52 protein-coding genes (1 of these 52 cut by a window edge) are annotated in these 55,897 nt (G+C 69.4%); 20 read left to right on the top strand and 32 right to left on the bottom strand.

The window, feature by feature from the left end:
- On the bottom strand, window positions 1-1,525 hold the 5' portion of the coding sequence (locus AC07VX_RS19985; RefSeq protein ID WP_493166309.1) for a 3-(methylthio)propionyl-CoA ligase. 122 nt of this gene lie to the left of the window's left edge; only the first 1,525 of its 1,647 coding nucleotides appear in the window; the start codon lies at window positions 1,523-1,525; its stop codon lies off the left edge, out of view.
- Window positions 1,526-1,659: 134 nt separating this feature from the next.
- Between AC07VX_RS19985 and AC07VX_RS19980 the strand changes: the two genes are divergently transcribed.
- The 5 genes from AC07VX_RS19980 to AC07VX_RS19960 all read left to right on the top strand — a co-directional run bounded on the left by AC07VX_RS19980 (window position 1,660) and on the right by AC07VX_RS19960 (window position 5,347).
- Window positions 1,660-3,108, top strand: a complete 1,449-nt coding sequence (locus tag AC07VX_RS19980) for a protein adenylyltransferase SelO (protein WP_493166310.1) — start codon at window positions 1,660-1,662, stop codon at window positions 3,106-3,108.
- Window positions 3,105-3,524, top strand: coding sequence for a peptide-methionine (R)-S-oxide reductase MsrB (gene msrB, locus AC07VX_RS19975; protein ID WP_493166311.1), 420 nt, complete (start codon window positions 3,105-3,107; stop codon window positions 3,522-3,524). The genes AC07VX_RS19980 and msrB overlap by 4 nt, the downstream gene beginning before the upstream one ends.
- 56 nt (window positions 3,525-3,580) lie before the next feature.
- A complete protein-coding gene (locus tag AC07VX_RS19970; protein WP_493166312.1) occupies window positions 3,581-4,213 on the top strand; it encodes a septation protein A in 633 nt (210 codons plus the stop codon).
- Window positions 4,210-4,470: a BolA family protein gene (locus AC07VX_RS19965; RefSeq protein WP_493166313.1), complete on the top strand. Its 261-nt coding sequence runs from the start codon at window positions 4,210-4,212 to the stop codon at window positions 4,468-4,470. Before AC07VX_RS19970 ends, AC07VX_RS19965 begins: the two co-directional genes overlap by 4 nt.
- A gap of 73 nt (window positions 4,471-4,543) precedes the next feature.
- The gene (locus AC07VX_RS19960; RefSeq protein ID WP_493166314.1) at window positions 4,544-5,347 is read left to right on the top strand and encodes a peptidylprolyl isomerase; all 804 of its coding nucleotides are present in this window, start codon (window positions 4,544-4,546) and stop codon (window positions 5,345-5,347) included.
- Between the two features lie 43 nt (window positions 5,348-5,390).
- Here the strand turns inward: AC07VX_RS19960 and AC07VX_RS19955 are convergent, their stop codons facing one another.
- Window positions 5,391-6,062 (bottom strand): ABC transporter ATP-binding protein, encoded by a 672-nt coding sequence (locus tag AC07VX_RS19955; RefSeq protein ID WP_493166315.1) that lies wholly within the window; start codon window positions 6,060-6,062, stop codon window positions 5,391-5,393.
- On the opposite strand from AC07VX_RS19955, the gene AC07VX_RS19950 reads away from it, so the two are divergent.
- Window positions 6,061-6,705, top strand: a complete 645-nt coding sequence (locus AC07VX_RS19950; RefSeq protein WP_493166316.1) for an arylesterase — start codon at window positions 6,061-6,063, stop codon at window positions 6,703-6,705. The two genes, AC07VX_RS19955 and AC07VX_RS19950, sit on opposite strands and share 2 nt — an antisense overlap.
- 11 nt (window positions 6,706-6,716) lie before the next feature.
- Here AC07VX_RS19950 and AC07VX_RS19945 read toward each other — a convergent pair whose 3' ends face one another.
- Together AC07VX_RS19945 and def are read right to left on the bottom strand one after the other, a co-directional pair.
- Complete coding sequence (locus tag AC07VX_RS19945; RefSeq protein WP_493166317.1) at window positions 6,717-8,702, bottom strand: DUF6600 domain-containing protein; 1,986 nt, start codon at window positions 8,700-8,702, stop codon at window positions 6,717-6,719.
- Window positions 8,703-8,777: 75 nt separating this feature from the next.
- Window positions 8,778-9,317 carry a peptide deformylase gene (gene def / locus AC07VX_RS19940; RefSeq protein ID WP_493166318.1) on the bottom strand — a complete coding sequence of 180 codons (540 nt, stop codon included), beginning with the start codon at window positions 9,315-9,317 and terminating at the stop codon, window positions 8,778-8,780.
- 46 nt (window positions 9,318-9,363) lie between these two features.
- On the opposite strand from def, the gene AC07VX_RS19935 reads away from it, so the two are divergent.
- The 5 genes from AC07VX_RS19935 to AC07VX_RS19915 all read left to right on the top strand — a co-directional run bounded on the left by AC07VX_RS19935 (window position 9,364) and on the right by AC07VX_RS19915 (window position 16,053).
- A complete protein-coding gene (locus AC07VX_RS19935; RefSeq protein ID WP_493166319.1) occupies window positions 9,364-10,320 on the top strand; it encodes an MBL fold metallo-hydrolase in 957 nt (318 codons plus the stop codon).
- A gap of 295 nt (window positions 10,321-10,615) precedes the next feature.
- Window positions 10,616-13,135: a nitrite reductase large subunit NirB gene (nirB, locus tag AC07VX_RS19930; RefSeq protein WP_493166320.1), complete on the top strand. Its 2,520-nt coding sequence runs from the start codon at window positions 10,616-10,618 to the stop codon at window positions 13,133-13,135.
- 17 nt (window positions 13,136-13,152) lie between these two features.
- The gene (gene nirD, locus AC07VX_RS19925; protein ID WP_493166321.1) at window positions 13,153-13,476 is read left to right on the top strand and encodes a nitrite reductase small subunit NirD; all 324 of its coding nucleotides are present in this window, start codon (window positions 13,153-13,155) and stop codon (window positions 13,474-13,476) included.
- Window positions 13,477-13,505: 29 nt separating this feature from the next.
- Complete coding sequence (locus AC07VX_RS19920; protein WP_493166322.1) at window positions 13,506-14,318, top strand: formate/nitrite transporter family protein; 813 nt, start codon at window positions 13,506-13,508, stop codon at window positions 14,316-14,318.
- A 7-nt stretch (window positions 14,319-14,325) separates the two neighbouring features.
- Entirely contained in the window at window positions 14,326-16,053 is a 1,728-nt protein-coding gene (locus AC07VX_RS19915) for a bifunctional protein-serine/threonine kinase/phosphatase (RefSeq protein WP_493166323.1), read from the top strand.
- Between the two features lie 3 nt (window positions 16,054-16,056).
- Here the strand turns inward: AC07VX_RS19915 and ntrC are convergent, their stop codons facing one another.
- From ntrC to phaC, 13 genes are all read right to left on the bottom strand, one after another.
- Window positions 16,057-17,529: a nitrogen regulation protein NR(I) gene (ntrC, locus tag AC07VX_RS19910; protein WP_493166324.1), complete on the bottom strand. Its 1,473-nt coding sequence runs from the start codon at window positions 17,527-17,529 to the stop codon at window positions 16,057-16,059.
- Window positions 17,530-17,563: 34 nt separating this feature from the next.
- Window positions 17,564-18,661, bottom strand: coding sequence for a nitrogen regulation protein NR(II) (glnL, locus tag AC07VX_RS19905; protein ID WP_493166325.1), 1,098 nt, complete (start codon window positions 18,659-18,661; stop codon window positions 17,564-17,566).
- A gap of 35 nt (window positions 18,662-18,696) precedes the next feature.
- The gene (locus tag AC07VX_RS19900; protein WP_493166326.1) at window positions 18,697-19,191 is read right to left on the bottom strand and encodes a hypothetical protein; all 495 of its coding nucleotides are present in this window, start codon (window positions 19,189-19,191) and stop codon (window positions 18,697-18,699) included.
- 99 nt (window positions 19,192-19,290) lie between these two features.
- A complete protein-coding gene (glnA, locus tag AC07VX_RS19895) occupies window positions 19,291-20,706 on the bottom strand; it encodes a type I glutamate--ammonia ligase (RefSeq protein ID WP_493166327.1) in 1,416 nt (471 codons plus the stop codon).
- A gap of 164 nt (window positions 20,707-20,870) precedes the next feature.
- A complete protein-coding gene (locus tag AC07VX_RS19890) occupies window positions 20,871-21,662 on the bottom strand; it encodes a competence/damage-inducible protein A (RefSeq protein ID WP_493166328.1) in 792 nt (263 codons plus the stop codon).
- A gap of 6 nt (window positions 21,663-21,668) precedes the next feature.
- A complete protein-coding gene (locus AC07VX_RS19885; protein ID WP_493166329.1) occupies window positions 21,669-22,502 on the bottom strand; it encodes an EI24 domain-containing protein in 834 nt (277 codons plus the stop codon).
- Window positions 22,502-23,479, bottom strand: a complete 978-nt coding sequence (locus AC07VX_RS19880; RefSeq protein ID WP_493166330.1) for a sterol desaturase family protein — start codon at window positions 23,477-23,479, stop codon at window positions 22,502-22,504. The genes AC07VX_RS19885 and AC07VX_RS19880 overlap by 1 nt, the downstream gene beginning before the upstream one ends.
- Window positions 23,476-24,252 (bottom strand): polysaccharide deacetylase family protein, encoded by a 777-nt coding sequence (locus tag AC07VX_RS19875; protein WP_493166331.1) that lies wholly within the window; start codon window positions 24,250-24,252, stop codon window positions 23,476-23,478. The genes AC07VX_RS19880 and AC07VX_RS19875 overlap by 4 nt, the downstream gene beginning before the upstream one ends.
- Complete coding sequence (locus tag AC07VX_RS19870) at window positions 24,249-25,235, bottom strand: YncE family protein (RefSeq protein ID WP_493166332.1); 987 nt, start codon at window positions 25,233-25,235, stop codon at window positions 24,249-24,251. Before AC07VX_RS19870 ends, AC07VX_RS19875 begins: the two co-directional genes overlap by 4 nt.
- Before the next feature lie 105 nt (window positions 25,236-25,340).
- The gene (locus AC07VX_RS19865; RefSeq protein WP_493166333.1) at window positions 25,341-26,153 is read right to left on the bottom strand and encodes a TIGR00266 family protein; all 813 of its coding nucleotides are present in this window, start codon (window positions 26,151-26,153) and stop codon (window positions 25,341-25,343) included.
- 118 nt (window positions 26,154-26,271) lie between these two features.
- Window positions 26,272-27,009, bottom strand: a complete 738-nt coding sequence (phbB, locus tag AC07VX_RS19860; RefSeq protein WP_493166334.1) for an acetoacetyl-CoA reductase — start codon at window positions 27,007-27,009, stop codon at window positions 26,272-26,274.
- A 30-nt stretch (window positions 27,010-27,039) separates the two neighbouring features.
- A complete protein-coding gene (locus AC07VX_RS19855; protein ID WP_493166335.1) occupies window positions 27,040-28,224 on the bottom strand; it encodes an acetyl-CoA C-acetyltransferase in 1,185 nt (394 codons plus the stop codon).
- 20 nt (window positions 28,225-28,244) lie between these two features.
- A complete protein-coding gene (gene phaC, locus AC07VX_RS19850; RefSeq protein WP_493166336.1) occupies window positions 28,245-29,918 on the bottom strand; it encodes a class I poly(R)-hydroxyalkanoic acid synthase in 1,674 nt (557 codons plus the stop codon).
- A gap of 118 nt (window positions 29,919-30,036) precedes the next feature.
- On the opposite strand from phaC, the gene AC07VX_RS19845 reads away from it, so the two are divergent.
- On the top strand, window positions 30,037-30,303 hold the full coding sequence (locus tag AC07VX_RS19845; protein WP_493166337.1) for a hypothetical protein: 267 nt from the start codon (window positions 30,037-30,039) through the stop codon (window positions 30,301-30,303).
- Here AC07VX_RS19845 and pgeF read toward each other — a convergent pair.
- Window positions 30,223-30,951: a peptidoglycan editing factor PgeF gene (pgeF, locus tag AC07VX_RS19840; RefSeq protein ID WP_493166338.1), complete on the bottom strand. Its 729-nt coding sequence runs from the start codon at window positions 30,949-30,951 to the stop codon at window positions 30,223-30,225. The genes AC07VX_RS19845 and pgeF overlap by 81 nt on opposite strands.
- The gene (gene maiA / locus AC07VX_RS19835; protein ID WP_493166339.1) at window positions 30,941-31,576 is read right to left on the bottom strand and encodes a maleylacetoacetate isomerase; all 636 of its coding nucleotides are present in this window, start codon (window positions 31,574-31,576) and stop codon (window positions 30,941-30,943) included. The genes pgeF and maiA overlap by 11 nt, the downstream gene beginning before the upstream one ends.
- 31 nt (window positions 31,577-31,607) lie before the next feature.
- Between maiA and AC07VX_RS19830 the strand changes: the two genes are divergently transcribed.
- Together AC07VX_RS19830 and AC07VX_RS19825 are read left to right on the top strand one after the other, a co-directional pair.
- Window positions 31,608-32,162, top strand: coding sequence for an NUDIX hydrolase (locus AC07VX_RS19830; protein WP_493166340.1), 555 nt, complete (start codon window positions 31,608-31,610; stop codon window positions 32,160-32,162).
- 55 nt (window positions 32,163-32,217) lie between these two features.
- The gene (locus AC07VX_RS19825; protein ID WP_493166341.1) at window positions 32,218-32,988 is read left to right on the top strand and encodes a substrate-binding periplasmic protein; all 771 of its coding nucleotides are present in this window, start codon (window positions 32,218-32,220) and stop codon (window positions 32,986-32,988) included.
- A gap of 16 nt (window positions 32,989-33,004) precedes the next feature.
- On the opposite strand, the gene AC07VX_RS19820 is transcribed toward AC07VX_RS19825, so the two are convergent.
- Entirely contained in the window at window positions 33,005-33,499 is a 495-nt protein-coding gene (locus AC07VX_RS19820) for an ornithine carbamoyltransferase (RefSeq protein WP_493166342.1), read from the bottom strand.
- Between the two features lie 200 nt (window positions 33,500-33,699).
- On the opposite strand from AC07VX_RS19820, the gene AC07VX_RS19815 reads away from it, so the two are divergent.
- Complete coding sequence (locus AC07VX_RS19815; protein ID WP_493166343.1) at window positions 33,700-34,482, top strand: Crp/Fnr family transcriptional regulator; 783 nt, start codon at window positions 33,700-33,702, stop codon at window positions 34,480-34,482.
- A gap of 66 nt (window positions 34,483-34,548) precedes the next feature.
- Window positions 34,549-37,881 carry a putative bifunctional diguanylate cyclase/phosphodiesterase gene (locus tag AC07VX_RS19810; RefSeq protein ID WP_493166344.1) on the top strand — a complete coding sequence of 1,111 codons (3,333 nt, stop codon included), beginning with the start codon at window positions 34,549-34,551 and terminating at the stop codon, window positions 37,879-37,881.
- On the opposite strand, the gene AC07VX_RS19805 is transcribed toward AC07VX_RS19810, so the two are convergent.
- The 6 genes from AC07VX_RS19805 to AC07VX_RS19780 form a co-directional block, all read right to left on the bottom strand.
- Window positions 37,867-39,951 (bottom strand): PAS domain S-box protein, encoded by a 2,085-nt coding sequence (locus tag AC07VX_RS19805; protein WP_493166345.1) that lies wholly within the window; start codon window positions 39,949-39,951, stop codon window positions 37,867-37,869. The genes AC07VX_RS19810 and AC07VX_RS19805 overlap by 15 nt on opposite strands.
- Window positions 39,952-40,698 (bottom strand): winged helix-turn-helix domain-containing protein, encoded by a 747-nt coding sequence (locus AC07VX_RS19800; protein ID WP_493166346.1) that lies wholly within the window; start codon window positions 40,696-40,698, stop codon window positions 39,952-39,954. It lies immediately after the preceding gene.
- A 67-nt stretch (window positions 40,699-40,765) separates the two neighbouring features.
- A complete protein-coding gene (locus tag AC07VX_RS19795) occupies window positions 40,766-43,291 on the bottom strand; it encodes an ATP-binding protein (protein WP_493166347.1) in 2,526 nt (841 codons plus the stop codon).
- 3 nt (window positions 43,292-43,294) lie between these two features.
- Window positions 43,295-44,089 (bottom strand): ABC transporter substrate-binding protein, encoded by a 795-nt coding sequence (locus AC07VX_RS19790; protein WP_493166348.1) that lies wholly within the window; start codon window positions 44,087-44,089, stop codon window positions 43,295-43,297.
- Between the two features lie 26 nt (window positions 44,090-44,115).
- Entirely contained in the window at window positions 44,116-44,880 is a 765-nt protein-coding gene (locus AC07VX_RS19785) for an HD-GYP domain-containing protein (RefSeq protein WP_493166349.1), read from the bottom strand.
- 8 nt (window positions 44,881-44,888) lie between these two features.
- Window positions 44,889-45,263, bottom strand: a complete 375-nt coding sequence (locus AC07VX_RS19780) for a response regulator transcription factor (RefSeq protein WP_493166350.1) — start codon at window positions 45,261-45,263, stop codon at window positions 44,889-44,891.
- Between the two features lie 406 nt (window positions 45,264-45,669).
- Here AC07VX_RS19780 and AC07VX_RS19775 point away from each other — a divergent pair, with 406 nt between their 5' ends.
- Window positions 45,670-46,146, top strand: a complete 477-nt coding sequence (locus tag AC07VX_RS19775) for a chemotaxis protein CheW (protein WP_493166351.1) — start codon at window positions 45,670-45,672, stop codon at window positions 46,144-46,146.
- Window positions 46,147-46,197: 51 nt separating this feature from the next.
- Here the strand turns inward: AC07VX_RS19775 and AC07VX_RS19770 are convergent, their stop codons facing one another.
- The 3 genes from AC07VX_RS19770 to guaD all read right to left on the bottom strand — a co-directional run bounded on the left by AC07VX_RS19770 (window position 46,198) and on the right by guaD (window position 49,742).
- Window positions 46,198-46,389: a hypothetical protein gene (locus AC07VX_RS19770; protein ID WP_493166352.1), complete on the bottom strand. Its 192-nt coding sequence runs from the start codon at window positions 46,387-46,389 to the stop codon at window positions 46,198-46,200.
- 11 nt (window positions 46,390-46,400) lie between these two features.
- Window positions 46,401-48,335: a S9 family peptidase gene (locus AC07VX_RS19765; protein ID WP_493166353.1), complete on the bottom strand. Its 1,935-nt coding sequence runs from the start codon at window positions 48,333-48,335 to the stop codon at window positions 46,401-46,403.
- 96 nt (window positions 48,336-48,431) lie between these two features.
- Complete coding sequence (guaD, locus tag AC07VX_RS19760; protein WP_493166354.1) at window positions 48,432-49,742, bottom strand: guanine deaminase; 1,311 nt, start codon at window positions 49,740-49,742, stop codon at window positions 48,432-48,434.
- 39 nt (window positions 49,743-49,781) lie between these two features.
- Between guaD and xdhA the strand changes: the two genes are divergently transcribed.
- From xdhA to AC07VX_RS19745, 3 genes are read left to right on the top strand one after another with little or no spacing between them, the layout of a single operon-like run.
- Window positions 49,782-51,251, top strand: coding sequence for a xanthine dehydrogenase small subunit (gene xdhA / locus AC07VX_RS19755; RefSeq protein WP_493166355.1), 1,470 nt, complete (start codon window positions 49,782-49,784; stop codon window positions 51,249-51,251).
- Window positions 51,248-53,566, top strand: coding sequence for a xanthine dehydrogenase molybdopterin binding subunit (gene xdhB / locus AC07VX_RS19750; protein WP_493166356.1), 2,319 nt, complete (start codon window positions 51,248-51,250; stop codon window positions 53,564-53,566). The genes xdhA and xdhB overlap by 4 nt, the downstream gene beginning before the upstream one ends.
- Window positions 53,563-54,138: a peptidoglycan recognition protein family protein gene (locus AC07VX_RS19745; protein WP_493166357.1), complete on the top strand. Its 576-nt coding sequence runs from the start codon at window positions 53,563-53,565 to the stop codon at window positions 54,136-54,138. The genes xdhB and AC07VX_RS19745 overlap by 4 nt, the downstream gene beginning before the upstream one ends.
- On the opposite strand, the gene AC07VX_RS19740 is transcribed toward AC07VX_RS19745, so the two are convergent.
- Genes AC07VX_RS19740 through AC07VX_RS19730 form a run of 3 tightly spaced genes read right to left on the bottom strand, consistent with a single transcriptional unit; the run spans window position 54,135 to window position 55,761 of the window.
- Window positions 54,135-54,758, bottom strand: coding sequence for a response regulator transcription factor (locus tag AC07VX_RS19740; protein WP_493166358.1), 624 nt, complete (start codon window positions 54,756-54,758; stop codon window positions 54,135-54,137). The genes AC07VX_RS19745 and AC07VX_RS19740 overlap by 4 nt on opposite strands.
- Before the next feature lie 34 nt (window positions 54,759-54,792).
- Window positions 54,793-55,413 (bottom strand): ATPase, encoded by a 621-nt coding sequence (locus AC07VX_RS19735; protein ID WP_493166359.1) that lies wholly within the window; start codon window positions 55,411-55,413, stop codon window positions 54,793-54,795.
- 3 nt (window positions 55,414-55,416) lie between these two features.
- Window positions 55,417-55,761: a type II toxin-antitoxin system prevent-host-death family antitoxin gene (locus AC07VX_RS19730; RefSeq protein WP_493166360.1), complete on the bottom strand. Its 345-nt coding sequence runs from the start codon at window positions 55,759-55,761 to the stop codon at window positions 55,417-55,419.
- Window positions 55,762-55,897: the final 136 nt, after the last annotated feature.

Here is a 55,897-nt window from a genome sequence, read left to right as displayed (position 1 = left end):
CGATGCGGCCCTCGTAGAAGGCCAGCAACTCCTCGCGGGTCAGCGTTGCATCGGGTTTCTTGACGACGACCAGCAGCGGCCGCTCGTCCCACTTGGGGTGCTTGGCCGCGATGACGGCGGCCTCGTGCACCGCCGGATGGGCCATCGCGATGTTTTCCAGGTCGATGGAGCTGATCCACTCGCCGCCGGACTTGATGACGTCCTTGCTGCGGTCGGTGATCTGCATGAAGCCGTCGGCGTCGATGGTCGCCACGTCGCCCGTAGGGAACCAGCCGGGCTCGCCGTCCACGCTGACCAGCGGCGACTCGTCGTGGTTGAAGTACTGGGCGATGACCCAGTGACCGCGCACCACGAGGTTGCCCGAGGCGACGCCGTCCCAGGGCAGGGAGCGACCGTCGTCGTCGATGATGGTCATGTCCACGCCGTAGATGACACGGCCCTGCTTCTCCAGCAGGCGCTGCTGCTGCTCGGCCGGCAGGCCGAGCTGGCGCGTGGTCAGCTTGGACAGCGTTCCCAGCGGCGACATCTCCGTCATGCCCCAGGCGTGGATGACCTCGACACCGTAGTCCTGCTGCAGCGACTTCATCATGGCCGGCGGGCAGGCCGAGCCGCCGATGACGGTGCGCTTGAAGGTCGAGAACTTGAGATTGTTGGCCTTGACGTAGTTCAGCAGGCCCAGCCAGACGGTGGGCACACCGGCGCTGAAGCTCACCTTCTCGCCCTCGAACAGCTCGTAGAGGCTCTTACCGTCCAGGTGCGGTCCAGGCATGACGAGCTTGCAGCCCACGATGGCGGCGCTGTAGGGCAAGCCCCAGGCGTTGACGTGGAACATCGGCACGACGGGCAGGATGACGTCGCGGCCGGAGCAATCCATCGCATCCGGCAACGCCGCGGCGTAGGCGTGCAGCACCGTCGAGCGGTGGCTGTAGACGGCCCCCTTGGGGTTGCCCGTGGTGCCGGACGTGTAGCAGATGCTCGAGGCGGTGTTCTCGTCGAACTGCGGCCAGACGTAGTCGCCGGCCTCGGCGTCCAGCAGGTCGTCAAAACACAACAGGTTGGGAATGCCCGTGCTCGCCGGCATGTGGGCGCGCGAGGTCATCAGCACGAAATGCTGCACCGTCTTCAGCGCCGGCGCGATCTTCTCGATCAGCGGCAGGAAGGTCGCGTCGAAGCAGAGTACGCGGTCGCCGGCGTCGTTGGCGATCCAGACGATCTGCTCGGGAAAGAGCCGCGGGTTGATCGTGTGGCAGACCAGGCCCGAGCCCGAAGCGCCGTAGTAGATCTCCAGGTGGCGGTAGCCGTTCCAGGCCAGCGTGCCGACCCGGTCGCCGGGCTGGCAGCCCAGCCGTGCAAAGGCCTGGGCGGCCTGGCGGGAACGGCGCGCCACTTCGCGCCAATTGGTTCGATGCAGGTCGCCCTCGACCCGCTTGCTGACGATCTCGGTCTCGCCTGAATGCCGCTCGGCGTGCTTCAGCAGCGACGAGATCAGCAGCGGTTCCGACATCATCCGGCCCATCAATGCCATGGTTGTCTCCTGGCGGTCTTATCGACCCAGTCTAGCCCGCGGTTTCATGAGAGGAACGTCACAACCGCGACCCTCGCACCCCGGGGAAACACCCAGGCCGACAGGGCCAAAGACCCTCTCACTAAACTGCAGCAATGAACCCGCTCGACGGTCTTGCCTGGACCAACCGTTTCGCCGACCTGGGGCCCGACTTCTTCACCGAGCTGCCGGCCCAGGGCCTGCCCGAACCGCACTGGGTGGCGCACAGCCCCGACTGCGCCCAGTTGCTCGGTTTGCCGGCAGACTGGGTGGCCCGGCCCGAAGCCCTCGCTGCACTGTCAGGCAATGCCGCCTGGCCGGGCATGCGGCCGCTGGCCAGCGTCTACAGCGGCCACCAGTTCGGCGTCTGGGCCGGCCAGCTCGGCGACGGCCGCGCGCTGTGGCTGGGCGAGATCGACACGCCCGCCGGCCCGCAGGAGCTGCAGCTCAAGGGTGGCGGCCTGACGCCCTACTCCCGCCGCGGCGACGGTCGCGCCGTGCTGCGCTCGTCCATCCGCGAGTTCCTGTGCTCTGAAGCCATGGCAGCGCTGGGCGTGCCCACGACGCGGGCGCTGTGCATCACCGGCTCGCGCCTGCCCGTCATCCGCGAGAGCGTCGAGACGGCCGCCGTCGTCACCCGCGTCGCACCCAGCTTCATCCGCTTCGGCCACTTCGAACACTTCGCCCACCACGACCAGCTCGACGCGCTGCGCCGCCTGACCGGCTGGTTCATCACCCACCACGCCCCCGAATGCGCCGCCGCGCCCGAGCCCGCCGTCGCGCTGCTGCGCAAGGTGTCCCTGCAGACGGCCGACCTGATGGCGCACTGGCAGTCCATCGGCTTCTGCCATGGCGTCATGAACACGGACAACATGTCCATGCTGGGCTTGACGCTGGACTACGGCCCCTTCGGTTTCATGGACGGCTTCGACCCTGGCCACGTCTGCAACCACAGCGATGACCGCGGCCGCTATGCCTACGCGCGTCAGCCGGCGGTGGCGTTCTGGAACCTGCATGCGCTGGCCCAGGCCTTGCTGCCGCTGCTGGAGGGCGAGCAGGAGGCGGCCGGCGAGCGACTGCTGGAGGCCGTGGAGGCCTACCGTGAGCGCTTCGCCGGCCAGATGCTGGGCCGGTTGCGCGCCAAGCTGGGTCTGGAAGGCGAGGATGCCGGCGACCAGGCCCTGGCCGACGACTTCCTGAAGCTGATGGCCGCCTCGCGCGCCGACTTCACGCAGAGCTTCCGCCGGCTCTCCCGCGCGCTCACCACGCCCGAGCCGCTGCGCGACCTCTTCATCGACCGCGGGGCCCTGGACGCCTGGCTGGCGCGCTGGCGTGCCCGCCTCACACCCGGTGCCGAGGCCCGCATGCTGGCCGTCAACCCGGCCGTCGTGCTGCGCAACCACCTCGCCGAAGGCGCCATCCGCGCTGCCCGGCAGGGCGATTTCACTGAAATAGCCCGGCTGCTGAAAGTTCTGAGCCGGCCGTTCGACGAACCGGCTCTCCCCGCCGACGCGGCCCTGCCGCCCGACTGGGCCTCCACCCTCGAAGTCTCCTGTTCATCATGAGCCCCGATACCAGCAAGACCTACCCCGTCCAGAAGACCGACGCCGAGTGGCGCGAGCAGCTCGACGCCATGCAATACCAGGTCGCCCGCCACGCGGCCACCGAGCGCGCCTTCACCGGCAAGTACTGGGACCACTTCAAGGACGGCCACTACAACTGCATCGGTTGCGGCACGCCGCTGTTCGAGTCCGACACCAAGTTCGACGCCGGCTGCGGCTGGCCGAGCTACTGGGCGCCCGTGAACAGCGAGGTCATCGAACGCATCGTCGACCGCAGCCACGGCATGGTGCGCATCGAGGTGCGCTGCAACAACTGCGGCTCGCACCTCGGCCACGTCTTCCCCGACGGCCCGGAGCCGACCGGCGAGCGCTACTGCATCAACTCGGCCGCCATCGACTTCGTGAAAGACAATCCGTGACCTCGGTCGCAGACCGCCCGGGCGCCGCGCCTCGCGCCGCCCATGCCTGATTGCCCATGAAACTGTTGCTCGACTTCCTGCCGCTGATCCTCTTCTTCATCGTCTTCAAGGGTGCGGAAGGGCATGCCGACGCGGCCGCGGCCTTCGCCAGCGAGCATTTCGGCTTCCTTGTCTCGGGCGGTGTCGTCGGCCCGCAGGAGGCGCCGGTGCTGCTGGCCACGCTGGTCGTCATGATCGCCACGCTGGCCCAGGCCGCCATCCTCAAGCTGCGCGGCAGGAAGATCGACCTGATGCTGTGGATCAGCCTGGTGCTGGTCGTCGTGCTGGGTGGTGCCACGGTCTGGTTCCACAACGAGACCTTCATCAAGTGGAAGCCCACTGGCTTGCACTGGGCCATGGCGCTGACGTTGTGGATCTCCCAGGCCTGGTTCGGCAAGAACCTGATCCAAACCATGCTGGGCGCCGAACTGCACCTGCCCGACGCCGTCTGGCTGCGCCTGAACCGCGCCTGGGTGCTGTTCTTCGCCGTCATGGGCGTGGCCAACCTTTACGTGGCCTATCACTTCACCACCTCGGCCTGGGCCAACTTCAAGGTCTTCGGCGTCACTGGCCTCATCGTGCTGTTCACGCTGGCCCAGGGGCTCTACCTCGGCAAGCACCTGCCCCCCGAAGAGGACAAGCCGTCGTGATCGCCGCAGAAATCGAAGCGCGGCTGCGCGCCGCACTCGCGCCGAGCGAGCTGAGCATCCGCGACGACAGCGCCGACCACGCCGGCCATGCCGGTGCCCGCGAGGGCGGCCACTTTCATGTGGCTGTCGTGTCGGACCGCTTTACGGGCCTGCAACGACTGGCCCGCCACCGCCTCGTTTATCATTGTTTGTCTGACCTGATGCAGCGCGGGATTCACGCGCTGGCCATCGACGCCCGGGCCCCGGGCGAACCCTGATCAGGTCGAGCGTGATCGAACCACGCGCCCAGACCGGGCGCGATTTTTTTAGCCTGATTCACACCCACCCCTCATGAAGAAGTTTGCGCTTGCCGCCGTCGTCGCGGCCACCATCTCGGCTCTCGTGCCGGCTGTCGCAACCGCGCAGAACGTCGCCACCGTCAACGGCAAGCCCGTGCCCAAGGCGCGCGTCGAGACGCTGATCCAGCAGGTCACCAAGAGCGGCCAGCAGCAGCGCTCACCCGAACTGGAAGCCCAGGTCAAGGACGAAGTCGTGCGCCGCGAGATCTTCATGCAGGAAGCCGAGAAGCGCGGCGTCCCGCAGGGCGCCGACTACAAGGCCCAGATGGAACTGGCCCGTCAGATGCTGCTGATCCGCGGCCTGATGGAAGATTTCAAGGCCAAGAACCCCGTGAGCGATGCCGACGCCCAGGTTGAGTACGACAAGTTCAAGGCCGCCAACACCGGCAGCGAGTACCGCGCGCGCCACATCCTGGTCGAGAAAGAAGAGGACGCCAAGGCCCTGATCGCCCAGATCAAGGCCGGCGCCAACTTCGAGGAACTGGCCAAGAAGAACTCCAAGGACACCGGCTCCGCAGCCAACGGCGGCGACTTGGACTTCGCCAACCCCAACAACTTCGTGCCCGAGTTCAGCAAGGCCATGGTCGCGCTGCAGAAGGGCGAGATGACGCAGGAGCCGGTGAAGAGCCAGTTCGGCTACCACATCATCAAGCTCGAAGACACCCGCGCTGCGCAGTTCCCGGCCTTCGACGACGTCAAGGCCCAGATCAAGCAGCGCATCGAGCAGCAGAAGATGGCCGAGTTCCAGGACGGCCTGATCAAGAAGGCCAAGACGGACTACACCTTCAGCAAGTAAGCTCTGCTGCAGCAAGAAAAGCCCGCCACCAGGCGGGCTTTCTTTATGCCGCCAGGCGCCCGGCCTCGATGCGCAGCTGGCGCTCGCAGCGCGCGGCGATCTCGCGGTCGTGGGTGACGAGCACCAGCGTCGTGCCCGCCTCGCGGTTGAGCTCGAACATTAGCTCCATCACCGCCGCGCCGGTGGCGAAGTCCAGGCTGCCGGTCGGTTCATCGGCCAGCAGCAGGGCCGGGCGCTGCACGAAGGCGCGCGCCAGGGCCACGCGCTGCTGCTCTCCACCCGACAGCACGCGCGGGTAGTGGCCCAGCCGCTCGGCCAGGCCGACGCGGGCCAGCATGGCCGCAGCCTGGTCACGCGCCTCGCGCTCACCGCGCAGTTCCAGCGGCAGCATGACGTTCTCCAGCGCCGTCAGGTTCGGCAGCAGCTGGAAGCTCTGGAACACGAAGCCCAGCTCACGCGCGCGCACGGCGGCGCGCTGGTCCTCGTCGAGCGTGAACAGGTCCTGACCGCGCAGGCGGACCGTGCCGCTGCTCGGCGTGTCCAGGCCCGCCAGGATGGCCAGCAGCGTGCTCTTGCCCGAACCCGAGGCGCCGACGATGGCCACCGACTCCCGGGCGGTCAGCGTGAAGCTGATGTCATGCAGAATCGTCAGCTCCCCGGTCGCGTCATGCACGCGCTTGGTGATCTGATCAACTTGGACAAGGACTTCGGGCATGTCGGGACTGCGTCGGCGGGCAATGGTGGCGCACTGTAGCCTGGGCCTGCTGGCCGGCTGGACGTCAGGGGTCATGGCGGCGGCGCAGCCTCCCGTCATCCTCGTCGTCGGCGACAGCCTGTCCGCCGAATACGGCTTGAAAGCGGGCGACGGCTGGGTGGCGCTACTGCAGAAGCGCCTGGCCGAGCAGAAGAAGCCGCATCGCGTCGTGAATGCAAGCATTAGCGGCGACACGACGGCCGGTGGCCGCAGCCGCCTGCCCGCGGCACTGCGCACGCATGAGCCCGCCATCGTCATCCTCGAGCTCGGCGGCAACGATGCGCTGCGCGGCCTGCCGCTGTCCAGCACGCGCGACAACCTGCTGACGATGGCGCGCACGGCCCAGGCTGCGGGCGCCAGGGTCGTCGTCGTCGGCATGCAGGTCCCGCCCAATTACGGCAGCAGCTACGCGCGGGACTTCGAGGGCCTGTTCGGCGATGTGGCCCGACAGGCCAAGGCCGGCCTCGTGCCCTTCCTGCTCAGGGGCGTGGCCGACCGCGCTGACGCGATGGACTGGTTCCAGGCCGACCGGATCCATCCGCTGGCCAAGGCCCATCCGCAGATGCTGGACAACGTCTGGCCGGCGCTCAGGCCGCTGCTGTAGGCCGCGGCCGCTCAGCGCTCCTGCTGCTTGGGGTCGCGCGGCTTGTCGCCGCGGACGGGTGGGCCGTCCTGACGGCCGCGCTGGGGACCGTCGTCACGAGGCTGGGCACGCGGCTGGGCCTGGGGTTGCGGCTGAGGCTGCGGCATCTGCACACGCGGCGGCTCGGCCTGGCGCTGGGGCTCGGGTTGCGGTATGCGGCGCTGCTGTTCCTCGCGGCGCTGGAACTCCTCCCGGCGCTGCTGCTCTTCGCGGCGCTGCTGCATGTCCCGTTGCTGCTCCCGCTGCTGGATTTCGCGCTGCTGGGCTTCCCGTTGCTGGGACTCACGCTGCTGCAATTCCTCGCGGCGCTGCAGCTGCTCACGCTGCTGGGCTTCACGTTGCTGCGCTTCTCGTTGCTGCTGCAGTTGCTGTTGCTGCTGCGCATCCCGCTGCTGCTGAGCGCGCCAGGGCATGTTGTCGCCGCCGCGCTGAGGCTGCGGCTCGAAGCCCGGGCGCTGCTGCGGCGCCTGCGGCTGCACGACGGCCGGCATGGGCAGCTGTGGCTGCGCGTCCGGGCCACGGCTGTCGCGCCGCACGGGCAACTGGCCCTCGCTGCGCCAGCCCATGTTGGCGTCAGGCGCTCGCGGGTTGCGGCGCGGCAGCTCGCCCTCGGCCGGCCGGGTGGGCGCCGCAGGCAGCACCGCAGCGAAGTCGCCGCGACCTGGCGCCGTCGGCAACGGCCGCGCCCAGCCAGGTTCGGCCTTGCGATCGGGGCCGCGGACCGGCATCGGCTGGATGGCTGCGCCTGGCGCCGGCAACGTGCTGACGGCCATCGGCACGTCCCGGTAGCGGTGCGGGCGCTGCACGGTCACAGGGTCGCGCACGTCTCGCGGGTCATTGATGCGGTTCACGTAGCGCGGGCTGTGGCGGTAGGCCGGCACATAGACCTCGCGCGGCGCCAGCGGATACCAGCCATAGCGCGGCGGCGGCGGACGGCTGCCGATGCTGATGCCCACGCTGACGGCGCCGCCGCCCACCCAGCCCACCAGCGCCGGCGCATAGGCGGGCCGATGGACATAGGGGCCTGGCGCCCAGCACCAGCGCCCGCCCCAGCTGACCCAGCGGCCGTAGTGGAAGGGGGCGAAGCCCCAGGGCGCGTCGTCCACCCAAGTCCAACCCCAGTGGCGCGACCAGGCCCAGTGGCCGTAGCGGTAGGGTGCCCAGTCGGCAACGACGACCGCCGTGGGAATCCAGACGGTGCCAAATTCCGGCGCCGTCTCCCAGCGGCCGTAGCGGTCCAGGTCTTCGGCCCCGGTCATCTCCGGCGAAACATAGCGCGCGACCGGGCGGTCGCCCTCCTCGCGGCTCTCGGCCAGCACCCAGTCGCCGAAGCCGTCGCTGTACAGCGGCCCCCGCTCGGCGCGCGGGCCGTCGGGCCACCACAGCTCCACCTGTTCTCCGGTGCCCATCACCACCGGCGACGCGCCACGTGCCCACTCGAATCGCATGCGGCCCTGCCAGACGTAGATCTTGCTGCCACGGTCGAGCTGCTCGACACGGTAGAGGCCTTCGCGCTCGGGCTGGGCCGAGCCCTCGCGGGTGCGCAGCCGCGTCTCGGCCGCGTTCTCGGGCGAACGCAGTCGCAGCGCGACGTCGCCGCGGTCGATCTGCAGCAGGGTCTGGCCCTCGTCGAGCTGGCTCAGCTCGACGTCGCTGCGCTCGTCGACCCAGATCGAGGTCGAGCCGGCGCGCAGGCTCACGCGAGCGCGCTCGTCCGTGCGCAGCCGGTCGCCTTCGCCGATGGTCTGGTTGCGCGTCAGGCGGGTCCATTCGCGCGTGTCGTGATCGAACAGCCAGGCATCGCCGATGACGTCGACGACACGGGCCGCACGGGTCGGCGGATCGCGGTCGCCGTCCTGGGCCTTGACGCCGGGAGCGAGGGCGACGAGCAGGGTCAGCGCCAGGATGCGCCAGCGGCGGCGGGTCAGGACAAGCTTGGATTCGGTGGGCGTGGTCATGAGCCGATGCTCCTTGGTGCCTGCGCAACGCGCCAGACGGGGGTGCGGTGCACCGCGCTTACAAGTTTTTCCATCTCAATCGTCGTCGGCGGCCGGGTCCAGCTCGGGAAAAAGCACGGCGGTGTAGCCGAAGCGGGTGAAGTCCCTGACCCGCATCGGGTAGAGGATGCCGTTCAGGTGATCGCACTCGTGCTGCACGACGCGGGCGTGGAAGCCATCGGCGATGCGGTCGATCGGCTGGCCGTCGGCGTCGAAGCCGGTGTAGCGGATGCGCTCGTCACGTTCGACGACGCCGCGCAGGCCAGGAACGGACAGGCAGCCTTCCCAGCCCTCGGTGCGGCCGCCGTCCAGCACCTCGATCACCGGGTTGATCAGCACGGTCGGCGGCACCGGCGGGGCGTCCGGGTAGCGGACATTCTTCGTGTAGCCGAAGATGACCAGCCGCAGGTCCACTCCGATCTGCGGCGCGGCCAGTCCGGCGCCGTTGGCGGCGGCCATGGTCTCGAACATGTCGGCGATCAGCGCCTTCAGCTCGGGCGTGCCGAACTCGGCCACCGGCTGGGCGACGCGCAGCAAGCGCGGGTCGCCCATCTTCAGAATCTCGTGAACGGCCAAGCGGGCCTCCTTCGGCTATCGTCGGCCGATTCTAGAAACACCTCCCATGCTCGACTTCATCGAAGACCTCGGCCACGGCATCTACGCCATCGACACCGGCTTCCAGCGGCCGCGCTTCGACGCGGCCTACCTGATGGTGGAGGACAGCCGTGCCGCCTTCATCGACACCGGCACCAACCACGCCGTGCCGCGCCTGCTCGCGGCGCTGAACGCGCTGGGCCTGCACACCGACGCCGTGGATTGGGTCATTCCCACCCATGTCCACCTCGACCATGCCGGCGGCGTAGGCCTGCTGATGGAGGCCTTGCCGCGGGCCAGGGCCCTGGTCCACCCGCGCGGCCTGCGCCACATGGTGGACCCCAAGGCGCTATGGCTGGGCGCGCTAGCCGTCTACGGCGAGGCCGAGATGCAGCGCAGCTACGGCAAGCTCGTACCGGTGCCGGCCGAACGCGCCGAGGCCACGCATGACGAGCAGATCGTTCACCTGGCCGGTCGGCCGCTGCGTTTCATTGACAGCCCTGGCCACGCCAGGCACCACCACGCGATCTGGGACGAGCGCAGCCGCAGCTGGTTCACGGGCGACACCTTCGGCCTGTCCTACCGCGCCTTCGACGTGGCCGGCCGCGCCTGGATCCTGCCGACCAGCACGCCGGTGCAGTTCGAGCCCGAGGTCCTGAAGGCCACCGTCGCCCGCCTGCTGGCCGCCGAACCGCTGGCGATGCAGGTGACACACTACGGCCGCGTGGGCGGCACGGTCGAGGAGGTAAGCCGCCTGGCCTCGCTGATGCTGGATCAAGTGGACGAGATGGTGGCGCTGGCCACGTCGCTGAAGGACGCGCCGGACCGCCACGAGCAGCTCAAGGCCGCCCTGCTGGCCGGCTACCTGGCCCGGCTGCGCGCCCATGGCCATGCGGGCGATGCCGAGGCATCGGACTGGCTGGGCCTGGACGCCGAGCTGAACGCGCAGGGCCTGGAAGTCTGGCTGGACCGCCCGGCCCGCTGACGGGGCGACGCGCCCCGCCTCGGTGCACCACACCGCACCGCACCTGTGCCACCCCGCCACGGTGCCCGTCTGCGCCTGGGCGCGGCCCGCTTTCCGATGCAGGCATGGCTCTTGCGGTATGTGGGTTGAGGCGCCGCGCTGAAGCGGCCCTCTGCTGACTCCAGCATCGCCAAAGGCGGCGAACCTCATCTTCCGGCCCCGACCGAGCAGACCGCTGCTCTCGGGGCCTTCTTACTGGTGGCTCCGACCTGGCCCGAACGGCCCGGTCGGCGCAGCCTGCTTCGCTCGAACAGACATGCACATCGTCCTCATCGGCCACGGAATGGTGGGCCAGAAATTTCTCGAGTCCCTCGCGGAGGGCCCCGCTGCCGCCGACCTGCAGGTGACGGTGCTGTGCGAGGAGCCGCGTCCGGCCTATGACCGCGTGCACCTGTCCGAGTTCTTCTCGGGCAAGTCGGCCGAGGACCTGTCGCTGGTGCCCGAGGGCTTTTTCGAGAAGACCGGCTTCAAGCTGCGCCTGGGCGCCAAGGCCGTGGCCGTCGAGCGCCGCGACCACACCATCACGCTGGCCAATGGCGAGGTGGTCCATTACGACAAGCTGGTGCTGGCCACCGGCTCCTACCCCTTTGTGCCGGCCGTGCCGGGCCGCGACCGGCCGCACTGCCACGTCTACCGCACCATCGAGGACCTGGAGGGCATGCAGGCCAGCGGCAAGGTCAGCAAGAGCGGAGTCGTCATCGGCGGCGGCCTGCTGGGCCTGGAATGCGCCAAAGCCCTGCGCGACATGGGACTGCACACCCATGTCGTCGAGTTCGCGCCGCGGCTGATGGCCGTGCAGATCGACGAGACCGGCGGCCGCGTGCTGCGCGAAAAGATCGAGGCCCTCGGCGTCGAGGTGCACACCAACCGCAACACCGTCGAGATCACCGACGGCGTGACGGCCCGCCACCGCATGGTCTTCACCGACGGCACCTGGCTGGAAACCGACATGCTGGTCTTCTCCGCGGGCATCCGCCCGCGCGACGAGGTGGCCCGCCAGTGCGTGCTGGCCATCGGCCCGCGCGGCGGCGTCGTCATCGACGACCACTGCCGCAGCAGCGACCGCAACGTCTACGCCATCGGCGAGTGCGCCGCCTGGAACGAGCAGACCTATGGCCTGGTCGCCCCCGGCTACGAGATGGCCCGCGTGGCCGCCCGTCACATCGCCGGCGACGCCGAGGCAGCCTTCCCCGGTGCCGACCTCAGCACCAAGCTCAAGCTGATGGGCGTGGACGTGGCCAGCATCGGCGACGCGCACGGCAAGACCCCGCACTGCCGCAGCTACCAGTACGTCGACGAGCGCAAGCAGGTCTACAAGAAGATCGTCGTCAGCGAGGACGGCCAGTTCCTGCTCGGCGCCGTGCTGGTGGGCGACGCGGCCGAGTACGGCACGCTGCAGCAGATGGCCCTGAACGGCATCAAGCTGCCGGCCGACCCCGAGTTCCTCATCCTGCCCAGCAGCGATGGCAAGGCCAAGCCCGGCCTGGGCGCTGACGCCCTGCCCGACAGCGCCCAGCTGTGCTCCTGCAACAGCGTCAGCAAGGGCCGGATATGCGCCGCGGTCGGCGAGGGAGCGACCGACATCGGCGCGATCAAGGCCTGCACCAAGGCGGGCGCCACCTGCGGCGGCTGCGTGCCCCTGGTCACCCAGGTGATGAAGCTGGAGATGAGCAAGCGCGGCATGGCAGTGAACAACCACATCTGCGAGCACTTCCCGCATTCGCGCCAGGAGCTGTACCACCTGATCCGCGTTGGCGGTATCAAGACCTTCAGCGACCTGCTCGGCAAGCATGGCAAGGGCCTGGGCTGCGACATCTGCAAGCCCGCCGCGGCCAGCATCTTCGCGTCCTGCTGGAACGACTTCGTGCTGCAACCCGAGCTGGCCGCCTTGCAGGACAGCAACGACTACTACCTCGGCAATATCCAGAAGGACGGCAGCTACTCGGTGGTGCCGCGCATGCCGGGCGGCGAGGTCACGCCCGACGGCCTGATCGCCGTCGGCCAGGTGGCCAAGAAGTACGGCCTCTACACCAAGATCACCGGCGGCGCCCGCGTCGACATGTTCGGCGCCCGCGTCGAGCAGCTGCCCTTCATCTGGGAGGAGCTGATCGCCGCCGGCTTCGAGAGCGGCCATGCCTATGGCAAATCGCTGCGCACGGTGAAGAGCTGTGTCGGCAGCACCTGGTGCCGCTATGGCGTGGACGACTCGGTGGGCCTGGCCGTCGAGATCGAGAACCGCTACAAGGGCCTGCGCGCGCCGCACAAGATCAAGTTTGGCGTCTCCGGCTGCACGCGTGAATGCGCCGAGGCCCAGGGCAAGGACGTCGGCATCATCGCCACCGACAAGGGCTGGAACCTCTACGTCTGCGGCAACGGCGGCATGAAGCCGCGCCACGCCGAGCTGATCGCCAGCGACCTGACCAAGGCCGAGCTGCTCAAGCTCATCGACCGCTTCCTGATGTTTTATGTGCGCACGGCCGACCGCCTGCAGCGCACCAGCACCTGGCGCGACAACCTCGAGGGCGGGCTGGATTACCTGAAGGATGTGCTCATCCAGGACAGCCTGGGCCTCGCCGCCGAGCTGGAGGCGCAGATGCAGGCCGTCGTCGACACCTACCAGTGCGAGTGGAAGACGGCCGTCGAGACGCCCGAGGTGCGCCAGCGCTTCCGCTCCTTCGTCAACAGCGAGACGCCGGACGAGCAGATCGTCTTCGTCAAGGAGCGCGGCCAGATCCGCCCGGCCCGCGCGGAAGAGCGCGACGAGGCCACCGTTTGAATGGAGCAGCAGCAACCATGACCTACACCCCCATCTGCAGCGTCGACGACATCCTCCCCGACACCGGCGTCGCCGCCCGCGTCGGTGACCGCCACGTGGCCGTTTTCCGCATCGGCGCCGAGCGCTTCCATGCCATCGACAACATCGACCCGCGCTCCGGCGCCAGCGTGCTGGCCCGCGGCCTCGTCGGCAACCTGGGTGAGCGCATCGTCGTCGCGTCGCCCCTCTACAAAAACCATTTCGACCTCACCACGGGCGAATGCCTGGAAGCGCCCGAGCAATCGGTGCGAGCCCATGCCGTGCAGGTGCAGGACGGTCGAGTCCTGGTCGCATTGAACTGAATAACTTAAGGCGTGAGAGGAGACAAACCATGGCCTATGTCGTACCCACCGAGTTCGTCACCAAGATGGTGGACGCGGGTGAATCCAAGCTGCTGATGTCCACGCGGGACACGCTGATCCGCGCCTACATGGCCGGCGCCATCCTGGCCCTGGCCGCGGCCTTCGCGGTGACGGTCAGCGTCAACACGGCCAACCCGCTGCTGGGCGCCGTGCTGTTCCCGGTCGGCTTCATCCTGCTTTACCTGATGGGGTTCGATCTGCTGACGGGCGTGTTCACGCTGGTGCCGCTGGCCGTGCTGGACAAGCGCCCGGGCGCCACCTGGGGCGGCGTGTTCCGCAACTGGACGCTGGTGTTCTTCGGCAACTTCGCCGGCGCGCTGACGGTGGCCGTCTTCATGGCCATCATCTTCACTTTCGGTTTCAGCGAGGCGCCCAACGCGGTCGGCCTGAAGATCGGCAGCATCGGCGAAGGCCGCACGGTGGGCTACGCGGCCCACGGCGCCGCCGGCATGCTGACGCTGTTCATTCGCGGCGTGCTGTGCAACTGGATGGTCTCCACCGGCGTCGTCGCGGCGATGATGTCGACCTCGGTGTCGGGCAAGGCCATCGGCATGTGGATGCCGGTCATGGTGTTCTTCTACATGGGCTTTGAGCACAGCATCGTCAACATGTTCCTGTTCCCCTCGGGCCTGATGCTGGGCGGCAAGTTCACGATCATGGACTACCTGATCTGGAACGAGATCCCGACCGTGCTGGGCAACCTGGTGGGCGGCATCACCTTCGTCGGACTGTCGCTGTACTCGACCCACTACAAGACCGCCCCGAAGCGCGCCCTGACCTGAAACCGGCATGGGCGCAGCCCTGAAGCTCGCTCTGGGCCAGCACTCCGAGGCTGGTCCCAAGCTGCTAAACCAGGACTTCCACGGCGCGGCCCTGCCGACCGAAGAGCAGCGCCGCTCCCGCGGCGTCGCGCTGGCGATTGCCGACGGCATCAGCAGCAGCCCGGTCAGCCAGGTCGCCAGCGCCGCCGCGGTGCGCGGCTTCCTGGAGGACTACTACGGCACCTCCGAGGCCTGGACGGTGCGCCGCGCCGCGCAGTGCGTGCTGGCCGCCACCAACGGCTGGCTGCATGCGCAGACGCAGCGAGGCGATGGCCGGTTCGACAAGGACCGCGGCCATGTCTGCACCTTCAGCGCGCTGGTCTTCAAGGGCCGCGAGGTGCATCTGCTGCACGTCGGCGACACGCGCGTCTACCGCGTCCACCCCGGCGCGCTGGAGCAGCTGAGCCAGGACCACCGCGTGCGGCTGGACGGCGGCCAGACCTACCTGGGCCGCGCCTTGGGCATCAGCCCGCACCTGGAGGTGGACCACGCCAGCTGGCCCACCGAGGTTGGCGAAACCTTTCTGCTCGCCACGGACGGCGCCTACGAGCATCTGGATGCGCTACTAGTCATCAACACGCTGGCCCGCCACGGGCAGGATCTGCAGGGTGCCGCCGAGGACCTCGTCGCTGCGGCGCTGGCGCGCGGCAGCCGGGACAACGCCACCGTCATGCTGGCCCGTGTCGAGTCCCTGCCCGACCGGCTTGCCCCCCCGGTACGGCGCGAACGGCTACGCCTGCCGCCGCGGCTGTCGCCGCGCATCGAGTTCGAGGGCTACCGTGTCGTGCGCGAGCTCCATGCCAGCGCGCGCAGCCAGGTCGTGCTGGCCGTCGACGACGAAGGACGCGAGTGGGCGCTGAAGCTACCTTCCGCCGAGCTGGGCACCGACGGCCAGGCCCTGGACCGTTTCGCCATCGAGGAATGGGTGGCACGGCGCGTCGACAGCCCGAACGTCATCAAGGCCGCGCCGGCCGAGAAGCGGCGCGAGCACCTCTTCACCGCGATGGAGTTCATCGCCGGCCAGACGCTGTCGCAGTGGATGACGGACCATCCCGGGCCCGGCCTGGACGAGGTGCGCCAGCTCGTCGACCAGATCGCCCGCGGCCTGCAGGCCCTGCACCGCAAGGAGATGCTGCACCAGGACCTGCGGCCCGAGAACCTGATGATCGACCGCCAGGGCACCGTCGTCCTCATCGACCTGGCCTCGGCCCATGTGGCGGGCCTCAGCGAAGGCCTGGGCGACAGCCGCGCCACCGCCATCGCCGGCACGCTGCAGTACACGGCGCCGGAATACTTCATCGGCGACGGCGGCACGCCGCTGTCCGAACTGTTCTCGCTGGCCGTGCTGGCCTACCAGATGCTGACCGGCGCCCTGCCCTACGGCCTGCAGGTGACTCAGGTGCGCAGCCCGCGCGACCTGCACAAGCTGCAGTATGTGCCTCTGCGCACCCGCCGCCCCGACCTGCCCGAATGGCTGGACCGTGTGCTGCGCAAGGCCCTGCAGCCACAGCCGCTGCGGCGCCAGCAGGCGCTGTCGGAGTTCGTGCACGACCTGCACGCCCCCGGCTCCGAATTCATGGACCGCGACCGCACGCCGCTGCAGCAGCGCCACCCGCTGCTGTTCTGGCGCGGGCTGACGCTGCTGTTCGGGCTGTCGACGCTGGTGCTGCTGGGCTTGCGCGTGACGGGGCGCTAGCCGCTAGACGTCCAGGCCCAGCTCCTGGATCTTGCGTGTGATGGTGTTGCGGCCGATGCCGAGCTTCTGCGCCGCCTCGATGCGGCGGCCGCGCGTGATGTCGAGCGCCGTCAGTATGAGCTGGGCCTCGAAGCGCTTGGTCAGCGCGTCCCAGACCTCTGGGTCACCCGCCAGCAGCCGGGCGCGCGCGTCGGCGGCCATGTCGGCCAGCCAGCCTTCACCGCTGCTGGTGCTTGCCGGCGCGGCGGCCGGCATGGGCGCCGCGGCGCTGGGCTGGACCGGCGCCGGGCCGGTCATCGCCGTCGTGGAGGGCGCGGGCACATAGCCTGGCTGCAACTCGTCGGGCAGGTCCTTGGGCTCGACGACCTGGCTGGGTGCCATGACGCTGAGCCAGTGGCAGATGTTCTCCAGCTGTCGCACATTGCCGGGGAACTCGAAGTTGGTGAGCACGGCCAGCGCCGCATCGCTCAGACGCTTGGGCTCGACGCCAAGTTCGGTAGCGCTGCGCTGCAGGAAGTGGCGGGCCAGGGCCGGCACGTCCTCCTTGCGCTCGCGCAGCGGGGGCAGGCGCAGGCGGATGACGTTGAGGCGGTGGAACAAGTCCTCGCGGAACACGCCCTGGCGCACGCGCTCTTCCAGGTTCTGGTGCGTGGCCGCGATGACGCGCACATTGCTGCGCAGCGGGCTGTGGCCGCCGACGCGGTAGAACTGGCCGTCGGAGAGTACGCGCAGCAGCCGTGTCTGCAACTCGAAGGGCATGTCGCCGATCTCGTCGAGGAAGAGCGTGCCGCCGTCGGCCTGCTCGAAGCGGCCGCGCCGCGAGGCCTGGGCGCCGGTGAAGGCGCCGCGCTCGTGGCCGAAGAGCTCACTCTCCAGCAGGTCCTTCGGGATCGCCGCGGTGTTGATGGCAACGAACGGGCCCTCGCCGCGCGGGCTGTGCTTGTGCAGGGCGCGGGCGACCAGTTCCTTGCCCGAGCCGCTCTCGCCGGTGATCATCACCGTGACGTTGCTCTGAGAGAGGCGGCCGATGGCGCGGAACACGTCCTGCATGGCCGGTGCCTGGCCCAGCATCTCGGGCACCTGTGCGGCGGCCTCCTGTTCGCCGGCCTCGCGCTGGCTCTCCTCCTGTGCGCGGCGGATCAGCTCCACGGCGCGCGGCAGGTCGAAGGGCTTGGGCAGGTACTCGAAGGCCCCGCCCTGGAAGGCCGACACGGCGCTGTCCAGGTCGGAGTAGGCCGTCATGATGATGACCGGCAGCGCCGGCAGCTTGGCCTTGACCTTGGCGAGCAGTTCCAGCCCCGACCCGCCCGGCATGCGGATGTCGGAGACCAGCACTTGCGGTGAATCGTCGTCGAGCGCGGCAAGCATGTCGCGCGCATTGCTAAAAGACCGCACCGGCAGGCCTTCGCGCGCCAGCGCCTTCTCGAGCACGAAGCGGATCGAGTGGTCGTCGTCAACAACCCAGATGGATTTCATGCGGTTCCTCAGCCGCGCCCCTCGTCTTGTGGACTCAGGGCAACGGCAGCGTGATTCGGAAATTCGTCAGGCCCGGCTCGCTCTCGCAGTCGATCATGCCCTGGTGCTGTTGGGCGATCGTCTGCGCAAGCGTGAGTCCGAGGCCCGAGCCGCCCTCCCGCCCTGAGACCAGGGGAAAGAAGATGCGATCTCGGATCTCGGCAGGGACGCCGGGACCGTTGTCCTCGATATGCAATTCCAGTGCCAAGCGCCAGCGCTGCTTACCAATCGTCACCTGGCGAGCGACACGTGTGCGCAGCACGATCTGGGCGTCGCCAGCCGCGATGCGCGAACTCAGCACTTGAGCGGCGTTCTGCACGATGTTCAACACCATCTGGATGAGCTGTTCGCGGTCGCCGCGGAAGTCCGGCAGCGAGGTGTCGTAGTCGCGCTGGATGACCAGGCCCTTGGGGTGCTCGATGAGCACCAGCGCGCGCACCCGCTCGCAGATCTCGTGGATGTTGACGTCGCCGACCACCTGGGCCTTGCGGTGCGGCGCCAGCAGCCGGTCGACCAGGCTCTGCAGGCGGTCGACCTCGTGCACGATGACCTGGGTGTATTCGGTCAGCTCGGGGTTGCCGTCCTGCAACTCCAGCGCGAGCAGCTGGGCCGCGCCGCGGATGCCCCCCAGCGGGTTCTTGATCTCGTGGGCCAGGTTGCGCGTGAGCTCCTTGGTGGCCTGGACCTGGTCGAGGCTTCGCTCGTCGCGGTCCTGGCGGGCCTGCTGGGCGATCTCGATGAGCTCCACCAGCACGCGAGGCTCGCCGTCGTCGCCGGCGTCCATCTGCGACACGATGACGTGCACGGGCAGGCCGTCCTCGTGCGCCCAGGAGCCGCGGCGCAGCAGCGCGTCGAAACGGCTGCTGGAGTAATGGTTGGCGGCCACGCCAGCCAGGGTCTCGGTCAGGCGCTGCGCATCGTCGAACCAGTCGGGCAGCGGGGCTCTCTGCACCGTGCGGCGCGACAGCCGCATGATGTTCTCGAAGGCGGCGTTGGCGAACAGGCATTCGCCGTCGGCGCTGGCGACGATGACCATGGTCGCCAGCAAGTCCAGGCCGGCGAACTCGGCCGGCAGCAAAGAAGTGTCAGTCATGGCGCTGGGAAAAACCTCCCGCGGCGCCGGAGGCCTCAGGAGGGAAGCTTTGCGATCTCGCGTTTGAGCGCCTGCACATCGGCCTCGTAGCGGGCGATGTTGTCCTTGAGCTCGGCCATGCGGTCCAGGTACTTCTGGTAGTTGCGCTCGTCGCCGCGACGCTCGCCCTGGCCGTTGTTGAATTCCTTCTGCGCACTGGCCAGGCGGTCCTCGGCCTGGCGCAGTTCGGTCTGCAGCACGCGGCGGCGCTCGTCGTCGCGCACCCGCTGCTGGCCGGCATCGACGCGGTTGTCACCACTGCGCGAGCCTTCGGCGGCAGGTGCGGCCGCCGCGCCGGGGCGCGGCTTGGGCGACTGCAGCACGGTGATGGGCGTGCCCTCGATCGTGCGGCAGCCCTTCTCGGCGGCCTCCTTGGCGGAGAGCGCGTCGGTGTAGAGCACCGGTGGGCCGGGGCAGCGGTAGACGGTGCCCTGGGCCTGCGCGCCCAGGCTGGCCAGGACAAGCAAAGGTGCCAGCAGTCGATTCAGCATGGCGGGATTGTGGCTCAGCGCAACCAACAAAAAAGGGGCCGCGCCAGCGGCCCCCTTCCATGGGGATGACACAGGCAGCGTGCTTGCTGCCCATGACCATCACAGCGCGTAGTACATGTCGAATTCGACCGGGTGCGTGGCCATGCGGAAGCGGGTCACTTCCTGCATCTTCAGGTCGATGTAGGCGTCGATGTAGCTGTCGGTGAACACGCCGCCCTTGGTCAGGAAGGCGCGGTCCTTGTCCAGATACTCCAGGGCCTGGTCGAGGCTGTGGCAGACGGTCGGGATCTTCGCGTCTTCCTCGGGCGGCAGGTGGTACAGGTCCTTGGTGGCGGCTTCGCCCGGGTGGATCTTGTTCTCCACGCCGTCCAGGCCGGCCATCAGCAGCGCGCTGAAGGCCAGGTAGGGGTTAGCGGAAGGATCCGGGAAGCGCGCTTCGATGCGGCGGCCCTTGGGGTTGCTGACGTAGGGGATGCGGATCGAGGCCGAGCGGTTCTTGGCCGAGTAAGCCAGCTTGACCGGGGCTTCGAAGCCGGGAACCAGGCGCTTGTAGCTGTTGGTGCCGGGGTTGGTGATGGCGTTCAGCGCGCGGGCGTGCTTGATGATGCCGCCGATGTAGTACAGCGCGAATTCGCTCAGGCCAGCGTAGCCGTCACCGGCGAACAGGTTCTTGCCGTCCTTCCAGACGGACTGGTGAACGTGCATGCCGCTGCCGTTGTCGCCCACCAGGGGCTTGGGCATGAACGTGGCCGTCTTGCCGTAGGCATGGGCGACGTTCACGATGATGTACTTCTGCAGTTGCAGCCAGTCGGCACGCTGGACCAGCGAGCTGAACTTGGTGCCGATTTCCATCTGGCCGGCGTTCGCCACTTCGTGGTGATGCACTTCGACCGGGATGCCCATCTGTTCGAGGATCAAGCACATCTCCGAGCGCATGTCCTGGCCGCTGTCGACCGGGGGCACAGGGAAGTAGCCGCCCTTGACGGTGGGACGGTAGCCGCTGTTGCCGTGCTCGTATTCCTTGGAGGAGTTCCAGGCACCTTCTTCGGACTCGATCTTGAAGAACGAGCCGGACATTTCGTTGCCCCAGCGCACGCTGTCGAAGATAAAGAACTCGGGTTCCGGGCCGAAGTAGGCGGTGTCGCCCAGGCCTGAGGCCTTCAGGTAGGCCTCGGCACGCTTGGCCAGCGAGCGGGGATCGCGCTCGTAGGCCTTGCCGTCGGCGGGGTCGACGACGTCGCAGGACAGGATCAGCGTCGGCTCTTCGAAGAAGGGGTCGATGTTGGCCGTGTTCGGGTCCGGCATCAGCAGCATGTCGGAGGCTTCGATGCCCTTCCAGCCGGCGATCGAGGAGCCGTCGAAGGCGTGACCCGAAGCGAACTTGTCTTCGTCAAAGTGGGAGACGGGCACGGTCGTGTGCTGCTCCTTGCCACGGGTATCGGTGAAGCGGAAGTCGACGAACTTGACTTCGTTCTCCTTCACCATGTTCATCACGTCGGCGACGGTCTTGGCCATCAAAAGCTCCTAGCGGGATCGGTCAGGGGTGGTTTGCCGCCGCCAGCACACGCGCGCCAGCGGCCACGGGGGAATTCAAAGCAGTTTGCATGCCAGATGCACCGACATGGGTTGCCCCCGGCGGTGCCGGGCATTATGTGACGGCGCCGATCAGGGTGCGAGAACTATCGCACCAGCTCAGTGCTGATCGATGCACCAAAATGGATCACGCCCTGTTTGAGGGCGTCATAGGCGGCAACAAGGCTGTCGGCCTCGCCTTTCACGCCCAGCTCGATGCACCGCCCCCATTGCGGGTGATCGACGCTCGGCAGGCTGAAGACCTTGATGCCGGGGAAGCCGGCTTCCACAGCCTCCATCAGAGGCGTCAGGCTGGCTTCCATCGCGCCCTGCACGATCAGCGAACGCTCGACGACGCCCAGCTTGCGGTGCAGTTGCGGATGGCGATCCAGCACCCAGGCCATCATCGGATGGGCCATGACGGGGAAGCCCGGCACGAAGTGAACCTTGCCGACGAAGAAACCGGGGATCTTGTTGAAGGGGTTGGGGATGATGCCCGCCCCTTCGGGGAAGACACCCATCTCGAAGCGGCGCAGGCTGTCGGGCTCATCCGCCGTCACGGTCCTGCCCTGCTCCGCGGCCATCTGCTGGATGCGCTGCCAGATCAGCTCGCGCGCCTCGGGGTGCAGGGCCAGCGGGCGGTCCAGCGCCGCGGCGGCGGCCTGGCGCGTGTGGTCGTCGGGCGTGGCGCCGATGCCGCCGCAGCTGACGACGAGGTCGCCGCTCTCGAAGGCCTCGCGCAGCTTGGCGCTCAGCAGTTCGCGGTCGTCGCCCAGGTACTGCGCCCAGGCCAGCTGCATGCCGCGCTCGGACAGCAGCTCGATGAACTTGGCCAGGTGCGAGTCCTGGCGTTTGCCGGACAGGATCTCGTCGCCGATGATGAAAAGCCCAACGCGCATCGGTGGTCAGCTCTCGATGAGGACGGCGGATTCGGCCACCGGTTCCGCGGCTCGCCAAGCCTGCAGCGCGGCCAGCGCGTAGTGCGCGAACCAGGCCGTGGAGAAGGCGAACACCAGGGTGTACAGCCAGATCGCCACCAGCACAACGAAGGGGGCGAAGATGACGCCGGTCACGCCGGAGACAGCCCAGATCAGCGACGGCACGGCACCGAGGTAGCCGCAGATGACACCCATCGTCAGCATCGGGATGCGATGCTCCTTCAGCAGCACGCGGCGCTCGTCGGCCGAGGCATGTTCGGCCAGCACGTCGAAGCCGAACACGCGGTAGGTGAGCCAGCCCCAGATCAGCGGCGGCAGCACCATGACCAGCGGCGGGATCAGCCACAGCGGCATGGACAGCACGATGAGCACCAGGGCCAGCAGCGTGGCGCCCAGCGACGCCGCCGCGCTCTGCAGCAGCGTGCCTCCGCGCTTCTTCTCCAGCAGCGGAAAGCGTCGTTGCGCAACCAGGCCGACGATGGCCGGCGTCATGCACAGCGCGACGAGCAGCAGGCTCAGCAGCAGCACGACGGGCAGCACCGCCGCCAGCACGACCATGGCCGCCAGCGCACTGCGAAAGGCCTGCAGGCCCATCGCGTCCAGCCACTGCAGCAGGCTCTCGATGAGGCGCCAGCTCTCCAGCGTGGCGCGCACCGCGGCGATGGCGCCTTCCCAGAAGAAGAACATGAAGCCGAACACCAGCACGCCCGCGATGGCCAGCGGCAGCAGCGACAGCGCGATGACACGCGGGTGCAGGCAGTAGGCGGCGGCGCGCCAGAAGGAATCGACGAGGCCTTGCATCAGGCGGGCTTCCGCAACGAGGTGGCCAGCCGCGTCAGCCCCAGCCATTGCTGGCGCCAGAAACCTCGTCCATAGTCGCGGCCGCCTTCCTCGGGAAGTTGGTCGCGCACGCCGGTGGCGTCGAAGCGGTTCTCGAAGCTGGCCGTGCGGAACAGCATGTCCCACAGCGGCAGCAGGACGCCGAAGTTGTGCCCGCCCAGCGTGCCGCGGCCGCCGGATTCGTGGCCGATGCCGATGCTGTGATGCAGGCGATGGAATCGCGGGCTGATCAGCAGCCGCTCGCCGATGCGGCCGAAGCTGATGCGCGCGTTCGCGTGCTGCAGGCTCTCGTGCAGCTGCGTGACGACGGTGATGGCGACGAACTGCCCCGGCTCGACGCCGATGAAGCGCGCCAGCAGCGCGAAGGCGGTGGCGAGGAGGACGTCGTCCAGCAGATGCACGCGGTTGTCGCTCCACATCGTCATCTGGCGCTGGCTGTGGTGCAGGCTGTGCAGGGCCCACCACCAGTTGAACTGGTGCTGGGCGCGGTGCAGCCAGTAGTTCACGAAGTCGAACACGACGAGGTAGAGCAGGAAGCTCACCCAGGCGATGTCGGTCACGCCGGGCCACAGGGCGTCGAGCTGCCAGGTGGGCATGCCGGCCATCCTCAGCTGTCCGGCGATGCCGTCCCACAGCGGCTGGATGCTGAAGAACATCGTCAGCCGCACCAAGCCCAGGCGATGGATCAGCGTGTAGACCACGTCGGTGCGCACGGCGGCATGGTCGGTCACCGGCTCCACGGGCCAGCGGCGCTCCAGCAGGCCGATGCCCAGCAGCAGCACGGCGATCTGGATCAGCCCCCACAGCAGCCAGCCTGTCGCATCGAAAGCGTCCTCCAGCAGATTGCCAAGCCCCAGGCCGAAGACCACGGGCTGCACCAGGCTCTCGTAGAGGGCCAGCTGGAGGCTGTCGAAGGCGTTGGAAATCCAGTCGATCACGGCTTGTTGAACAGCGGGGCAAAGCGCGGATGTTCGCGCAACGGAGCGAAGCATAGGCCGCGTTGCTCCAGCCCTGTCATCAAGGGCTCCAGCACCGCCGGCGCCCAGGGATCCTGTCGCTCCCAGATGCCGAGGTGGGCCAGCAGGATGTCGCCGGGCCTGACGTCGCGCAGCGCCTTCTCCAGCAGCTGGGCGTTCGGGTAGGTCTGGCTGGGCAGCTCGTCGCCAAGGAAGCCCGCGCGGCTCCAACCCACGTGCGTGAAACCGCAGGCCTTGGCCGCGTTCAGCAGCGCCGTGGAAGTGCGTCCGGCCGGCGCGCGGAACACCGGCGCCAGCGGCCGGCCCGTCATCGCCACGAAGCGCTCGCCGACCTTCCTCAGGCTGGCGCAGTACTGCTCGGCGCTCAACTCGCGCACGACGGGCGGGTTGACGCCGGCCTGGGTACGCACCTTGAAGCGCGTCACCCTGCCATCGACGTCCGGCAGGTCTTCCAGGAAGACGTCGTGATCCCAGGTGTGGGCGCCGAAGTCGTGCCCCTCGGCCACCCGCTCGCGCCACCAGGGCGCCCAGCTGTCATCCAGCGTCGTGCCGCCGGTCTTGGTGGGCTCGCTGGCGAGGAAGAAGGTCGCGCGGGCGTTATGGCGCTTGAGCGTCTCGGCGATCAGCGGCGCGACGCCCATGTGGCCGGTGTCGAAGGTGAGGTAGACCGGCTTGTCGCAAGCCGGCTGGGCTGCGGCCGCCGTGGCAGCCAGCAGCAGGGCGAAAGCCTTCATAGACGCGGTTGGTGATCCAGCGTCCAGATGCCGTGCGGCGACTTGCCCACCTTCACCTGGCGCACGACCTTGCGCGTGGTCGTGTCGATCTGCGTGAGCTTGCCGGCCCAGCGCGAGGTGACGAGCAGGGTCTTGCCGTCGGTCAGCAGCTCCATGTCGTCCGGGCCGGCCGGGCCGGGGAACTGGTCGACGACGCTCATGCTCGTCAGGTCGATCTTGCTGATGGTGTTGGCCGCGCGGTTGCTGACGAGCACGTGGCGCTTGTCGCCCCAGGCACGGAAGGAGTGGGCGCCGTCGCCGGTCTGGATGCGCTTGGCCAGCTTGGGCGCGGCACCGCTGACGTCCCAGACCTCGACGAACTTGTCGCCAGTCAGGCCGACGAGCAGGAACTTGTCGTCCGGCGACAGGTAGATGTCGGCCGGCATCTTGCCGACCGGCTGCTTCCACTTGATGGCCTGCGTGGCCAGGTCGATGGCCAGCAACTCGTCGCTGTCCTGCAGGCTGACGTAGAGCGTGGTGCTCCTGGTGTCGATGTTCAGGTGGCTGGGCGTCTTGGGCGCCGAGATGCGCTTGACGAGCTGCAGCGGCTCCTGGGCCGTGCTGCCCTGCCAGCGGTAGAGGTCCACGCGGTCCAGCCGGTTGGAGGCGGTGATGAACCACTTCATGTCCGGCGAGAAGCGCAGGTGGTAGGGGTCAGAGATGCCGCGCACCACGCGCTGCACCTCGGCCGTGCGCGGGTCGATGAAGGTCAGCGAGTCGCCCAGCGCGTTGGCGACGATGAGGGATTTCTCGTCGGGCGACAGGTAGAGGTGGTGTGGCTCCTTGCCGGTCGGGAAGCGCTTGACGACGCTGAAGCTGACGGGGTCGATGACGGAGATGTCCGCGTCCAGCGAGTTCAGCACGAAGATCGGCGGGCGCGCCGGCTGGGCCTGCGCCCCCAGAGTTGCCACCAATCCCAAGGCCCATGCCCAACTGCGCAACATCCCAAGCACTCCAAGTAAAAAGGGCGGCCCGTTGCCGCCCTCTACCCACAGAAGTTTAAACGGCCGGCCTGCGCCGGCCCTGTCCCAGGTCAAACCCCGCCCGACTTACTCGTCATCTCCACCCAGCAGCCCGCCCAGCAGGCCGCCGCCGGCAAAGCCGCCCAGCACCGAGCCCTCCTCCTTGTGCCCGCCCATTTGCGGCGCCGCCGCGAAGATGCGCGAGGCCAGGCGCGAGAACGGCAGGCTCTGCAGCCAGACCTCGCCCGGGCCGGTCAGCTTGGCCAGGAAGAGCCCTTCGCCGCCAAACAGTGCCGTCTTGATCTTGCCGACGTACTGGATCTCGAAGTTCACGTCGGGCGTATAGGCCACCACGCAGCCGGTGTCGACCAGCAGCGTCTGCCCGGGCTGCAGGCTGCGGCGCACGATGGTGCCGCCGGCATGCACGAAGGCCATGCCGTCGCCGTCGAGCTTTTCCATGATGAAGCCCTCGCCGCCGAAGAAACCGGTGGACAGCTTCTGCTGGAAGGCGATGCCCAGGCTCACGCCGCGCGCCGCGCACAGAAAGGCGTCCTTCTGGCAGATCAGCGTGCCGCCCAGTGCGCGCAGATCCATCGGGATGATCTTGCCGGGATAGGGCGCAGCGAACGCTACGCGCTGCTTGCCGCTGCCATGGTTGGTGTAGACCGTCGTGAACAGCGACTCGCCCGTCAGCAGCCGCTTGCCTGCGCCCAGCAGCTTGCCGAGGAAGCCGCCCTGGCTGGCCGAGCCGTCGCCGAACACAGCATCCATGCCGATGGACGAGTCCATGAAGAACATCGACCCGGCCTCGCCGATGGCCGCCTCGCCGGGATCGAGTTCGATCTCGACGAACTGCATCTCGGCACCCTTGATTTCAAAGTCGACTACATCCATGGCCATGCGGCTCTCCTGCTGGGAAAAACGGGCCGGATCATAGTGAAGGGCGCCGCCCGGTTCGAGCAAAAGAAAAGGCCGACTGCGCAGCAGCCGGCCTTCAGCGAGGCACAAGCAGCCGGGATCAGCCCATGTGCAGACCGCCGTTGCAGGAGAAGTCCGCGCCGGTCGTGAAGCCGCTGTCCTCGCCGGCCAGCCAGGTCACCACCGAGCCGATCTCCTCGGGCGTGCCCAGGCGCTTGACGGGGATGGTGGCGACGATCTTCTCCAGGATCTCCGGCTTGATGGCCTTGACCATGTCGGTGCCGATGTAGCCCGGGCTGACGGTGTTCACCGTCACGCCCTTGGCGGCCAGTTCCTGGGCCAGGGCCATGGTGAAGCCGTGCATGCCGGCCTTGGCGGCCGAGTAGTTGGTCTGGCCGGCCTGGCCCTTCTCGCCGTTGACCGACGAGATTTGGATGATGCGGCCCCAGCCCTTTTCCACCATGCCCGGCACGACCTGCTTGGTCACGTTGAACATGGAGTTGAGGTTGGTATCGATGACGGCCTTCCAGTCCTCGGGCGTCATCTTCAGGAACATGCGGTCCTTGGTGATCCCGGCGTTGTTGACCAGCACGTCGATGGCGCCGTGCTCGGCGATGGCCTTCTGGAAGGCCTCCACCGTCGAGTCCCAGTCGGCCACGTTGCCGACCGAGGCGTAGAACGTGTAGCCCTGGGCCTTCTGCTCATCCAGCCACTTCTGGTAGTCGCGGCTGGGGCCGCAACCGGCGATGACCTTGAAGCCAGACTTGGCCAGCTTCTGGCAGATGGCGGTGCCGATACCGCCCATGCCGCCGGTGACGTAGGCAACTTTTTGGCTCATTGGATGTCTCCTGTTGTGGTGGGGTGAGTATCAGCGTTCGACGGTCAGGGCCACGCCCATGCCGCCGCCGATGCACAGGGAAGCGATGCCCTTCTTGGCGTCGCGCTTGACCATCTCGTGCAGCAGCGTGACGAGCACGCGGCAGCCGCTGGCGCCGATGGGGTGGCCCAGCGCGATGGCGCCGCCGTTGACGTTGACCTTGCTGGTGTCCCAGCCCATCTCGTTGTGCACGGCACAGGCCTGGGCCGCGAAGGCCTCGTTGATTTCCAGCAGGTCCAGGTCGGCGGCCTTCCAGCCGGCGCGCACCAGCGCCTTCTGCGCGGCGGGCACGGGGCCCATGCCCATCAGCGCGGGGTCCAGGCCGGCAGAGGCATAGGAGGCGATGCGGGCCAGCGGCGTCAGGCCCAGGACCGCGGCCTTGGCAGCCGTCATGACGACCACGCCGGCCGCGCCGTCGTTCAGGCCCGAGGCATTGCCCGCCGTCACGCTGCCGGCCTTGTCGAAGGCGGGGCGCAGGCCGGCCAGGGCCTCGGCGTTGCTCTTGCGGTTGATGAACTCGTCGGCGGCGAAGACGATGGGATCGCCCTTCTTCTGCGCGATGCTGAACGGCACGATCTCGTCCTTGAAGCGGCCGGCGTCCTGCGCCGCGGCGGCCTTCTGCTGGCTGGCCAGCGCCAGCGCGTCCTGCTGCTCGCGGGTGATGCCGTACTTCTTCGCGACGTTCTCGGCGGTGATGCCCATGTGGTACTGGTTGTACACGTCCCACAGGCCGTCAACGATCATCGTGTCGATCATCTTCCAGTCGCCCATGCGCTGGCCGTCGCGCGAGTTGGGCAGCACGTGGGGGCTGAGGCTCATGCTCTCCTGGCCGCCGGCGATGACGATCTCGCTGTCGCCGTCGCGGATGGCCTGCGCCGCCAGCATCACGGCCTTCAGGCCCGAGCCGCAGACCTTGTTGATCGTCATCGCGGGCACGGCCTGCGGCAGGCCGGACTTGATGACGGCTTGCCGGGCAGGGTTCTGGCCCACGCCGGCCGTCAGCACCTGGCCGAGGATGACCTCGTTGACCTGGTCGCCCGCGAGGCCCGTGCGGCGCAGCAGGTCCTGGATGACGGCGGCGCCGAGTTCGCTGGCGGGCGTCTTGGCGAGCGTGCCGCCGAACTTGCCGATGGCGGTGCGCGCGGCGGCGACGATGACGATGTCTTGTTGGCTCATGTGAGTCTCCGTTCGAAGGTTCAGGCTTTGACTTTGACGTAGCGACCGGGCGCGGGCTCGATCGCCTTGAACTTGCGGTTGCCCGGCGCCTTGGGCGCGGGCTTGTTGGGGCCGGCATGCGAGGCCAGCCAGGCGGACCAGTCGGTCCACCAGCTGCCCGGGTGCTCGGTCGCACCGGCCAGCCAGGCCTCCGGGTCGGCCGGCAGGGCCGTGCCCTTGCCAATCCAATGGCTGCGCTTGCCCTTGGCCGGCGGGTTGATGACGCCGGCGATGTGGCCCGAGGCGCCCATGACGAAGCGCTTCTTGCCCTTGAAGATCTGCGTGTTCCGGTAGGCGGCCTGCCAGGGCACGATGTGGTCCTCGCGCGAGCCGTAGATGTAGACCGGGCAATCGATGGCGCCGAGGTCCAGCTTCTCGCCGCAGACGGTCAGCCTGCCCGGCACTTTCAGCTCGTTCTGCAGATAGGTGTGGCGCAGATACCAGCAGTACATGGGGCCGGGCAGGTTGGTCGAGTCGCCGTTCCAGTACAGCAGGTCGAAGGCCGGCGGGGCCTCGCCCTTGAGGTAGTTGCCGACGACGTAGTTCCAGACCAGGTCGTTGGGACGCAGGAAGCTGAAGGTGGTGGCCAGTTCCTTGCCGTGCAGCAGCTGCGGCCCTTGCGGGGCGTCGGGGCCGAGCGTGGCCTCGCGCAGACGCACGCTGGCCTCGTCGACGAAGATGTCCAGGATGCCGTTGTCGGCGAAATCCAGCAGCGTGGTCAGCAGCGTGAGGCTGGCGGCGGGTTGCTCGCCGCGCGCGGCCAGCACGGCCAGGGCCGTAGCCAGGATGGTGCCGCCGACACAGAAGCCCAAGGCGTTGATCTTGTCCTGCCCCGAAATCTCCTGCACGACGCGGATGGCCTGGATGGCGCCCTGCTCGATGTAGTCGTCCCAGGTCAGTGCCTTCACCGACTCGTCGGGGTTGCGCCAGCTGACGACGAAGACGCGGTGGCCCTCGGCCACCGCGTAGCGGATCAGCGAGTTGTCCGGCTGCAGGTCGAGGATGTAGAACTTGTTGATGCAGGGCGGCACCAGCAGGAAGGGGCGGGCATGCACCTCGGCGGTCAGCGGCGCGTACTCGATGAGCTGAAACAGCTCGTTCTCGAAGACGATGCTGCCGGGCGTCGTCGCCACGTTCTTGCCGACCTCGAAGGCGCTCTCGTCCGTCTGCGACACATGGCCGCGCTGCACGTCACCCCACAGATGCTGCAGGCCGCGGGCCAGCGTCTCGCCCTTGCTTTGCAGCGCCAGCTTCTGGGCCTCGGGGTTCAGCGCCAGGAAGTTGCTGGGCGAGGCCGCATCGACGAACTGCTGCACGGCGAAGCGGATGCGCGCCTTGGTCTTGTCGTCGGCCTCGACCTGCTCGGCCATGCGCGACAACGTGCGGCCGTTGAGCAGATAGAGCTGGCTCAGGAAATGGGCCGCCGGGTTGGCCCGCCACTCGGGCGCGGCGAAGCGGCGGTCTCCGGCGACGGGTGCTTCGCCCTGGCCCAGCGAGGTGTTCCACAGCGCCGAGGCCTGCTTCAGGTAGTCGGCCTGCAACTGGGCCAGCGCTGCTGGCGAGATCTGCGGCAGATGCGCCATCTGCTGCATCAGGTCTGCGAAGGGCTGCCCCTCCGCCGCGGGGGGCGCATCGTTCTTCTTGCGAGTGGCCATGTGTTCCTCGGAGCTCCCGCCTCAGCGGTGTTGTCTTGGTCCGTTGCAATAAGCTTGCCACATTCCGCTGACCCGGCTTTGTAACCCTGCGCGCTGACGCGCCAATGACACTCTTCTCATGTACCTCGTTGCCATCGCCTGGGCCTATGTCGCGTTGATGATGGCCGCCGCCGAAGCCACCAGCCCGCAAGGCACGCTGTTCGGCGCCTTCGTCACGCTGATGCTGTACGGCGTGCTGCCACTGGGCCTGCTGCTCTACATCCTCGGCACGCCGGGCCGCAAGCGCAGGCGGCGCGCGGCCGAGTCAGCGGCCGAGGCCGATGCAGGCGGCCATGCGGCCACGGGGCCGGCCCAGAGCCTCGCCCCGGAACGAGAAAAAACGTGAATCATCGGTCAGCGTGCACCAGGCGCCGCCGCTGATTTGGGTGACACCGGCGGCCTCCAGGCGTTCGCGAGCCAGCAAGGGCAGGTCCGCGCGCCAGCGAGGCTGCGGGTTCGGCCGGTAGAGAAAGCCCGGCTGGTCGCGCCCGACGGGCTCGCGGCCGAAGGCCTGCACCACCTCCGGCCCGACCTCGAAGGCCTGCGGGCCGATGCAGGCGCCCAGCCAGGCCTTCAGGTCGCGCGGCTCGCAGCCCGCGGCGGCGCAAAGCTCGGCCACCGTGTTCTCCAGCACGCCGGCCGCGAGGCCGCGCCAGCCGGCGTGCGCGCCGGCCACGCCGCCCGGCGCGGCGAACAGCACCGGCAGACAGTCGGCGACGAGGATGGCCACGGCCAGCTCCGGGTCGGTGGACACCGCCGCATCGGCCCGCGGCGCGTTGTCGTCGTGCCAGTCGGCACGCAGGCGCACGACGCCGGCGCCATGCACCTGGTCCAGGAAGACCGGTCGGGCGCCCAGCACGTCCGCAAGGCCGGCGCGGTTGGCACGCACCTCGTCCGCGTCGCCTGCCTTGCGGCCGAAGTTGGGGCCACGCGTCGTCATGAAGGCCGCCACGCCGGGCCATTCGGGCCGGAGCCAGGCTGGATCAGGCCGCATCGGGGCAGACGCTCGGGTGCGTGTTGGCAAAGGCCGGCAGGGCCAGGCAGGCGGCGTTCACGCGCAGCACGGTCGGGTAGTCGTCCAGCGGGCACTCGAAGCGCTGGGCGTTGTAGACCTGGGGCACCAGCAGGCAGTCCGCCAGGCCCGGCGCGTCGCCGAAGCCGAACTGCCCCGCCGTCGCCTTCAGGCGCTGCTCGACGATGGCCAGGCCGGTGGCGATCCAGTGGCGGTACCAGCGGTCCACCGTGTCCTGCTCCTGACCGAGATCGCTCTTCAAATAGCGCAGCACGCGCAGGTTGTTCAGCGGGTGGATGTCGCAGCCGATGTCCTGGGCCAGCGCCCTCACCTGCGCGCGTGCCACCGCATCGCGCGGCAGCAGCGGCGGCTCGGGATGCGTCTCGTCCAGGTACTCCAGGATGGCCATGGACTGGCTCAGCCAGCGCCCGTCGTCCAGCACCAGGGCCGGCACCAGGTGCGACACCTGCTGGTTGGCGAAGGGCTCGGCGAACTGCTCGTTCTTGGCGAGGTGGATGGACGCGTAGTCATAGTCTAGCCCCTTCAGCGCGAGGCCGATGCGCACGCGCCAGGAGGCCGAGGAGCGGAAGTAGTTGTAGAGCTTCATGGCCTTAATTTAGCGCCTCTAAACTGACTGCATGCCTTTCCCCAGCCCGCTCAGACATTGCCCTGCCTGCGGCACCGCCGTGGAGTACCGCATTCCCGCCGACGACAGCCGCGAGCGCGCGGTCTGTCCGGGCTGCGGCGCCATCCACTACCAGAACCCGCTAAACGTGGTCGGCACGCTGCCCGTCTGGGAGCCCGACGGCCGCGTGCTGCTGTGCCGGCGTGCCATCGAGCCGCGCCATGGCTTGTGGACGCTGCCGGCCGGCTTCATGGAGCTGAACGAGACCACAGCCGAGGGCGCCCTGCGCGAAACGCAGGAGGAGGCCGGCGCCGATGTGGAGATGGGGCCGCTGTACACCGTGCTCAACGTCGTGCGCGTCGGCCAGGTCCACCTCTTCTACCGTGCCCGCCTGCGCTCGCCCGAGTTTGATCCCGGGCCGGAGTCGCTGGAGGCCCGCCTCTTCGACGAGGACGACATCCCCTGGGACGAGATCGCCTTCAAGACGACGCGCGAGACGCTGCGCTGCTTCTTCGAGGACCGCCGCCGCGACGGCGTCTACGGGCTGCACGAGCTCGACATTCCTTGATCCACGCGCGGCCGGCGCGCATCATCGGTTCCGTCTCCAACGGAGGGAGCTGAGCATGCAGACACGGCGCGTGTGGTGCAAGGCAGGGCTGGGTTGGATGGGTGGGCTGGGCCTGAGCGGGCCGGCCCACGCGGTGCCTTGGCGGGCGGTGGGTTCTCAGTTCGCGCGCATCTTCGAGGGTGCGGAGGGCCAGGCCCCCAGGGGCTTGGCGGTGGACCTGCTGGGCATGCTGTTCGGCGATGGCGTGCGCTGCGAGTGGCTGCCCTGGTCGCGCGCCCAGCTGATGCTGGAACAGGGCGAGGCCGACATCCTCATCGGCCCCTACCGCACGCCGGAGCGCGAGGCCCGCATGCTGTTCAGCGTGCGCTCCTTCTACTCGGATGCCATGGTCTGGTACGCCCGCCGCGGCGAGGAGGCGCGCTGGACGGGCGAGTTCGCCGAGCTGGCGCAGACGCCGGTGGCGGCCGTGCGTGGCTGGGCCTACGGCAGCCGGTTCGAGCGCATGAAGACCTCGATGAACCAGCTGACCTGGGTACAGAGCGTCGACGCCGGCCTGCAGATGCTGACGAAGCGCCGCGTCGAGCTGTTCGCGGCCAACGACCGCAACTGCCTGCCGGTGCTGCAGCGCCTGGGCCTGGCGGACGCCGTCGCACGCTGCTCGCCGCCGCTGGACGTGCTGCACGGCCACATGGCTTTCGCACGCAGCGCGGCCGGCGAAGCCCTGTCGCAGCGCTACGACCAGGCCTTCGAGCAGTGGCTGCGCACCGGCTCGGCCGCCGAGCTCTACCGCCGCTGGGGCGTGGACCGGCCCGTCACGGCGTCCTAGAGGCTGCCGGCGGGACTCAGGTCACGCTGGCGAGCAGGGCCGCCTGCAGCACGCTGCGGCGCTTGACCTGAGCGGGCGCCTCGCCGTCGAGCTGCTCCACGAGCGCCACCGTCGGGTGAGCGGGCGTGGCCAAGCCGGCGAAGACGGGAATGCCCGCGCCGCGCGCGATGCGCCGCACGAGGTCGGCCGGCAGGTGCTGGCACTCCACCGCGTCGTAGAGCTGGCCCAGCACGCGGGCCATCGCCGCGATCTGCGGCTCGCTGCTGCCTTCGTGAAGGCCAGCCTGCACGAAGGACACATGGGCACCGAGGGCCCGGGCGGCCTGGATGAACTCGATGGCCCCCTCGTCGCCGCAGTCGGGCGACAGCAGCGCCAGCTGCTTGCCCGCCATCAGCTGCGCCCCCACCGCCCCCGCCCGGGCCAGGGCACGGGCCTGGCGCAACAGCGCGGCCGCCTCGGCGGGGTTGGAGAAGTCGGCACCGACGGCGCCTTCGCGGGCATGGGAACACATGGCTCGGCAGCGTACCGAAGCGAATTGCGTGGGCCTTGATGAAAGTCAACGCCACCGAATCTCCTTTGCTGTTGAGCCCATCGTCACCGTCTGTTCACGTGCCGTTACGCAGCGCTACCGAGCGACGTCGCGCATTGCTCGTGCATTGGCGCACGCGTCCTAGGATGACCTGCATTGAACGCCCCCCACCGGAGAACCGCATGCAGCCCATCGTCCCGCAGCCCGTCGCCCACCCCATCGCCCCGATCGCCCTGGCCCGCCCGGCCACCCTCGGCAGCCGCGACGACGCTCGGGCCGGCACCGGCCAGCGCATCGCCGACACCCTCAAGCTGATCGCCGCCGTGCTCAGCCCCAAGCGCCGCATCGTGCATGCCGGCGACGTCATCTACCGCGCCGGCGAGCGCTTCGAGCAGCTGCACATCCTGAACTCGGGCTTCTTCAAGCTGATCAGCATGTCCAGCGACGGCCGCGAGCAGGTCGTCGGCCTGCGCTTTCGCGGCGACTGGCTGGGCTTCAGCGCCATCTCCCAGGGCAACTACGGCTGCGACGCCATCGCCCTGGACACCGCCGAGGTCTGGACTGTGCGCTACGACACCCTGCTGCAGGCCTGCGCCCAGCACCCCGCGCTGATGGCCGTCGTGCACGAAGCCATGAGCAACGAGATCATGCGCGACCGCGACTCGCTGATGGCCATCTGCACGCTCCCCGCCGACGCTCGCGTGGCCACCTTCCTGCACTACTGGGCCGATGCCCTGGCCGTGCGCGGCCTGCGGGCCGACCAGTTCAGCCTGCGCCTGACGCGCGCCGAGATCGGCAACTACCTGGGCCTGACGCTGGAGACCGTCAGCCGCGTGCTGTCCCGGCTGGCCCGGGCCGAGCTGATCGCCTTCAACGAGAAGAGCCGCCGCGACATCTGCATCCCCGACTTCCACGCCCTGTCGGCCTATGTGGAGCGCCGCGACGCCCGTGCCGGCCTGCACTGAGCCCTGCGACGTCGACGACGCCGCAAGAAAGAAAAGATGGCTGCAGCGCATCGCCGGGATCCCGGATTGAACAACACGGCCAACGACGCCACCGCCCCTTCCGGCCTGCGGCAGTTCCTCGCCACGCCACTGGCGCTGGCCCTCGTCTATGCGGCCTTCGGCATGCTGTGGATCCTGCTGTCCGACCGGTTGCTGCAATCCATCGCGCCCGACATGGCGACGCTGTCGGCCCTCGGCCAGGGCAAGGGCGTCGCCTTCGTGCTGGTCACCAGCGGACTGATCTACCTCGTGGCCGCCCGGCGGCCCGTCCGCGCCGCCGCGGCAGCGGCCGCCGAGGACCGCACCGGCGGCCTGATGTGGGTGTTCGCCGTCCTGTGCGCGGCCATCATCGTCGCCGGCCTCGTCAGCTACTCGGGCTCGGCCAGCCAGGCCTATGAGCAGCATGTCGGCCAGCTGCGCCGCGAGGCCCAGCTCAAGGCCGGCATCGTGCAGGGCTGGACGGACCGGCGCATGGACGAGGCCCGCCAGCTGGCCGCCGACCCCACGCTGCGCGCCGGCCTGCTGCGCTGGCGCCGCAGCCCCGACGACGCCGCGACCACCCAGCTGCGCCGGCAGCTGCACCTGCTGCTGGCCTCAGGCCGCTACACCGGCGCCCTGCTGGTTGGCGAGCGGGCGCAGTTGCTGATGAACGCCGACGAGGGCTCGCCGGACATCGACCGCCCCCTGGCCGACGGCGCCATCGCCGCCTACCGGCGCGGCCTGGTCGGCAGCGGCGACTTCCAGGCCATCGCGGGCGATCCGGCCAGCCTGCGCTTCGACCTCTTCATCCCCCTGCTCGGCGCCGACGGCCGCCCCGACGCCGTGCTGGTGCTGCGCACCGCGCCGCAGCGCACGCTGCTGCCCCAGCTGCTGGCGGGCTCGGCCATCGGCGCGCCCGAGACGCTGCTGCTGCGCCCTGGCACGCAGGGCCTGCTCGTCATCGGCCTGGGTGCCGGCGACACGCCGGTGATGCGGCCGAACGCCGGGCCCGGCGGCGATGCCCCCGAGCCCTCGCTCGGCGCGCTGGCGGCCAACCCGGCCCTGGCCGACACGGTGGTGGCCGGTCTGGCGCATGGCAGCGAGGCCACCACGGCCGTGGCAGTGGCGCTGCCCGGCTCCGCCTGGTACGTGGCCGTGCAGCTGCCGCGCGACATGCTGCATGGCGACGGTGCCGCGGCCGGGGCGGCGGCGCTGTCCCTCGTCAACGTGCTGGCCGTGCTCGCCACCGGGGCGGTCGTCTATGTCGCGCTGCGCCGCCGCGAGATGCACGCGGCCGCGCGCATGGCCGCCGACCACGCCGAGAAGGAGCGCGCGTGGAAGATTGCCGACGCCATCGCCAACAGCTCGACCGACGTCATCTTCGCCAAGGACATGCAGGGACGCTACCTGTTCGCCAACCGCGAGCTGTGCCGCGTGCTGGGGCACAGCGCCGACGAGCTGATCGGCTCGGATTCGCAGGGCATGTTCCCGCCCGAACAGGTGCGCCGGCTGCTCGAGGACGACGCCGGCGTGCTGCGCTCGGACAAGCCCGTCAGCATCGAGGTCCGGCTCGCCACGGCGCAAGGCGACCGCGTCTACGCCTGCACCAAGGGCCGGCTGGTGGACGGCGACGGCCGCGTCATCGGCGTCTACGGCGTCTCCAGCGACATCACCGCGCGCCGCGACCTGCAGCGGCGCATGCGCCAGTGGACGACCGCCTTCGAGGACATCCGCGATGGCGTCGTCGTCACCGACGCACTGGGCCACATCCAGTCGGTCAACGGTGCCTTCAGCCTCATCACCGGCTACTCGGCGCAGGAGGCGATCGGCGCCAGCATGAAGCTGCTGCACTCCGGCCGCCACGGCAAGGCCTTCTACGAGCAGATGTGGGCGCTGCTCAGCCAGACCGGTCACTGGCAGGGCGAGATCTGGAACCGCCGCAAGAACGGCGAGATCTACCCCGAATGGCTGACCATCCGCGCGGTGCGCGAGGAGGACGGCCCCGTGATGCAGTACGTCGGCGTGTTCACCGACGTCAGCCGCCTCAAGGACAGCGAGGCGCAGGCCGACTGGCTGTTCCACAACGACTCGCTGACCCGCCTGCCCAACCGCATGCAGCTGCAGCGCCGGCTCGAACAGGTGCTGGCGCGCGCCCGCCGCCGCGAGGCCCGGCCGGCGCTGATGGTCATCGACCTGGACGGCTTCAAGACCGTCAACGACAGCCTCGGCCACCCGGCCGGCGACGAACTGCTCGTCTGCATCGCCGAGCGGCTGCAGGCGCAGCTGCGCCACAAGGACTGCCTGGGCCGCCTTGGCGGCGACGAGTTCCTCCTCATCGTCGAGAACGGCGCCGACACCGAGGCCGTCTCCGCCATGGCGCGCGAGGTGCTGGCCACCGTGTCGGAGCCCGTCGCGCTGTCCTGCGGGCGCGACGCCTACCTCACGGCCAGCATCGGCATCAGCCTGTTCCCGGAGTCGGGCAGCCCCACCGCCGTGGAGCTGCTGCGCGATGCCGACGCGGCCATGCACCGCGCCAAGGAGCTGGGCCGCAACCGCTTCTGCTTCTACACCGTCGACATGCAGGTCATGGCCATGGCCAAGCTGGAGATGGAGGCCGCGCTGAGCCGCGCCATCGAGCGCCGCGAGCTGCTGCTGCACTACCAGCCAAAGGTGGCCGCGCAAAGCGGCGAAGTCGTCGGTGCCGAGGCGCTGCTGCGCTGGCAGCGCGGCGACGCCGGGCTTGTGCCGCCGGGCCAGTTCATCCCGCTGGCCGAGCAGAGCAGCCTGATCCTGGACATCGGCGCCTGGGTCATCGACACGGCCTGCCGGCAGATCCGCGCCTGGATGGACGCTGAGCAGCCGGTCGTGCGCATCGCCGTCAACGTGGCGGCGCGGCAGTTCGCTGCCGGCGACCTGGACGTCGTCGTCGCCGATGCGCTGCATCGCCATGGCGTGCCGGCGCGCCACCTCGAACTCGAACTGACCGAGGGCATGCTGATGAGCAACCCGCAGTTGGGCACGGCCACGCTGCAGCGCCTGCGCGACCTGGGCGTCAAGATCTCGCTGGACGACTTCGGCACCGGCTATTCCAGCCTGGCCTATCTGCACCAGTTCCCCATCGACACGCTGAAGATCGACCAGTCCTTCGTGCGCCGCATCGGCGAGGTGCCCGACGGCGAGGCGCTCGTCGATGCCGTCATCGGCCTGGCCCACCGCCTGCACCTGCGCGTGGTGGCCGAGGGCGTGGAGACGGACAGGCAGCGCGCCCACCTGCTGAGCCAGGGCTGCGACGAGATGCAGGGCTACCACTTCGGCCGCCCAGCGCCTGCCGAGGCGCTGCAAACGATGCTGGCCCGGCAGGCCGACTCAGTTCCCGCCTGACAGCGCCCGCGCGATGGCCTGGGCGAGCTCGCCCCGCGAATAGGGTTTCTGCAGCAGCTCCCAGCCGGGCGGCGCGTCCTGGTCGGCCTCCAGCAGCTCGGCCGAGAAGCCCGACATCAGCAGCACCGCCAGGCCCGGCAGGCGCTGCTGCGCCAGCGCCGCCAGCTCGGTACCGCGCATGCCGGAACCCAGCGCGATGTCGGTCAGCAGCAGGTCGAAGACGGCGTCCTGCGTCAGCAGCAGCAGTGCCTGCTCGGCGCTGGCGCAGGCGGTCACCTCGCAGCCCAGCGCGTCCAGGAACTGCCGCGCCACGGCTCGCACCTCGGTGTCGTCCTCCACCATCAGCACCTTCAGGCCCGGCGGCAGCGCGCCGGCCTCGCCCGCGGCGTCCTCGCGGGTCGGCTGCTGGCCCCAGGGCCGTGGCAGGTACAGCGAGATCGTCGTGCCCGCGCCCGGTGCCGACTCGATGGCCACCGCGCCGCGCGACTGCTTGGCGAAGCCGTAGACGGTGCTCAGCCCCAGCCCGGTGCCGCGCCCGGCCTGCTTGGTCGTAAAGAAGGGCTCGAAGGCACGCTCCTTCACCTCCTCGGGCATGCCCGAGCCGTTGTCGGCGATGGCGATGCGCAGGAAGCGCTCGTCCTGCGCGCTGGGGTCGTCGATGCCGCGCCGCACCGAGGCCGGCAGCGCGCCGGCCGGACCGGCGCTGAAGCGCAGCGAGCCGCCGTCGGGCATGGCATCGCGTGCGTTGATGGCGACGTTGAGCAGCGCCGCCTCCAGCTGGCCCGGGTCGGCCAGCACGGCCAGCGCGGCCGCGTCGGGAGAGAGCTCGACGCTGATCGCGATGCGCTGGTCCAACGTGCGGCGCAGCATGTCGGCGAGCGAATGCAGCAGCGCCCCCACGTCCACGGTGCTGGGCTGCAACACCTGGCGGCGCGAGAAGGCCAGCAGCTTGGCCGTCAGCTCGGCGCCGCGCCTTGCCGCACGCGTGGCCGCGCCAACGAGTTGCTGGCCGAACTCGTCGCCGGCCAGGGCCGGCAGTTCCTCCAGCACCTGCAGATTGCCCTGGATGACGGTCAGCAGATTGTTGAAGTCGTGGGCGATGCCGCCGGTCAGCTGGCCCACGCTCTCCAGGCGCTGCGCGTGGTTGAGCGCCTCCTCGCTCTGGGCGCGCTGCAGGCAGGTGGCCAGCAGATTGGCCAGCGACTGCAGGAAACGCGTCTCGTCGTCGCCGAAGCGGTCGGCGACGCGCGAGCGCACGCACAGCACGCCGGTCATGCGCCCGCGGTCGAACAGCGGCACCGCCAGCAGGCTGGCCATGCCGGCGTCGAGATCGGCCTGCGGCACTACGAAGCGGGTCTCCCGCGCCAGGTCGCCCACCACCAGGGGCTGGCCGTTCGCCAGCACATGGCCCGCCGACGTATCTGGGCTGTTGGGCACACGCCCCCCCAGGGGCAGGGAGGCGAAGTCACCGAAACGGCTGACGACGCGGAACTCCAGCCGGTCGGCCTCCAGCAGCAGCACGCTGGAGAACTCCGCTTCCAGCGCCTGGGCGGCCAGCTCGGGCACGCGGATCAGCAGCTGCTGCGGATCGCGCTCGTCGACGGCCATGCGGCCGAGCGCGGCCAAGTGCTCGCTGTGCCGGGCGCGCTGGAAGGCCTGCTTCACGCGCGGGTAGGCGCCGATGTCGCGGATGGCCGCCACAACGTAGGACAGGCCGTGGCTCTGCAAGGGGCTCAGCGCGATCTCGACCATCACCTCGCTGCCGTCGCGCCGCCTGGCCACCAGCTCCATCTGCGTGCCCATGGGGCGCGCGCGCGGGGCCTGGCCGTAGGCATGGCGGTAGGCGGCGTGGCGCGGCCGGATGCTGTCGGGCACCAGCGCGTCCACGGGCGTGCCGACCAGTTCCGCAGCCGCGTAGCCCAGCAACGCCGCCGCTGCCGGGTTGGCCAGCACGATCAGGCCTTGCGCGTCCACCAGCAGCAGGCCGTCCGCCGCAGCGGAGAACAGCGAGCGATAGACGCCCAGGTCGTCGACGACCGGTGGCGGCGCGGGAGCCTGGTCCTCGTTCATCTAGGCAGCCGGGCCGACCGGCGGGATGAAGATGTAGCCGGCGCCGCGCACCGACTTGATGATCTGCGGGTTCTCCGCATCGGCCTCCAGCTTCTTGCGCAGCCGGCCCACCTGCACGTCGATCGTGCGGTCGAAGGGCGCGGCCTCGCGGCCCCGCGTCTGCTCCAGCAGGAAGTCGCGCGACAGCACGCGCCCGGCATGCTGCACCAGCGTGGCCAGCAACTCGAACTCACCGGTCGTGAGCCTGACCTCGGCGCCCGCGGGGTCGTCCAGGCGGCGCGCGGCCAGGTCCAGCCGCCAGCCGAGGAAGCCCAGGCGCGAACCGGCGGCGGGCGCCGGTGCGGCGGCAACGGCCGCTGCCGCCACGGCGGGCGGCGCGGGCTCGATGCGCCTGAGCACAGCCTTGATGCGGGCCACCAACTCGCGCAGGTCGAAGGGCTTGGTGACGTAGTCGTCGGCGCCCACTTCCAGGCCCACGACCTTGTCAACCGAGTCGCCACGGCCTGTGATGATGACGAGGCCGCAGCGCCAGTGCTCGCGCAGCTGGCGGGCGATGGCGAAGCCGTCCTCGCCCGGCAGGCCAAGATCCAGCAGCACGAGTTCGGGCGGGTCGACGGGCAGTAGCTCCATCAGCGCGCGGCCGGAGTGCAGCTGGGTGGTCCGGAAACCATGGCTGGCCAGGTAGTGGGCCAGCAGCTCGGTGATGGCGGTCTCGTCGTCGACTACGGCAATGTGCTGGTGCGTCACGGCGTCGGCGCGTTGGATGCGTTAGGGGCTGACAGGCATTCTTGCACCGTTCCGGCGCAGGGCAGCGTCAGTATGACGTCAGCAGATGGGAGTCGCCGCTGGTGCGCAGCGGCAGGCGGATGCGGAAGATGGCGCCGCCCTCGGCGCGGTTCTCGGCGGTGATGGATCCGCCGTGCACCTCGACGATCTTGCGGCTGATGGCCAGGCCCAGGCCCGTGCCGCCGGAGCCGTCCTTGGTCTTGCTGGACTGCACGAAGGCCTCGAATATGGATTCCAGCTCCGTTGGCGGGATGCCGGGCCCGCGGTCGGCCACGCTGAGCGTGCACTCGTCCGACGCCGTGGCAATGGCCTGCACCTGCAGCAACCCGCCCTCGGGCGAGAACTTGATCGCGTTGGCGATGACGTTGCGGATGGCTTGGTGGATGCGCGAGGGGTCGACCTTGGCCGTGAGGGGCGCGTCGGACAGCTGCAGCGCCAATCGCAGGCCGCGCTTGGCCAGCAGCGGATCGAGCTCGCGCAGCACGCCCTGGACCAGCGTGCGCAGGTCGCAGCGCTCCAGATCGAAGGTGCCCACGGCGCTCTCGATCTTGGACACGTCCAGCAGGTCGTTCACCAGCGCCAGCATGCGCTGGCCGGAGTTGTGGATGTCGCTGAACATGCCGGCCAGTTTGGGTGTGTCGCGGCCGCGCGTGAAGCCGAGCTCCGAGAAGCCCAGGATGGCCTGCAGCGGCGTGCGCAACTCGTGGCTGATGTTGGCGACGAACTCGGACTTGGAGCGCGAGGCCTCCTCGGCTGCGTCGCGTGCCTCGCGGGTGGCGCGCTCGGCGTCGCGGAACTCGCTCACGTCCATCAACGTGCACAGGATGCCCGCCGGCCCGCTCTGGCCGCCGGGCACCAGCACCTTGGTGACCACCATGTCGCGGCGCGAACCGTCGCGGTGCACGACCTGCGTCTCGTAGCGCAGGCGGCCACCGTGCGCCATCAGCCGCGCCTCCTGCTCGGCATGCAGCCCGGCATCCGCCGGCGACAGGAAGCCGCCAACATGGGTGCCGATCACGTCCGCGCGCGGGCGGCCCACGAATTCCTCCCAGGCCTGGTTGACCATCACGTAGCGCCCACCGGCGTCGAACATGGACACGGGCTGCGGGCTGATCTCCAGCAGCAGGCCCGTGAACGCGAGCTGGTGCTGCAGTTGCTCGTCGGAGGCGACGCGCTCGCTCACGTCGACGGCGCTGCCCGCGAAACCGACGATGCGGCCCTCGCCATGCAGGGGCACAACCGCCAACAGGAAGTGGCGGGGCCGGCCGTCGGCCGCGGGAATGCAGATCTGGCCCTGGCGCACGCCGGCCCGGTCGTCCGGGCGGAACAGCGCCGCGGTGCGCTCGCGGTCGGCGGGCGCCGCCAGCTCGCAGAAGCGCCGGCCGCAGGCGGCCTCCAGCCCCGCGTCGCTGATCGCCGCCCAGCGCGCGTTGACGAAGGTGATGGCGCCGTCGACATCGGTGCGGAAGATCACCTCCTGCACGCTCTTGAGCAGCACGCTCATCTCGCGCTCGCGCAGGGCGACGCGCTCGTGGGCCCCGTCCAGCGCCTGGCGTGCCTGCTCGCGCGCATGCATCTCGCGCAGCAGCGCGGCCAGGCCACCGGCGACGGCCAGCAGCGCCAGCAGCCCCATGCCGCAGAGCCAGCGCACCCGCCCGTACCAGGCCTGCAGCACCACCGGCTCGGCCAGTTCGACGACGACCACCAGGGGCCGGGTGCGCGAGGCGCGGAAGGCCACCACCTGACGCCCCGGCTGGGCGCCGTCGCCGAGGTATTCGCCATGCTCGCGGGCCGGCAGCCAGCGCTCGAAGACCGGGTGTCCGGCGATGCGCATTCCGGGCTCCGTGGCCAGCCCGTCATTGGCGGCGATGAGCTGCCCGTCCAGGCTGCCGAGCAGGGCCACGCCGCCCTCTTCGGACAGCGCCCCCTGCTGGAAGTTGGCCAGCGCGCCGGGGTTGATAAGGGCCACCAGCAGCAGCCGCTCTCCCCCCGGGCCGCTCAGGCCGCGCAGCAGCGGCAGCATGCCCACGCCGGCTGCGCGCGGCGTGGCCGCGGCCGGCCCGAGGTCGGCGAGGCTGCGGCCCGGCAGCAGCGGCAGCAGCCGCTCCCGCCCCTCGCCCGGCAGCGGGCCGAACCGCTCCATCGACACGCGCACGCCCTGCTCGGACGGGATGGAGCTGGCCAGCACCCGGCCCTGCTCGTCCAGCACGGCGACGCCGCGCAGGAAGGGCAGGCCGTTGAGCAGGCTGCGGCCGAGCAGCGGCTGCAGCCGCGCCGGCTCGGCGGCAGTCTGGCGCGCGACGCCCTCGCCCAGCGTGCGCAGGATCAACGATGCCGACTCGACGGTGCGGGTGACGTGATCCTCCAGCGTGCGGGCGATCAGCCCGGCGCGGTCCTGCGCATTCGCCAGCACCTCGTGCCTCTCGTACTGCGCCAGCGTCGTCAGCACCGTCAGCACCACCAGCGCCAGCAGGGCCGACAGCAGCTTGGCCAGCCGACCGGCGCGACCGAGCGGCGGCCGTGCCGGCCGCGGCGCCGCAGGGACGGAGCTCATGCGTCAGCGCGCGACGACGATGTCCGCCAGGCCGTGCCGCTTGGCCGCCGCGAGCAGGCGGCCATCGCGCTTGATGGCGGCGACGAATTCGTCCAGGCGCGCGAGCCAGCGCGCGTCGCCGCGCTTGACCGCGTAGCCGTAAGGCAGCACGAAGAAGGGCTTGGGCGGCGCGACGAGACGGGCCCAGTCGGCGTTGTCCAGCAGGCGGCGGCTGTAGGGGTAGTCGGTCATGAAGACGTCCACGCGACCGGCCTCCAGCTCCTGCTCACGCGTGACCGGCGGGCGGATGACGACCATCTTGGCCTGCTTTAGCGCGTCGCGCATGACGGGCTCCATGAAGGTGCCCGCCTGCACGGCCACGAGGATGCCGGGCTGATCGATGTCGGCCCACTGCCGCACCGTGCGGCTGGCACGGTTGGTGACGCCGTAGATGTCGCTCTGCAGATAGGGCTCGGTGAAGGCCAGCTGCTCCTTGCGGCTGGCCAGAATGCCGACGGCGAACATGGCCACGTCGCAGCGACCGCCATTGAGGTCGGCGACCAACTGGGGGAAGGAGGATTCGACGTATTCCAGTGCCACGCCCAGCTCGCGGGCCAGTTCGGCCGACAGGTCGATGTCGATGCCGCCCAGCTGCTGGGTGCGCGGGTTGCGGTAGGTGACGCCGTAGTAGTCGGGCCAGATGCACACATGAAGCTTGCCGGCGGCGCGCACGCGCTCCAGCGTCTGCGCCTGGGCCGGGGCCTGGGCGGCGATCAGGAAACCGGCCAGCGTCAGCGCGAGTCCACGAATCAGTCTCATGAAGGGGCTCCCAAGGTTCGCAGAGGTCATGCCAGCTCCGCCAGCTGCTCGAAGGTGGGCGGCTTGGCGTTGATGCTTTCGCGCAGCGCCGTCATGGTCGCGACGTGGGCGACGAAGGTGTCGACAACGTGCGGATCGAAGGCTGCGCCGCGCTGCTCGCGCAGCATGGACAGGGCCACGTCGTCCGCGAAGGCCTTGCGGTAGCAGCGGTCCATGGTCAGCGCGTCGAAGAAGTCCACCACCGCCACGATGCGGCCCGACAACGGGATGGCCTCGCCCGCGAGGCCACGCGGGTAGCCGCCGCCGTCCCAGCGCTCGTGGTGGGTCAGCGCGACCTCGGCGGCCAGCTGGAACAGCGGCACGCGCGAGCGGCCGAGGATGTCGGCGCCCATCGCGGCGTGCTGGTTCATCTGCGCGCGCTCCTCAGGCGTATAGCTGCCGGGCTTCTTCAGGATGGCATCGGGGATGCCGATCTTGCCGACGTCGTGCATGGGCGCCGCGCGGCGCAGCATGCGCGCGAACCCGGCCGACTGGCCGAGCGCCAGCGCCAGCGCCTCGGCCAGATAGCCGATGCGCACCATGTGCACGCCGGTGTCGTCGTCGCGGAAGTCCGCCGCCATCGCCAGGCGCAGCAGCGCCTCGTGATGGGCACGCGTCACTTCGCGCAAGGCCTCGTTGCGCTCGTGGTACATGCGGCCCAGGTCCTGCACGATGCGCTCCATCTGTGCGGACGCGGCGTCGTCGAAGCTGCGGTCGGCGACATGCGGGTCGGCGACGCTCGCCATGCTCATCGCCATCATCAGACGGTCGCCCACAACTCGCCGATGCAGCTGATCAACTGCAGCGGACTGAATGGCTTGACGAGGTAGGTGTCCGCACCCGCCTGCAGACCCGCCTCGCGATCGCTGGCCTGGCCGCGGGCGCTCAGCATGATGACCCGCGGCGCCTCGCCGCCCACCATGCCGTCGCGCAGGCGGCGGCAGACGTCCAGCCCGTTGATCGAGCCCGGCATCATGACGTCCAGCAGCACGAGGTCGGGCTGGAACTCCCGGGCCATCAGCAAGGCGGCCTCGCCGTCCGCGGCTTCGCGGACGTCGTAGTCCTCGAACTCCAGCGTCATGCGGATCAGGCGGCGGATGTCCGCATGGTCGTCGACGATCAGGATCTTTCTCATTGCTGCGCTTTCCGCGATCAGATTGAATGATGAAGATTATCAGTTTTATCGTTTAAAGACGCCAGAGGGTGACGCGATCTTTCGTCGCCAGAGCAGGAAAAGTTCTCGTTCGGGCGCGGTGGGATGCGGCATCGGCCGCGGCCCCGGGGGATAGCGCCCCGCCAGCCTGCCGCGCCTGCGCGCCTGACAGCGCCTGGCCGGTACGGCGGCACTGTTTCATGGGCACCCCGTCACGCGCGAGTGCGGACCGACATGCGCCTGAACCGCTCTCAAACACGGCAAATTCAGCAAGACGACGCATCGCCGGCGAAAAAATTCACGAGATCACAGGCCTGAAACCGGGCCAAATGGGTCAAGCGGGCCAATCTACTATCAAATATATCACTTGATTCAAAAGCAAAGCTCCGTGACTGCCCTCTCCCTCATCGAACACCAAGCCATCGAAGCCGCCGCACCGTGCGAGGTGCTCACCTGCCGGCTCGGCGCCGAGGAATACGGCATCGACATCCTGGCCGTCCAGGAGATCCGTCGCTACGAGGCGCCCACGCGCATCGCCAACGCCGCCAGCCATCTGCTGGGCGTCATGAACCTGCGCGGCGTCATCGTGCCCATCGTGGACCTGCGCCGCCTGCTGGGCCTACCGGCCGAGAACGGCGCGAACACGGTGACGGTGGTGGTGGTCGTGGGCGGCCGCACGGTGGGCCTGGTGGTGGATTCGGTGGCCGACGTCGTGGCGCTGGCGCCGCAGCAGATCCAGCCCCGCCCGGCGCTGGGCGCCCAGGTGGACGTGGACTTCATCGTCGGCCTGGCTCAGCTCGACGCGGCGGACAGCCAGCGCCTGCTGCTGCTCGTCGACCTCGCCGCGCTGCTGCGCGATCTCTGAGCCCACGCCGGCGCTCGAAGCCGCACCGGGCCGCATGCCCAAGCGCCGCGGCTAGCGGCCGCCCAACACGCGGGCGGGCAGCATGACAATGGCGCGCAGCAGCCCGAAGGCGCCATCGACCGCGATGCCCAGCAGCCTGAAGGGCAGCGTGATCAGCCAGACCAGCGGCCACAGCAGCAGCGCCAGGAGGGCCAGTGGCCAGCAGATCACGAACAGAATGCACCAGAGCAGGAAGCTGAACATCGCCGAGCTCCTTACTTGGCCGGCGCGGTCACGCCGGGCTTGAGGTATTTGTCGAGGAACTCGACCATGCGGCGGTTGGCAACCAGCGTGTTCTTCTTCTTCGAGAAGCCGTGGCCCTCGTCGTCGAACACCAGGTAGTCCACCGGCACGCCGTTCTTCTTCACCGCCGCAACGATGTCGTCGCTCTCGGGCTTGATGACGCGCGGGTCGTTGGCACCCTGGATGACCATAAGCGGCTTCCTGATCTCATTGGCGTGGAAGAGCGGCGAGGTGGCCACCAGGAAGTCACGGTCCTTCACCGGGTCGCCCACCTCCTGGTAGAGGGCCTGTCGGAAGCTCTCCCAGTAGGGCGGAATGCTCTCCAGCGTGCGCAGCCAGTTGCTGACGCCGAAAATGTCGATGCCGACCTTGAAGGCCTCAGGGCGGAAGGCCATGGCCGACAGCACCATGTAGCCGCCATAGCTGCCGCCGACGATGCCGATGCGCTCGGGGTCGATGACGCCGGTGCCGGCCAGGAAGGTCTTGGCCTCGATGCAGTCCCACAGCGGCTCGCGGCCATGCTTGCCGTCGTCGGCCGTGAAGAAGCTCTTGCCGTAGCCCGAGCTGCCGCGGTTGTTGATGCCCAGCACGGCGTAGCCGTTGTTGGCGAAGTACTGCATCAGCGCCGAGTAGCCGCGCATGGTCTGGCCGCCGGGGCCGCCGTGCACCCAGACGATGGCCGGCACCTTGTGGGTCGGCGAGGCCTCCTTGGGCAGCAGGAAGACCGAGGGGATGACCATGCCGTCGAAGCTCTTGAAGCGGGCGATGGATGCGTCCACCAGCTCGGCGGGGTCGATGTCCTTGGACAGGCTCTGCGTCAGTTGCCGGGGCGCTGCGTTGGAACCGACATCGGCGACGAAGAGGTTGTTGGGCGAGCGGTCGCCGTTGACGTAGAAGGCCATCCGCTTGCCGCTGCGCGAGAAGGCCACGCCGCGCACCTCGCCGCCGGGCAGCTTGGGCAGCGCGATGGGCTTGCCGTCCTTGTAGAGGCGCAGCGCGATGCTGGCGTCGGCATTGACGCCGGTGACGCGGTGGCGGCCGTCCCTGGAGAAGGCGGTGTAGGCCACGTCCCAGTCCGCGCGCTCGACCTCTCGGGTGGCGCCGCTGGCGATGTCGTAGGCGACGACGCGGGTGAACTCGCCGCCGTCATTGCTCGTCATCAGCAGCTCCTTGCTGTCGGGCGTGAAATCCTGCGGCGCGTACTGGGCCACGCCGCTGTGCTTGGTGATGTGCTTGATCTCCCCGCTCTTCAGGTCGACGAGGTGCACGTCGGAATCGGCCGTCGTGTTGACCTTGGCCAGGGCCAGCCAGCGGCCGTCGCGGCTGATGTCGGCCACCTCCCAGCCGGCCTCGTTCTTGAAGACCAGCGTGCGGGCGTAGGTCTTCGCGTCGAAGCGGTAGAGGTCGAAGAAGCGCGGGTCGCGCTCGTTGGTGGTGACGTAGAAGGCCGTCTCGTCGCCGCTCCAGCCGGCGAACGACGCCTTGAGCTTGTCGCCCGGCGTCAGGTCGCGCTCGCTGCCGTCGAGCTCGCGCACATAGAGGTGGTTGAGCTCGTTGCCGGCCTGGTCGCGGGTGTAGAGGAAGCGGTCGTCGCCGGGGAAGAAGCCGACGGCGTAGTGGCTGTCGGTCTTGGAGTTCGTCAGCTGCACGGGTTTGCCGCCGCCCACCGGCATGGCATAGACGTTGAAGATGCCGGTCTCGTTGCTGTGGAAGAGGATGCGGCCCTCATCCGCCGAGAAGCTGGCACCGCCGATGTTGACGGTGGCCATGAACTGCTCGATGGTGTAGCGCTTGGCCGGCTTGGGCGCCTGGGCGGCGGCAGCCGGCTGGTTGGCGGCAACGGCAGCCTGGGGTGCACTCGCCAGCAGGGCCAGCGAGGCAACGAGGGTCAGCAGGGGGCGGCTCATGGAGTCTCCGTTGAAATGGGTGGGCAGACTCTAGCCAGCCGCGGCGCCCTCCCCATCAGGGTTGTGACGAAGCGGCGGATTCGGGGGACAGGCGGTTCAGCCGCGTTGACGGCCGGCCACATAGCAGGCGGCGAGGTTGCGCTCGTCGGCCAGCGTCATCCAGGCAAAGACGCGCTCGTGCAGCTCGCGGGCGACCGCGTCGCGGGCTTCGGCCACCGGGCCGACCGCCCAGTCCCACACGCAGATGTCGGCCGTCTGGCCGACCGACAGCCCGCCGATCTCATCCCCCAGGTGCAGAGCCTCGGCCGCGCCGCGCGTGGCAGCATGCAGGGCCGCCCAGGCCGTCAGGCGCTCGCCGCGCAGGGCCTGGACCTTGTAGGCGTCGCCCATGTTGCGGGGCAGGTTGAGGGACGTGCCGCCGCCGACGTCCGAGGCCAGGCTGACGTTGAAAGGCGCGCCCGACCAGTCGAACAGGCCGCTGCCCAAGAAAAGGTTGCTGGACGGGCAATGCGCGACTTGGGCGCCACGGTCGGCCAGCAGGCGCCTGTCGGCGGCGTCCAGCCAGATGCCGTGGGCCAGCACCGCGCGCTCATGCACCAGGCCGGCGCGCTCGTAGACGTCCAGGTAGCTGCGCGCATCGGGGAAAAGCTCCGCCACCCAGGCCACCTCGGCGCGGTTCTCGGCCACATGGGTCTGCATGTAGAGGCTGGCATCGGCCCGGCACAGGGCGCCGGCCATGGCGAGCTGCTCGGGCGTGCTGGTCGGCGCGAAGCGCACGGTGACGGCATAGGCCAAACGGCCTCTGCCGTGAAAGCGGTCGATCAGGTCGATGCAGTCCTTCTCGGCCTGCACGACGTCGTCCCGCAGCCCGTCCGGCGCGTGGCGGTCCATCAGCACCTTGCCGGTGATGAGCCGCATGCCGCGCGCCGCGGCGCCCTCGAACAGGGCCTCGGCCGACACCTTGTGCACGGTCGGGAAGACGACGGCCGCCGTCGTGCCGCTGGTCAACAGCGCGTCCAGGAAGACCTCGGCCCCGGCGCGGCTGCGGGCCGGGTCGGCAAAGGCGCGTTCGGCGGGGAAGGTGTAGCGATTGAGCCAGTCCAGCAGCTCGGTACCGTAGGAGCCGATGACCTCCAGCTGCGGGCAGTGAACGTGCGTGTCGATGAAGCCGGGCAGCACCAGCTGGCCGGCATGGTCCTTGCGCACCCAGGAATCGTCGGGTTCCGAAGCTTGACGACCCACGATGCGGCCGTCCTCGATCAGCAGCCAGTGGTCGCGGTCGAAGCGCACCGCGGGCGACTCCGTATCGCCCCAGCGCGGTGCGGCTGTGAAGTCGAGCAGATCGCCCCGCAAAGCCCATCGGCGCGGGCCTTCTTTTGACAATTTTTCCTGGTTAGTAAAACTCATGTGGCAATTCTGAACCAACAGCCCACAATCCAGAGCAGCATGAATACCCGCCCCATCCGTTTCTTCCACCGTGGCGAAGTCGTCGAGGTCGCGGACCTGCCCCCGACGACCACCGTCCTGCAGTACCTGCGAGAGCATGCCGCTTGTACCGGCACCAAGGAAGGCTGCGCCGAAGGCGACTGTGGCGCCTGCACCGTCATCCAGGGCGAGCTGGCCGCCGACGGCCGGCTGGAGCTGCGCAACGTCAACGCCTGCACCCAGTTCCTGCCGACGCTGGACGGGCGCGCACTGCTGACCGTGGAAGACATGGGCAGCACCGCGCAACTCAACCCCGCCCAGCAAGCCCTGATAGCCTGCCACGGCTCACAGTGCGGTTTCTGCACGCCCGGCTTCGTCATGAGCCTGACGGCCTGCTACGAGGCCCACCAGGCGGCCGGCACCCGACCAACGCGCCAGCAACTGGCCGATGCGCTGGCCGGCAACCTCTGCCGCTGCACCGGCTACCGGCCCATCCTGGACGCCGGCGAGCGCATGTTCGACGGCCCCGCCCGCTGCCTGGACCGCACGCCCATCGCCGCAGCCTTACAGGCCCTGGCGAGCGACGAGCCGCTGGACTACAGCCACGGCGGCGCCCGCTTCCACGCACCGCAGACGGTGCCCGACCTGGCCCTGCTGCGCGAGACCTACCCACAGGCCACGCTGCTGGCCGGCTCGACCGACGTGGGCCTGTGGGTCAACAAGCAGTTGCGCGACCTGGGCGATGTCATCTACACCGGCCGCGTGGCGGCGCTGCGCGAGATCCGGCAGGAAGACGGCAGCCTGAGGATCGGCGCCGCTGCCTCGCTGGAAGACAGCTGGGCCGCCCTTACCGCCGCCGTGCCGCGCCTGCGCGAGCTGTGGCTGCGCTTCGCCTCGCCGCCGGTGCGCCATGCCGGCACGCTGGGCGGCAACATCGCCAACGGCTCCCCCATCGGCGACGGCGCCCCGGCCCTGATCGCGCTGGGTGCCGACGTCATCCTGCGCCTCGGCACCCTGCAACGCCGCGTCAAGCTGCAGGACTTCTATCTCGACTACATGAAGAAGGACCTGCAGCCCGGCGAGTTCGTCGAAGCCATGCACGTCCCGCTGCCCTCGGCCAACTGGCGCTTCAGCGCGCACAAGATCGCCAAGCGGCATGACAGCGACATCTCGGCCGTCTGCGCCGTGCTGGCCCTGAGACTGGATGAAGGTGTCGTGCAGGAGGCCCGCTTCGCCTTCGGCGGCATGGCGGCCATCATCAAGCGCGCTTCGGCTGCCGAAGCCGCCGTCGTCGGCCAGCCCTGGACCGAAGCCGCCGCCAAGGCCGCAGCGGCAGCGCTGGCCCGGGATTTCAAGCCCATGACCGACATGCGCGCCAGCGCCGACTACCGGCTCAAGGTCGCACAGAACCTCTTCACCAAGCTGTGGCTGGAGACGACCGACGCCTTCGCCGTAGGCATCTGGCCGTCGATGCAGGAGGCCACGGCATGAACAAGCCCGAGACCCTGCACGCGCCGCAAACCGTGGTCGGCCAATCGACGCCGCACGAGTCGGCCCATCTGCACGTCAGCGGCGCTGCGCCCTACACGGACGACCTGCCCGAGCCCGCCGGCACCCTGCACGCGGCCCTGGGTCTGTCGCCCATCGCCCACGGCAAGCTGACCGGCCTCGACCTGGGGCGCATCCGCCAGATGCCCGGCGTCGTCGCCGTGCTGAGTGCCGCCGATATCCCGGCCGAGAACAACTGCGGCCCACTGCTGCACGACGACCCCATCCTGGCGGCCGGCGAGCTGCGCTACGTCGGCCAGCCGGTCTTCGCCGTCATCGCGACGAACCGCGAGTTGGCCCGCCGCGCCGCTGGCCTGGCCAGGAAGGTCATCCAGGCCGAGCCACTGCCCCCCGTGCTGACGGCCCTGGACGCCCACGCCAAGGGCCAGTACGTGCTGCCGCCCATGCACCTCACACGCGGCGAGCCCGACCAGCATCTGCCCACGGCGCCGCATCGCTTGCAAGGCCGCTGGAGCCTCGGCGGCCAGGAGCAGTTCTACCTGGAAGGCCAGATCAGCCTGGCCGTGCCGCAGGAAGGCGGCGAAGGCCTGCTGGTGCACTGCTCGACCCAGCACCCCAGCGAAATGCAGCAGCTCGTGGCCCATTGCCTGGGCTGGCAGGCCCACCGCGTGGCCGTGCAGTGCCGGCGCATGGGCGGCGGCTTCGGCGGCAAGGAATCGCAGTCGGCGCTGTTCGCCTGCGTCGCCGCCATCGCGGCGCTGAAGCTGAAGAAGCCGGTCAAGCTGCGCGTCGACCGCGACGACGACTTCCTCGTCACCGGCCGCCGCCACGGCTTCGACTACCGCTGGGACGTGGGCTTCGACGCCGACGGCCGCATCCTGGCCGCCGAGATCGACCTGGTCTCCAACGCCGGCCACAGCGCCGACCTGTCCGCGCCCGTCATGGCCCGGGCCCTCTGCCATTTCGACAATGCCTATTGGCTGCCGCACGTCGCCATGCACGGCTACTGCGCCAGGACCAACACTCAGAGCAACACCGCCTTCCGCGGCTTCGGCGGACCCCAGGGGGCCATTGCCATCGAGATGATCCTGGACGGCATCGCCCGCCAGTTAGGGCTGGACCCGGCCGAGGTGCGCCAGCGCAACTTCTACGCCGCCGGCCGGGACATGACGCCCTACGGCCAGCAGGTCGAGGAACTGCACGCCCAGGCGCTGACCGAACAGTTGCTCGCCAGCAGCCGCTACGCCGAACGCCGTGCCGAGATCGCCGCCTTCAACGCCGCCAGCGCGGTGCTCAAGAAGGGCTTGGCCTTCACGCCGGTCAAGTTCGGCATCTCCTTCAACGTCGCCCACCTGAACCAGGCCGGGGCCCTCATCCACGTCTACACCGACGGCTCGGTGCTGGTGAACCACGGCGGCACGGAAATGGGCCAGGGGCTGAACACCAAGGTCGCCCAGGTCGTTGCGCACGAGCTGGGCCTGCCCTTGCGCAGCGTGCGCTGCTCGGCCACGGACACCAGCAAAGTCGCCAACACCTCGGCCACGGCCGCGTCGACCGGCAGCGACCTGAACGGCAAGGCCGCCCAGGACGCGGCCCGCAAGATCAAGGCGCGCCTGGCCAGCTTCGTAGCAGAGCGCTTCGGCTGCTCCGCCGGGCTGATCGCCTTCGACGGAGGCCAGGTCAGCGGCGGCGGGCAGAGCATCAGCTTCAAGGACCTCGTGAGCGCGGCCTACCTCAAGCGCATCCAGCTCTGGAGCGACGGTTTCTACGCCACGCCTGGCCTGCACTGGGACAAGACCCGGCTGCAGGGCCACCCCTTCTACTACTACGCCTGGGGCGGTGCCGTCTGCGAGGCCCTGGTGGACACGCTGACGGGCGAAAGCCGCATCACCCGCACCGACATCCTGCACGACGTGGGCCAAAGCCTGAACCCGGCCATCGACATCGGCCAGATCGAGGGCGGCTTCATCCAGGGCATGGGCTGGCTGACGATGGAAGAGCTGGTCTGGCACCCCGTCACCGGCCTGCTGACGACGCACGCGCCCAGCACCTACAAGATCCCGACCGCCAACGACTGCCCGCCCGAGTTCCGCACCGAGCTCTTCGGCATCGCCAACGCCAGCGAGACCATCCACCGCAGCAAGGCCGTCGGCGAGCCGCCGCTGCTGCTGGGCTTCGCGGCCCTGCTGGCCATCAAGGACGCCTGCGCGGCCTGCGGCCCCGCGCGCAGCGACCCGCCGCTGCGCGCGCCGGCCACGGCCGAAGCGGTGCTGGCCGCCATCGACGCCGTGCGATGAGGCCAGCTGCCGCCCTGGCCCTGCTGCTGGCGCTGGTCGGCTGCGCCAGCAGGCCGCTGCAGGCACCGCAGATCGTCAGCGTCGACGCCTGGGGCGGCAGCCCGCCGACGGCGCGCGAAGAGCCCCAGCACATCAGCCGCATCACCCTCCACCACCAGGGCCAGATCTGGAAGGAAGGCACCGACCCCGAGGCCTATCTGCGCCGGCTGCAGCAGTGGTCGCGGCTGACCAGGCGCTGGGCCGACATCCCCTACCACTACGTCATCGCCCCCGATGGCCGCATCTACGCGGCGCGGCCGCTGAGCCAGGCCGGCGACACCAATACCGAGTACGACCCGCATGGCCATGCCCTCGTCATGCTGGTGGGCAACTTCGAGGAGCAGCAGCCCACGCCGGCCCAGCTGAATGCAGCCGTCGAATTGACGGCCTGGCTGGCGCGCGAGCACCACCTGGACCTGACCGCCATCGCCAGCCACAAGGACTACAGCCGCCAGACCGTCTGCCCGGGCAGGAACCTGTACGCCTATCTCGAATCGGGGTGGTTCAAGGCCGAGATCGCCAAGCGTCTCTAGCCCCGTTTCTGGGTTGCCGCGACGACGGCCTGGGTGCGCGAGCTGACGCCCAGCGCCTTCAGCACGGCAGCGACATGGTCCTTGACCGTGTCGACGCTGACACCCAGCTCGCGGGCGATGAGCTTGTTGGACAGGCCCTGTGTCAGCAGGTGCAGCACATGCTTCTGGCGCGGCGTCAGCGGCAGTTCGGCCCAGTCGGGCACGGGTGCGGCCGCTGCAGGAGGCGCGTCATCCACACGCGGCTTGAGCGGCGGGACATAGGTGCCGCCGGCCAGCACCAGATGCAGGGCCTGTACCAGCGTGTTCAGGTCGCTGCGCTCGGGCACATAGCCCATCGCGCCGGCCCCCAGAGCCTGCAGCGCGTCCTCGGTGTCGTCGCTGCCCGAGATGACGACGACGGGCAGCAGCAGGTGATCGCGGTGGATCTGCTGCATCAGCTCGAAGCCGCCATCCACACGCAGATCCAGCAGCACGAGGCGGGGCACGCCATGCTCCAGCGCCGCGAGCGCCGCGGCGACGCTGTCGACACCCTGCACCTGGGCGCCGGCGAAATGCTGCTCGATCAGGCCGGTGAGCGCGGCGCGCACCATCGGAAAACCATCGACCAGCAAGACCTTCATCACCCCTCCTCGTTGAACCGCGGCGGCATGATATTCAACGCAGGGCCGCAGCCAGCAAAGGCTTGGCCCAGGCGGGCACGCTGCGCAGCGGCGCGTGCGCAATCACACGCCCGGCCTGCATCTTCAGCAGCAGCACCGGCTGGGGCCGGCGCCCCAGCCGAGGGTCGGCCTCGAAGCTGTTGTCGTAGACGCGCAGGCTGGCCAGCTGCGGCATAAGCTTGACGAGGTTGCTGCGGCTGGCATCGAAGCGCTCGCGCACCTTGGCCTCGGGGATGTCGTGCCCGCCGGCCGCGACGCGCGCCGCGATGCGGCGCAGGTGCAGCTCGGGCGTGGCCAGGCCGGCGTACCAGACGTTCACCTCGGCGCCGCCGCGCGCGCCTTCCAGCAGCAGCCGGGCGATGCTGTTGCCGCCCAGCGTGGTCTCGAAGGCGTAGGTCAGCCCTTCGGCCAGCGCCTGCTCCACGCCGCGGCGCCCCAGCGTCCACGCCAGGCCGTTGGCTTGGCTCGCGGACAGGCCCGGCTGCTGCGCGCGCAGCCGCGCGGCCATCACGTCGGGGTTGAAGAACTCGGCGCCGCCGGCCTGGATGGCCGCGCCGCCAAGAGAGCTCTTGCCGGCACCGTTGACGCCGGCCAGCACGAAAAGTCGCGCCGGCAAGGGTCAGGCGGCCTTGCGGCGGGGCTTGGTGGCTTTCACGGCAGCCGCACCGATCGCCTCGGGCACCATCGCGAAGGCATCGGCCAGCGCGTCGCCCTGACCCTGCATGCGCGCCAGCATCGCGTCAAACTCGCCGCCCAGCGCGCCCAGGTCGGGCTCGGCCGCACGCTGCATCTCGCGGTAGCGCTCGACCGACATCAGCACGAAGGCCGGCTGGTCGTGCTTGGTGATGAGAACCGCGCCATGGGCCGCCACCGTGCGGCCGACTTTCTGGATGCCGGCCACCAGCTGCGTGGCCGACACGCTGGGCAGCTGGTCGGCAAGGGCTTGTTCGAGGACGGCGGACATGGGGTGCTCCGTGACGGCAATGCGCCTATTTTCCCTATTTTGGGAAAAATGGGAAATCAATGGCTCTTTGCCCGTTAAGTAGTGACGGGCTCACGCCATGAGCCAGTGGCCGGGCATCGTGACAGGCATACGGCGG

The sequence above is a fragment of the Roseateles sp. GW821-FHT03B02 genome (genome assembly GCF_059421025.1).
Note: the sequence above shows the minus strand (reverse complement) of the source record. Positions and strands in the feature narration are given on the sequence as shown.

Coding starts and splice junctions, on each gene's coding strand:
- pgeF (WP_493166338.1), bottom strand. CDS start 30,951: ATGCGGCCTGATCCAGCCTGGCTCCGGCCCGAATGGCCCGGCGTGGCG.
- AC07VX_RS19945 (WP_493166317.1), bottom strand. CDS start 8,702: ATGACCACGCCCACCGAATCCAAGCTTGTCCTGACCCGCCGCCGCTGG.
- AC07VX_RS19955 (WP_493166315.1), bottom strand. CDS start 6,062: ATGCCCGAAGTCCTTGTCCAAGTTGATCAGATCACCAAGCGCGTGCAT.
- nirD (WP_493166321.1), top strand. CDS start 13,153: ATGACCTACACCCCCATCTGCAGCGTCGACGACATCCTCCCCGACACC.
- AC07VX_RS19765 (WP_493166353.1), bottom strand. CDS start 48,335: ATGAGCCGCCCCCTGCTGACCCTCGTTGCCTCGCTGGCCCTGCTGGCG.
- nirB (WP_493166320.1), top strand. CDS start 10,616: ATGCACATCGTCCTCATCGGCCACGGAATGGTGGGCCAGAAATTTCTC.
- ntrC (WP_493166324.1), bottom strand. CDS start 17,529: ATGAAATCCATCTGGGTTGTTGACGACGACCACTCGATCCGCTTCGTG.
- AC07VX_RS19855 (WP_493166335.1), bottom strand. CDS start 28,224: ATGAGCCAACAAGACATCGTCATCGTCGCCGCCGCGCGCACCGCCATC.
- AC07VX_RS19920 (WP_493166322.1), top strand. CDS start 13,506: ATGGCCTATGTCGTACCCACCGAGTTCGTCACCAAGATGGTGGACGCG.
- AC07VX_RS19845 (WP_493166337.1), top strand. CDS start 30,037: ATGTACCTCGTTGCCATCGCCTGGGCCTATGTCGCGTTGATGATGGCC.
- AC07VX_RS19900 (WP_493166326.1), bottom strand. CDS start 19,191: ATGCTGAATCGACTGCTGGCACCTTTGCTTGTCCTGGCCAGCCTGGGC.
- AC07VX_RS19885 (WP_493166329.1), bottom strand. CDS start 22,502: ATGCAAGGCCTCGTCGATTCCTTCTGGCGCGCCGCCGCCTACTGCCTG.
- AC07VX_RS19915 (WP_493166323.1), top strand. CDS start 14,326: ATGGGCGCAGCCCTGAAGCTCGCTCTGGGCCAGCACTCCGAGGCTGGT.
- AC07VX_RS19820 (WP_493166342.1), bottom strand. CDS start 33,499: ATGTGTTCCCATGCCCGCGAAGGCGCCGTCGGTGCCGACTTCTCCAAC.
- AC07VX_RS19950 (WP_493166316.1), top strand. CDS start 6,061: ATGTCGGGACTGCGTCGGCGGGCAATGGTGGCGCACTGTAGCCTGGGC.
- msrB (WP_493166311.1), top strand. CDS start 3,105: ATGAGCCCCGATACCAGCAAGACCTACCCCGTCCAGAAGACCGACGCC.
- AC07VX_RS19825 (WP_493166341.1), top strand. CDS start 32,218: ATGCAGACACGGCGCGTGTGGTGCAAGGCAGGGCTGGGTTGGATGGGT.
- AC07VX_RS19745 (WP_493166357.1), top strand. CDS start 53,563: ATGAGGCCAGCTGCCGCCCTGGCCCTGCTGCTGGCGCTGGTCGGCTGC.
- xdhA (WP_493166355.1), top strand. CDS start 49,782: ATGAATACCCGCCCCATCCGTTTCTTCCACCGTGGCGAAGTCGTCGAG.
- glnA (WP_493166327.1), bottom strand. CDS start 20,706: ATGGCCAAGACCGTCGCCGACGTGATGAACATGGTGAAGGAGAACGAA.
- AC07VX_RS19795 (WP_493166347.1), bottom strand. CDS start 43,291: ATGAGCTCCGTCCCTGCGGCGCCGCGGCCGGCACGGCCGCCGCTCGGT.
- guaD (WP_493166354.1), bottom strand. CDS start 49,742: ATGAGTTTTACTAACCAGGAAAAATTGTCAAAAGAAGGCCCGCGCCGA.
- AC07VX_RS19870 (WP_493166332.1), bottom strand. CDS start 25,235: ATGTTGCGCAGTTGGGCATGGGCCTTGGGATTGGTGGCAACTCTGGGG.
- AC07VX_RS19970 (WP_493166312.1), top strand. CDS start 3,581: ATGAAACTGTTGCTCGACTTCCTGCCGCTGATCCTCTTCTTCATCGTC.
- AC07VX_RS19785 (WP_493166349.1), bottom strand. CDS start 44,880: ATGAGCATGGCGAGCGTCGCCGACCCGCATGTCGCCGACCGCAGCTTC.
- AC07VX_RS19865 (WP_493166333.1), bottom strand. CDS start 26,153: ATGGCCATGGATGTAGTCGACTTTGAAATCAAGGGTGCCGAGATGCAG.
- glnL (WP_493166325.1), bottom strand. CDS start 18,661: ATGACTGACACTTCTTTGCTGCCGGCCGAGTTCGCCGGCCTGGACTTG.
- AC07VX_RS19830 (WP_493166340.1), top strand. CDS start 31,608: ATGCCTTTCCCCAGCCCGCTCAGACATTGCCCTGCCTGCGGCACCGCC.
- AC07VX_RS19730 (WP_493166360.1), bottom strand. CDS start 55,761: ATGTCCGCCGTCCTCGAACAAGCCCTTGCCGACCAGCTGCCCAGCGTG.
- AC07VX_RS19790 (WP_493166348.1), bottom strand. CDS start 44,089: ATGAGACTGATTCGTGGACTCGCGCTGACGCTGGCCGGTTTCCTGATC.
- AC07VX_RS19770 (WP_493166352.1), bottom strand. CDS start 46,389: ATGTTCAGCTTCCTGCTCTGGTGCATTCTGTTCGTGATCTGCTGGCCA.
- AC07VX_RS19960 (WP_493166314.1), top strand. CDS start 4,544: ATGAAGAAGTTTGCGCTTGCCGCCGTCGTCGCGGCCACCATCTCGGCT.
- xdhB (WP_493166356.1), top strand. CDS start 51,248: ATGAACAAGCCCGAGACCCTGCACGCGCCGCAAACCGTGGTCGGCCAA.
- phbB (WP_493166334.1), bottom strand. CDS start 27,009: ATGAGCCAAAAAGTTGCCTACGTCACCGGCGGCATGGGCGGTATCGGC.
- maiA (WP_493166339.1), bottom strand. CDS start 31,576: ATGAAGCTCTACAACTACTTCCGCTCCTCGGCCTCCTGGCGCGTGCGC.
- AC07VX_RS19890 (WP_493166328.1), bottom strand. CDS start 21,662: ATGCGCGTTGGGCTTTTCATCATCGGCGACGAGATCCTGTCCGGCAAA.
- phaC (WP_493166336.1), bottom strand. CDS start 29,918: ATGGCCACTCGCAAGAAGAACGATGCGCCCCCCGCGGCGGAGGGGCAG.
- AC07VX_RS19740 (WP_493166358.1), bottom strand. CDS start 54,758: ATGAAGGTCTTGCTGGTCGATGGTTTTCCGATGGTGCGCGCCGCGCTC.
- AC07VX_RS19780 (WP_493166350.1), bottom strand. CDS start 45,263: ATGAGAAAGATCCTGATCGTCGACGACCATGCGGACATCCGCCGCCTG.
- AC07VX_RS19875 (WP_493166331.1), bottom strand. CDS start 24,252: ATGAAGGCTTTCGCCCTGCTGCTGGCTGCCACGGCGGCCGCAGCCCAG.
- AC07VX_RS19805 (WP_493166345.1), bottom strand. CDS start 39,951: ATGAACGAGGACCAGGCTCCCGCGCCGCCACCGGTCGTCGACGACCTG.
- AC07VX_RS19815 (WP_493166343.1), top strand. CDS start 33,700: ATGCAGCCCATCGTCCCGCAGCCCGTCGCCCACCCCATCGCCCCGATC.
- AC07VX_RS19980 (WP_493166310.1), top strand. CDS start 1,660: ATGAACCCGCTCGACGGTCTTGCCTGGACCAACCGTTTCGCCGACCTG.
- AC07VX_RS19935 (WP_493166319.1), top strand. CDS start 9,364: ATGCTCGACTTCATCGAAGACCTCGGCCACGGCATCTACGCCATCGAC.